The 55718-nt window shown below is 68.4% G+C and carries 50 protein-coding genes and 1 pseudogene (2 of these 51 running past the window's edge); 20 read left to right on the forward strand and 31 right to left on the reverse strand.

What is annotated here, in order from left to right; all coding sequences use genetic code 11:
- The 5 genes from M6E97_RS12015 to M6E97_RS12035 form a co-directional block, all read right to left on the reverse strand.
- On the reverse strand, positions 1-350 hold the 5' portion of the coding sequence (locus tag M6E97_RS12015; protein ID WP_003088967.1) for a hemerythrin domain-containing protein. Its footprint begins 121 nt before the window's first position; the window shows 350 of its 471 coding nt (coding positions 1-350); it begins with the start codon at positions 348-350; the stop codon falls past the left edge of the window.
- Between the two features lie 201 nt (positions 351-551).
- A complete protein-coding gene (locus M6E97_RS12020) occupies positions 552-1004 on the reverse strand; it encodes a ferritin-like domain-containing protein (protein ID WP_003088965.1) in 453 nt (150 codons plus the stop codon).
- A gap of 125 nt (positions 1005-1129) precedes the next feature.
- Entirely contained in the window at positions 1130-1906 is a 777-nt protein-coding gene (locus M6E97_RS12025) for an alpha/beta hydrolase family protein (protein WP_003110771.1), read from the reverse strand.
- Positions 1903-3000, reverse strand: a complete 1098-nt coding sequence (locus tag M6E97_RS12030) for a DUF3182 family protein (protein ID WP_003132135.1) — start codon at positions 2998-3000, stop codon at positions 1903-1905. The genes M6E97_RS12025 and M6E97_RS12030 overlap by 4 nt, the downstream gene beginning before the upstream one ends.
- 328 nt (positions 3001-3328) lie before the next feature.
- A complete protein-coding gene (locus tag M6E97_RS12035; protein ID WP_003110773.1) occupies positions 3329-3694 on the reverse strand; it encodes a DUF3509 domain-containing protein in 366 nt (121 codons plus the stop codon).
- A 367-nt stretch (positions 3695-4061) separates the two neighbouring features.
- Here M6E97_RS12035 and glgA point away from each other — a divergent pair, with 367 nt between their 5' ends.
- From glgA to M6E97_RS12095, 12 genes are all read left to right on the forward strand, one after another.
- Positions 4062-5603 carry a glycogen synthase GlgA gene (gene glgA, locus M6E97_RS12040; protein WP_009877798.1) on the forward strand — a complete coding sequence of 514 codons (1542 nt, stop codon included), beginning with the start codon at positions 4062-4064 and terminating at the stop codon, positions 5601-5603.
- A complete protein-coding gene (gene treZ, locus M6E97_RS12045; RefSeq protein ID WP_003132140.1) occupies positions 5603-7354 on the forward strand; it encodes a malto-oligosyltrehalose trehalohydrolase in 1752 nt (583 codons plus the stop codon). Before glgA ends, treZ begins: the two co-directional genes overlap by 1 nt.
- Positions 7347-9401 (forward strand): 4-alpha-glucanotransferase, encoded by a 2055-nt coding sequence (gene malQ, locus M6E97_RS12050; RefSeq protein ID WP_023875360.1) that lies wholly within the window; start codon positions 7347-7349, stop codon positions 9399-9401. The genes treZ and malQ overlap by 8 nt, the downstream gene beginning before the upstream one ends.
- Complete coding sequence (locus M6E97_RS12055; protein WP_003144285.1) at positions 9394-12174, forward strand: malto-oligosyltrehalose synthase; 2781 nt, start codon at positions 9394-9396, stop codon at positions 12172-12174. The genes malQ and M6E97_RS12055 overlap by 8 nt, the downstream gene beginning before the upstream one ends.
- A complete protein-coding gene (locus tag M6E97_RS12060) occupies positions 12171-12476 on the forward strand; it encodes a DUF2934 domain-containing protein (protein ID WP_003088948.1) in 306 nt (101 codons plus the stop codon). The genes M6E97_RS12055 and M6E97_RS12060 overlap by 4 nt, the downstream gene beginning before the upstream one ends.
- A 12-nt stretch (positions 12477-12488) precedes the next feature.
- Positions 12489-14639 (forward strand): glycogen debranching protein GlgX, encoded by a 2151-nt coding sequence (gene glgX / locus M6E97_RS12065; protein ID WP_034005594.1) that lies wholly within the window; start codon positions 12489-12491, stop codon positions 14637-14639.
- Between the two features lie 99 nt (positions 14640-14738).
- Positions 14739-15155: a CBS domain-containing protein gene (locus M6E97_RS12070; protein ID WP_003088942.1), complete on the forward strand. Its 417-nt coding sequence runs from the start codon at positions 14739-14741 to the stop codon at positions 15153-15155.
- A 66-nt stretch (positions 15156-15221) separates the two neighbouring features.
- Entirely contained in the window at positions 15222-16469 is a 1248-nt protein-coding gene (locus M6E97_RS12075) for a zinc-dependent alcohol dehydrogenase (protein WP_003088939.1), read from the forward strand.
- A gap of 3 nt (positions 16470-16472) precedes the next feature.
- On the forward strand, positions 16473-17411 hold the full coding sequence (locus tag M6E97_RS12080) for a DUF72 domain-containing protein (protein WP_003139560.1): 939 nt from the start codon (positions 16473-16475) through the stop codon (positions 17409-17411).
- On the forward strand, positions 17408-18145 hold the full coding sequence (locus M6E97_RS12085) for an endonuclease/exonuclease/phosphatase family protein (protein ID WP_003113649.1): 738 nt from the start codon (positions 17408-17410) through the stop codon (positions 18143-18145). The genes M6E97_RS12080 and M6E97_RS12085 overlap by 4 nt, the downstream gene beginning before the upstream one ends.
- Positions 18142-19347 (forward strand): cardiolipin synthase ClsB, encoded by a 1206-nt coding sequence (gene clsB / locus M6E97_RS12090; RefSeq protein WP_034005593.1) that lies wholly within the window; start codon positions 18142-18144, stop codon positions 19345-19347. The genes M6E97_RS12085 and clsB overlap by 4 nt, the downstream gene beginning before the upstream one ends.
- A complete protein-coding gene (locus M6E97_RS12095; RefSeq protein ID WP_003132150.1) occupies positions 19344-20339 on the forward strand; it encodes a lysylphosphatidylglycerol synthase domain-containing protein in 996 nt (331 codons plus the stop codon). The genes clsB and M6E97_RS12095 overlap by 4 nt, the downstream gene beginning before the upstream one ends.
- A 1-nt stretch (position 20340) precedes the next feature.
- Here the strand turns inward: M6E97_RS12095 and glgB are convergent, their stop codons facing one another.
- The 9 genes from glgB to M6E97_RS12140 form a co-directional block, all read right to left on the reverse strand.
- Positions 20341-22539, reverse strand: a complete 2199-nt coding sequence (gene glgB / locus M6E97_RS12100; RefSeq protein WP_023099613.1) for a 1,4-alpha-glucan branching protein GlgB — start codon at positions 22537-22539, stop codon at positions 20341-20343.
- Positions 22536-25838 carry a maltose alpha-D-glucosyltransferase gene (gene treS, locus M6E97_RS12105; protein WP_034005591.1) on the reverse strand — a complete coding sequence of 1101 codons (3303 nt, stop codon included), beginning with the start codon at positions 25836-25838 and terminating at the stop codon, positions 22536-22538. Before treS ends, glgB begins: the two co-directional genes overlap by 4 nt.
- A 10-nt stretch (positions 25839-25848) precedes the next feature.
- Entirely contained in the window at positions 25849-27843 is a 1995-nt protein-coding gene (locus M6E97_RS12110; protein ID WP_034005590.1) for an alpha-1,4-glucan--maltose-1-phosphate maltosyltransferase, read from the reverse strand.
- 143 nt (positions 27844-27986) lie between these two features.
- Complete coding sequence (locus M6E97_RS12115; protein ID WP_003100825.1) at positions 27987-28868, reverse strand: Ku protein; 882 nt, start codon at positions 28866-28868, stop codon at positions 27987-27989.
- A 22-nt stretch (positions 28869-28890) separates the two neighbouring features.
- A complete protein-coding gene (locus M6E97_RS12120) occupies positions 28891-29133 on the reverse strand; it encodes a hypothetical protein (RefSeq protein ID WP_021264738.1) in 243 nt (80 codons plus the stop codon).
- Positions 29134-29146: 13 nt separating this feature from the next.
- Complete coding sequence (locus tag M6E97_RS12125; RefSeq protein ID WP_003100824.1) at positions 29147-29638, reverse strand: MgtC/SapB family protein; 492 nt, start codon at positions 29636-29638, stop codon at positions 29147-29149.
- Complete coding sequence (locus tag M6E97_RS12130; protein WP_003160215.1) at positions 29635-29769, reverse strand: PSPA7_2676 family Cys-rich small protein; 135 nt, start codon at positions 29767-29769, stop codon at positions 29635-29637. The genes M6E97_RS12125 and M6E97_RS12130 overlap by 4 nt, the downstream gene beginning before the upstream one ends.
- 96 nt (positions 29770-29865) lie before the next feature.
- Positions 29866-31995, reverse strand: a complete 2130-nt coding sequence (gene katE, locus M6E97_RS12135) for a catalase HPII (protein ID WP_021264737.1) — start codon at positions 31993-31995, stop codon at positions 29866-29868.
- A gap of 80 nt (positions 31996-32075) precedes the next feature.
- Positions 32076-32243, reverse strand: coding sequence for a general stress protein (locus tag M6E97_RS12140; RefSeq protein ID WP_003088912.1), 168 nt, complete (start codon positions 32241-32243; stop codon positions 32076-32078).
- Positions 32244-32491: 248 nt separating this feature from the next.
- On the opposite strand from M6E97_RS12140, the gene M6E97_RS12145 reads away from it, so the two are divergent.
- Together M6E97_RS12145 and M6E97_RS12150 are read left to right on the forward strand one after the other, a co-directional pair.
- Positions 32492-32656, forward strand: coding sequence for a hypothetical protein (locus M6E97_RS12145; protein WP_003109864.1), 165 nt, complete (start codon positions 32492-32494; stop codon positions 32654-32656).
- 85 nt (positions 32657-32741) lie between these two features.
- Complete coding sequence (locus M6E97_RS12150; RefSeq protein WP_003100818.1) at positions 32742-33140, forward strand: hypothetical protein; 399 nt, start codon at positions 32742-32744, stop codon at positions 33138-33140.
- Between the two features lie 6 nt (positions 33141-33146).
- On the opposite strand, the gene M6E97_RS12155 is transcribed toward M6E97_RS12150, so the two are convergent.
- Entirely contained in the window at positions 33147-35585 is a 2439-nt protein-coding gene (locus tag M6E97_RS12155) for a glycogen/starch/alpha-glucan phosphorylase (RefSeq protein ID WP_003100816.1), read from the reverse strand.
- A 52-nt stretch (positions 35586-35637) separates the two neighbouring features.
- Positions 35638-35925 carry a DUF2513 domain-containing protein gene (locus M6E97_RS12160; RefSeq protein ID WP_033995272.1) on the reverse strand — a complete coding sequence of 96 codons (288 nt, stop codon included), beginning with the start codon at positions 35923-35925 and terminating at the stop codon, positions 35638-35640.
- Positions 35926-36168: 243 nt separating this feature from the next.
- On the opposite strand from M6E97_RS12160, the gene M6E97_RS12165 reads away from it, so the two are divergent.
- Entirely contained in the window at positions 36169-36357 is a 189-nt protein-coding gene (locus tag M6E97_RS12165) for a hypothetical protein (RefSeq protein ID WP_003088902.1), read from the forward strand.
- 19 nt (positions 36358-36376) lie between these two features.
- Here M6E97_RS12165 and M6E97_RS12170 read toward each other — a convergent pair whose 3' ends face one another.
- The 6 genes and pseudogenes from M6E97_RS12170 to M6E97_RS12195 form a co-directional block, all read right to left on the reverse strand.
- Positions 36377-37237, reverse strand: a complete 861-nt coding sequence (locus M6E97_RS12170) for an SDR family oxidoreductase (RefSeq protein ID WP_003109865.1) — start codon at positions 37235-37237, stop codon at positions 36377-36379.
- Positions 37234-37781, reverse strand: a pseudogene (locus M6E97_RS12175) (CinA family protein). The gene M6E97_RS12170 and the pseudogene M6E97_RS12175 overlap by 4 nt, the downstream one beginning before the upstream one ends.
- A 10-nt stretch (positions 37782-37791) precedes the next feature.
- Complete coding sequence (locus tag M6E97_RS12180; protein ID WP_003088895.1) at positions 37792-38031, reverse strand: metallothionein; 240 nt, start codon at positions 38029-38031, stop codon at positions 37792-37794.
- Positions 38032-38050: 19 nt separating this feature from the next.
- Positions 38051-38266: a PLDc N-terminal domain-containing protein gene (locus M6E97_RS12185; RefSeq protein WP_003088893.1), complete on the reverse strand. Its 216-nt coding sequence runs from the start codon at positions 38264-38266 to the stop codon at positions 38051-38053.
- Between the two features lie 75 nt (positions 38267-38341).
- Positions 38342-40864 carry a DNA ligase D gene (ligD, locus tag M6E97_RS12190; RefSeq protein WP_034005588.1) on the reverse strand — a complete coding sequence of 841 codons (2523 nt, stop codon included), beginning with the start codon at positions 40862-40864 and terminating at the stop codon, positions 38342-38344.
- Positions 40865-40881: 17 nt separating this feature from the next.
- Positions 40882-41271 carry a response regulator gene (locus M6E97_RS12195; protein ID WP_003088884.1) on the reverse strand — a complete coding sequence of 130 codons (390 nt, stop codon included), beginning with the start codon at positions 41269-41271 and terminating at the stop codon, positions 40882-40884.
- 248 nt (positions 41272-41519) lie between these two features.
- Here M6E97_RS12195 and M6E97_RS12200 point away from each other — a divergent pair, with 248 nt between their 5' ends.
- Together M6E97_RS12200 and M6E97_RS12205 are read left to right on the forward strand one after the other, a co-directional pair.
- Positions 41520-42044 carry a hypothetical protein gene (locus M6E97_RS12200; RefSeq protein WP_003088874.1) on the forward strand — a complete coding sequence of 175 codons (525 nt, stop codon included), beginning with the start codon at positions 41520-41522 and terminating at the stop codon, positions 42042-42044.
- Between the two features lie 25 nt (positions 42045-42069).
- Positions 42070-42519: a DUF421 domain-containing protein gene (locus M6E97_RS12205; protein ID WP_003088873.1), complete on the forward strand. Its 450-nt coding sequence runs from the start codon at positions 42070-42072 to the stop codon at positions 42517-42519.
- Here M6E97_RS12205 and M6E97_RS12210 read toward each other — a convergent pair.
- The 8 genes from M6E97_RS12210 to M6E97_RS12245 form a co-directional block, all read right to left on the reverse strand.
- Complete coding sequence (locus tag M6E97_RS12210) at positions 42497-43861, reverse strand: cation:proton antiporter (RefSeq protein ID WP_033938869.1); 1365 nt, start codon at positions 43859-43861, stop codon at positions 42497-42499. The genes M6E97_RS12205 and M6E97_RS12210 overlap by 23 nt on opposite strands.
- A 28-nt stretch (positions 43862-43889) precedes the next feature.
- Positions 43890-44414: a DUF4142 domain-containing protein gene (locus tag M6E97_RS12215; protein WP_003088871.1), complete on the reverse strand. Its 525-nt coding sequence runs from the start codon at positions 44412-44414 to the stop codon at positions 43890-43892.
- Positions 44415-44555: 141 nt separating this feature from the next.
- Positions 44556-45413: an EAL domain-containing protein gene (locus M6E97_RS12220; RefSeq protein ID WP_033938871.1), complete on the reverse strand. Its 858-nt coding sequence runs from the start codon at positions 45411-45413 to the stop codon at positions 44556-44558.
- Positions 45410-46123: a molecular chaperone gene (locus M6E97_RS12225; protein WP_003113635.1), complete on the reverse strand. Its 714-nt coding sequence runs from the start codon at positions 46121-46123 to the stop codon at positions 45410-45412. The genes M6E97_RS12220 and M6E97_RS12225 overlap by 4 nt, the downstream gene beginning before the upstream one ends.
- Entirely contained in the window at positions 46113-47474 is a 1362-nt protein-coding gene (locus M6E97_RS12230; RefSeq protein WP_003088866.1) for a fimbrial protein, read from the reverse strand. The genes M6E97_RS12225 and M6E97_RS12230 overlap by 11 nt, the downstream gene beginning before the upstream one ends.
- Entirely contained in the window at positions 47471-50089 is a 2619-nt protein-coding gene (locus tag M6E97_RS12235; protein WP_034005587.1) for a fimbria/pilus outer membrane usher protein, read from the reverse strand. Before M6E97_RS12235 ends, M6E97_RS12230 begins: the two co-directional genes overlap by 4 nt.
- Positions 50073-50819 carry a molecular chaperone gene (locus M6E97_RS12240; RefSeq protein WP_003088863.1) on the reverse strand — a complete coding sequence of 249 codons (747 nt, stop codon included), beginning with the start codon at positions 50817-50819 and terminating at the stop codon, positions 50073-50075. Before M6E97_RS12240 ends, M6E97_RS12235 begins: the two co-directional genes overlap by 17 nt.
- Positions 50820-50906: 87 nt before the next feature.
- Positions 50907-51458 (reverse strand): fimbrial protein, encoded by a 552-nt coding sequence (locus M6E97_RS12245; protein WP_003120281.1) that lies wholly within the window; start codon positions 51456-51458, stop codon positions 50907-50909.
- 853 nt (positions 51459-52311) lie between these two features.
- Between M6E97_RS12245 and M6E97_RS12250 the strand changes: the two genes are divergently transcribed.
- Genes M6E97_RS12250 through M6E97_RS12260 form a run of 3 tightly spaced genes read left to right on the forward strand, consistent with a single transcriptional unit; the run spans position 52312 to position 54600 of the window.
- Complete coding sequence (locus tag M6E97_RS12250; RefSeq protein ID WP_034005585.1) at positions 52312-53538, forward strand: phosphoadenosine phosphosulfate reductase; 1227 nt, start codon at positions 52312-52314, stop codon at positions 53536-53538.
- Positions 53535-54047 carry a GNAT family N-acetyltransferase gene (locus M6E97_RS12255; RefSeq protein WP_003088854.1) on the forward strand — a complete coding sequence of 171 codons (513 nt, stop codon included), beginning with the start codon at positions 53535-53537 and terminating at the stop codon, positions 54045-54047. The genes M6E97_RS12250 and M6E97_RS12255 overlap by 4 nt, the downstream gene beginning before the upstream one ends.
- Positions 53965-54600, forward strand: coding sequence for an IbrB-like domain-containing protein (locus tag M6E97_RS12260; RefSeq protein WP_003132199.1), 636 nt, complete (start codon positions 53965-53967; stop codon positions 54598-54600). Before M6E97_RS12255 ends, M6E97_RS12260 begins: the two co-directional genes overlap by 83 nt.
- Positions 54601-54635: 35 nt before the next feature.
- Here M6E97_RS12260 and M6E97_RS12265 read toward each other — a convergent pair whose 3' ends face one another.
- Positions 54636-55718: the 3' portion of an aldehyde dehydrogenase family protein gene (locus M6E97_RS12265; protein ID WP_034005583.1), read on the reverse strand. It continues 366 nt past the right edge of the window; the window shows 1083 of its 1449 coding nt (coding positions 367-1449); its start codon lies off the right edge, out of view; it ends in the stop codon at positions 54636-54638.

A 55718-nucleotide genomic window follows, 5' to 3' on the forward strand; every position in this document is an offset into this window, starting at 1 on the left:
TCCTCCTCCTCGATGTGGTGCTCCAGGAGTTCCTTGAGCACCTTGACCCGGCCGGCGAACTGCACGGTGTCCGGGCGGGTGCGCTTGAGGTCGGGAAGGACCAGGGAGTCCACCGTGCGGTGTTCCTCCTTGGCCTCGTAGTACATCTTCAGCTCTTCCTTGCCGCCGCTGTCCCTGATCGCCGGATAGAGGATGTCTTCCTCGATGGCGGTGTGCAGCACCAGTTCCAGCTCCAGCCTGCCCAGCAGCTCGCTGCGCTTCTTCAGCGCCCGTTCGGTGGTCTCGCTGAGTTCATTGAGCAGTTTCTTCACGGTCTCGTGGTCATGGACCAGCAATTCGATGGCGTTCATGGTCGCTCCTCATCGGTTTGTTATCCGAGTGCTCCGGCACTCTCTCTGGCTGAGCGCGCGCTCCTCCGCCGAGTTCAGTCACGAGGACGGGCGGTCGCCTCGATCAGCGGAAACGCGGAGATCCGCAATGAGCGCGGTTCCTGGCCGTCGCGCAGCAAGGCCCGGGACCGCCTCATGGCATTCCCCTCGCGGCACCGGGCCTCAGGCGCGGGCGTCGCGCAGGGCGCGGACCCGGTCGTGGTGACGGAGCACGCCCTGGTACTGGCGCTCGATCACCTGGTGGATCTCCGCCGGCAGCGGTTTTTCCAGCGCCGCCTGGTAACGCTGCTTGGCGACATCCTCGCCGCGCTCGCATTCGTTGAGCACCGCCTCTTCGTCCTTGCCGGTGACCAGTGACTTCAGGTCGACCCAGCGCCGATGCAGGTCACCGGCGAAACTGGTGCTGTCCTTGGGTTTGCCACCCAGTTCCAGGACGATCCGCTCCAGCTCGTCGGCAGCCGCGGCGCAGTCGCGGCTCTGCTCCAGCATCGCCGCCTTCAACTGCGGATCGCGCAGGTCTTCGGCGCAGGCCTGGAAGCCGGCCTCGCCATCCTTGCTGGTTTGCAGCAGGTCGTTGAGTACGTCGAGGGTGTCGTCGAGGTTGGTCTGGTTCATTTCGCTCTCCTTGGCCCGGAGCTGTCCGGGAGTTCTCGCGTCTGTCGGCGCCGGCGCCTGCCGGCACGGAACGTGGGCAGCAACCAGCGCCCACGGAAGGTGGGAGGCTCGCCGTCGCGGAGCGTTCAGAAAGCCGGATGGATGGTGGCGTAGGCCGGGGTGATGCTGAGACGTTCGCCGACCACCATCTCGGTGATCCAGTCCACCAGGATCGAGGTATAGGCGTCCTGCGCCGCCTCGCTGCTGAGCGCATGGTCGGCGTGGTCGATGATCCGGTGGGTCAGCGAATGGGTCTGCTGGAAGGCGGCGCGGAAACTCATGATGGTCGAGTGCGGCACATAGCTGTCGAACTCCGACTCCACCAGCAGCACATCGCCGCGGAATCCCGCGCAGGCCTGCAGGGCTCGGTTGCTGGCGGCCGGGATCAGGCTGCCGCGATACTCGATGAGGTCCTCGCGGTCGAGCAGCAGCTTGGGCGTCAGCCAGTCCTCGTCGCGGTAGATCGCCGGTACCCGCAAGGCCAGCCAGCGCACCGCGCGCAACTGGCTGAGGATCGCCGCCAGGTAGCCGCCATAGCTGGTGCCGACCACCGCGATCGCCTGGCTGTCGATGGCCGGGTGGGCCACCAGCCGGTCGTAGGCGGCGAGCAGGTCCTGCAGGTTGTCCTCGCGCGTCACCAGCGCCTGGCGCCCGCTTTCCGCGCCGTGGCCGCGCAGGTCGAAGGTCAGGCACACGCAGCCGAGCCCGGCGATGCCCTGGGCGCGCTTCAGGTCGCGCTGCTGGCTGCCGCCCCAGCCGTGCACGAAGAGCACGCCGGGGACCTTCGCCCGGGGGCTGAGGAAGGTGCCTTCGATCCGGTCGTCGCCGACCCCGATGCGGATGCGTTCGCTGTTCGCCGTCATGCCTCCCCCGTCATCGCATATTTGAGCAGGAAGTCGCCGTGTTCGTCGGGGCCGCGATAGATCACCCGGCTGTTGTCCGGCAGGCGCTTGTCTTCGTGGATCTCGAACGACGCGGCGCGCACCGCGGGCAGTCCCGGGTCGGCGCGGAAGGCCTCCAGCGCGGCGATCTCGGCGCTGCTCGCGCCGCCGACCCGCCAGGACTGCTCGAGCACGCCGAAGCGCTCCCGACCGTTGCCGTCCCGGCCCTGGGCAATGTCGTAGTTGCGCCGCGAGGCGAAGCAGCCGGGGAAGAAGATCGCCGCGGCGGTGTCGAAGATCCGCGCGTACTCGATGGCCTGGCGCACCTCGCGGGCCAGGTCCAGGGTCAGCAGCTCGGCATAGCCACCGCGCGCCACCAGCAAGTCAGAGCCGGCGTAGACCAGTTCGCCGCGCGCGTTGCGGGTCTGGTGCTGCTGACCGTGGTAGCTCAGCAGGAAGCCGTTGACCCGGAGCTGGCCGACGCTATGGGTAACGACCCCGTCCAGGTTGGCTTCCAGTACCAGGCCCTGCGCCAACTGGCGCTCCTCCAGCCCGCCGAGCCAGCCGTCCAGTTCGTCGAGGTCGTGCGCCACGTACTGGCCGAGGCCGCCACAGGCCTCCGCCAGCTTGGCCCGCACCGGTCCTTCGGCGAGCAGGCGGGCGCCGGCGCGGTGTGCGTCGGCCAGGCTGAAGACGCTGACGCCGTTGAGCACGACGTCGCGGACCTTCTCCGCGAACAGCGGGTTCCAGCCTTCCGGCGCCACGCCGCCGCGCGGCAGCGGATGGACGATGGCCTTGCCGGCGATGAACGCGTGCTCGACGAAACCGCCGAGCAGATCTTCGTCACTGTTCACGCCCAGGCGCACGGCGGTCTCCCTGCCGACCAGGGTGCGGGTCGGGACCAGGTAGAGGGGGCCTCGCTGGTGCAATTCGGGTTCGTAGCGGCCGCCGAACTCCAGCTTCTGGACTTCCGCCAGCCAGCGCGCCAGGGCCAGGTTGCCCTGCACTTCATGTTCGGCGGCCGCGGGATCGACGCTATGGGCCACCACCAGTCTCTGCCGAGGGTCTGCGCTCATGTTCCGCTCCTCCTGGATGGAGACCCGGCGTTCAGGGCTCCGGTATGGGCGAGAGGGACTCTTCGTCGGGCCGTTCCATCGGAACTTCTTCCGGGAACTCCTAGGGGACGTGGCTTTCGTGGTCAGGAACCGGGTATTCGTCCGGGTCCCCGGATGGGTTGCGTGGACTCGTCGCTGGCGCACCCGATGATGCAGAAATGGAAAAACGCATGTCCGCCTCCATCGTTGGTATGAGTTCTAGATGGAGGGTACGAGAGCGGATTTGGTTCGGACCATGCGTCGGAAGGCCGGGTCGGCGCCTGGCCGCCCCGGCGCTGAAACAGCCGGCTCAGCGAGCCAGGCTCATGGTGCGCAGCTTGCCGCCGGCGACCAGGACCTTGCGGTGGGTGAGATGCTGGTTGTCGCTATCGCGGAACGTGAGCAGGTCGATACGCTTGCGGAAATAGTCGCTGTCGCGGATCTGCAGCGGCCCCTGGTCGATGATCAGGTCCCGGCGGATGCGCTCCAGCACCTGGTTCAGCAACAGCGGGTTGCTCTGCTCCTGGCCGGAGATCGCCCGGCTCACCAGGCGCTTGCCCTGGTCGTTACGCAAGGTCACCAGCAACGCGCCGTCAGGCCGAGGTTGGCAACTGACGCGCACATCCTTGAAATGCTCTTCCAGGTACTCAACCAGGTTTTCATCGGTCTCTAGCATTGCTGGCCTCCTGTCTCATCAGATTCTTTGACGCCGGTAATCAGGCGTATCTCTGTCGAGCAGAAGGCGTACCAATTTCTCTGGAAAATAAAATTCTTATAAATCAATAAGTTGAAAAACAAGCCGGCGAATTGATATTTGCATTTTGCAAGAAAACCCCCGGCAAGCCTTGCATTCGGCAACCCGCCGCGCCCGTCGTCTCGCCTGCAACCCCCTGGCGAGGCCTCTCGCAAGCCGAGCCGCCGGTAAAAAAAACTAAACTTCCGCCGCCCCCCTCCGGTCACCCCTAGCAAGGACTTCGCCCATGCCACGGCGCGACGGAGTCCGACCGACCAACGCCAAGGACAACGTACGACCGGAGGATGACATGGGACATTCTGTTGCAGGCGCTTGCCTGGAAGAACCCGCGGTACTGACCGCTTTTCCGTCGCTGCTGCACCCGCAGGACCCGCCGCAACAGAGGGATCGGATACTCTTCGTCACCGCCGAGCTAAGCGACTTCGTCAAGGTCGGCGGACTCGGCGACTTTTCCGCCGCGCTGCCGCGGGTCCTCAAGCGCGAGCATTCGGTGCGGGTCCTGCTGCCCGGCTACCGCCAGGTGCTGGAGCGCTGCCGCGACCTGCGGATCATCGGCAGCCTGCCCGGCCGGGCGGCGATCCCGCCCTGCGAGATCGGCCTGGTGACCCTCGACGACGGCCTGGAAGTCATGCTGGTGCTCTGCCCGCTGCTCTACGAGCGCGAGGGCACGCCATACATGGACGACCAGGGCAATGACTGGCCGGACAACCACCTGCGCTTCGCCCGCCTGTGCCTGGCCGCCGCCGAGATCGCCGGCGGCCGCGGCGCCCAGGGCTGGCAGCCGGGCCTGGTGCACGCCAATGACTGGCCGTCGGCGCTGACCCCGGCCTACATGGCCTGGAACGGCGTGCGCACGCCGAGCCTGTTCACCATCCACAACCTCGCCTACCAGGGCCTCTGCGACCTGCAATGCAGCGCCGAGCTGGGTCTTCCCGACGAAGCGCTGAGCCACGAAAGCATGGAATTCCACGGGCGCCTGTCGTTCCTCAAGGCCGGCATCGCCCATGCCCACCACATCACCACGGTGAGCGAGACCTACGCCCAGGAAATCACTACCCCGGAATACGGCTGCGGCCTGCACGGCATCCTCAAGTGCAAGGTCGAGAAGCGTCAGCTCAGCGGCATCGTCAACGGTATCGACGATAGCTGGCAGCCGCACTGCGATCCACACCTGGTGGCCGGCTTCAGCGCCCGCCAATGGGCCGGCAAGCGCGCCAACACGCGCTACGTGGAGGAGCGTTTCGGCCTGGAGCCGGGCAAGGGGCCGCTGTTCGCGGTGGTCTCGCGCCTGGTGCAGCAGAAAGGCATCGACCTGACCCTGGAGATCAGCGATGCCCTGCTCCAGGCCGGCGGCCGCCTGGTCAGCATCGGCCGTGGCGAGCCGAACCTGGAGAAGGCCATGCTCGAGCTCGCCCGGCGTCATCCCGGCCAGGTCGGCGTGCATATCGGTTTCGACGAGACCGAGGCCCGCCGTATCTACGCCGGCAGCGACTTCCTGCTCATGCCCTCGCGCTACGAGCCCTGCGGGCTCAGTCAGCTCTATGCGCAATGTTTCGGCTCGCTGCCGATCGCGCGCTGCACCGGCGGCCTCGCCGATACCATCGTCGACGGGGTCACCGGCTTCCTGTTCCGTGAGGAAACCGCGCAGAGCTACCTCGACGCGGTGATGCGCGCGATCAACGTCTACCACTGTCCCTCGCTGCTCAACGCCATGCGCTGCAAGGCGATGGCCGCGCCGATGTTCTGGAGCGACTCGGTGGAGCCTTACAACCGCCTGTACCGGCGCCTGTTGAGGAATACCGCTCCGGCCCTGCGCGGGGTACGCCAATGATGGCGATCCGGCGCCGCTTCGGCGCCCAGTTCCAAGGCAACGGCCGAACCTGCTTCGGCCTCTGGGCTCCGGACGCCCGCGAGGTCCGGGTCGAGACCGCCGACGGCCGCGACTGGCCGCTGGAAGGCAGCGACAGCGGCTGGTTCGAGGCGACCCTGCCCTGTCCGCCCGGCACCCGCTACCGCTACCGCATCGATGGCCGCCCCGGGGTGCCGGACCCGGCCTCGCAGTTCCAGCCCGACGGCGTGCATGGCCACAGCCAGGTGCTGGACCATGACGCCTACGCCTGGCGCGTCGACGAGTGGCGCGGGCGGCCCTGGCACGAAGCGGTGATCTACGAGCTGCACGTCGGCCTGTTCGGCTCCTACGCCGAGGTCGAGCGCTTCCTTCCGCGCTTGGTGGAACTGGGCGTGACCGCCGTGGAGCTGATGCCGCTGGGCGAGTTTCCCGGTCGCCGCAACTGGGGCTACGACGGCGTGCTGCCGTTCGCCCCGGCGTCGGCCTACGGCACGCCCGAGCAGCTCAAACATCTGATCGACAGCGCACACGGCATGGGCCTGATGGTCTTCGTCGACGTGATCTACAACCACTTCGGCCCGGACGGCAACTACCTCGCCCAGTACGCCGCCGCGTTCTTTCGCGACGACCGGCAGACGCCCTGGGGCCAGGCCATCGATTTCCGTCGCGGCGAAGTCCGCGAGTTCTTCTATGAAAACGCCCTGATGTGGCTGCTCGACTATCGCATCGACGGCCTGCGCTTCGATGCCGTGCACGCGATTCCCGATAGCGCGTTCCTCGTCGAGATGGCCCGCCGCCTGCGCGGCGCCGCCGGCCCCGAGCGCCATCTGCACCTGGTCCTGGAGAACGACGACAACCGCGCCAGCCTGCTGCGCCAGGGCTACGACGCACAGTGGAACGACGATGGCCACCATGCGCTGCACGTCCTGCTCACCGGCGAGAACGACGGCTACTACCAGGACTACCCCGAGCCGCTGCGGTGCCTGGCGCGCTGCCTGGCCGAAGGCTTCGTCTACCAGGGCGAAGCCAACCGCCACGGCCGGCCGCGCGGCGAACCGAGTGCCGACCTGGCGCCGGACGCCTTCGTGCTGTTCCTGCAAAACCACGACCAGGTCGGCAACCGCGCCTTCGGCGAGCGTCTCAGCGTTCTCGCCGAACCCCAGGCGTTGCGCCTGGCGATAGCGCTGCAACTGCTCGCGCCGATGATCCCGCTGCTGTTCATGGGCGAGGAATGCGCCGCGCGCGAACCGTTCCTGTATTTCACCGATCACCAGGGCGAACTGGCGGACGCGGTCCGCGAGGGACGACGCAAGGAGTTCGGCGAGTTCGGCCGCTTCGGCGACGGCGCCACCCTGGCTTCGCTCCCCGATCCCAACGCGGTGGAGACCTTCGAGCGCTCGCGTCCCGGCCTGGCCGATTGCGACCCGGCCTGGCGCGGCTTCTACCGGCAACTGCTGGAAATCCGTCACGAACACCTGATCCCGCGCCTGCGCGGCGCCCGTTCGCTGGGCGTGACCACCATCGCCGGCGCCGCGCTGTCGGCGCGCTGGCGACTCGGTGACGGCAGTGACTGGCGAATCGACTTCAACCCTTCTCCGCTCGAAGCGGAAGTCGAGCCGCCGGCGGCCGCCACCCAGGTGCTGTTCCTCGACAACCTCGCCTGTGCCGAGTATCGCCGCGGCCGCCTAAGTCCCCGCAGCATCGCGGTCAGCCTGGAGCCCGCCCATGAGTGACGCACGCCTGGCCGAACTGGCCGCCGCCGTGGGCCTGCAACTCGACTGGCAGGACGCCAACGGACGGCCGCAGCGGGTCGACCCGGAGGTCCAGCGCGGCCTGCTGGAAGCACTCGGCTATCCGGCGCAGAGTCCGCAACAGATCGAACAGAGCCTGGCCGCGCTGGCCCGGCTGCGCGAGGACAGCGCCAACCTCGGACTGCTGGTCGGCGAATGCGGCCAGCCGCTGGAGCAAGCGCTCGGCCCCGCCGGCACCCCGGGCGAACTGGTCTACGAGGACGGCACGCGGATCGCCCTGCGCCTGGACGCCGAAGGCCGCCTGCCGGCGCAGGCCCGCAGTGGCTATGCGCAGCTGTCGCTGGAGCAGCGGGAATGGGCGGTGGCGATGGCGCCGCCGAGCTGTCCGTCCCTGGCCAGCCTCGCCCCGGGTCGCTCGCGTCGCTGGGGTCTGGCCGCCCAGGTCTATGCCCTGCGCCGCCCCAGCGACGGCGGCCTGGGCGACAGCGCCGCCCTCGAGGACCTGCTGCGCAGCGCCGCGCGGCATGGCGCCGACGCGCTGGCGATCAGCCCGCTGCACGCCCTCGCCGAGGCCAACGGACATGCCTACAGCCCCTACTCGCCGTCCAGCCGGCTGTTCTTCAATGTCCTGCACGCCGCGCCAGCGACCATTCTCGGCGCGGCGGCGGTGGAACAGGCGATCCGTCGCGCCGGCCTGGCCGCGGAGATGGCCCGCCTGGAGAGCCTGGAGCTGATCGACTGGACAGCGGCGGCGGACCTGCGCATGCGCCTGCTGCGCCAACTCCACCGCGACTTCATCGAGCGCGCCAGTCCCTTGCGCCACGACCTCGCCGAATTCCGCCGCGAAGCCGGCGAGGCGCTGCTGCACCACTGCCGCTTCGAGACCCTGCAGGCGCACCTGGGCGCCGGCCCCGACTGGCGACGCTGGCCGGAGCCGCTGCGCCGCCCCGGCGAGCCGGCGGTGGCCGCGTTCTGCGCCGATCACGCCGAGGAAGTGGACTTCCGCGCCTTCGGCCAGTGGCTGACCCAACGCTGCCTGCAACATGCCCAGCGCCAGGCGCGCGAGGCCGGGATGGCCATCGGTCTGGTCGCCGACCTGGCGGTGGGCGCCGACGGCGGCGGCAGCCAGGCCTGGTCGCGGCAGGAAGAGCTGCTCGCCGAAGTGAATGTCGGCGCGCCGCCGGACATCCTCAACCAGTCCGGACAGGACTGGGGCGTTTCCGCGTTCAATCCCGAAGGCCTGCGCCGCCACGGCTACCGGGCATTCCGCGAGATGCTGCGGGCCAACCTGGCCTGGCCCGGAGGGCTACGCATCGATCATGCGATGGGCCTGCAACGTCTCTGGCTGATCCCGCGCGGCCAGCCGCCCCACGCCGGCGCCTACCTGCGCTACCCGCAACGCGAGCTGCTGCGCCTGCTGGCGCTGGAGGCCAGTCGCGCCTCGGCGCTGGTCATCGGCGAGGACCTCGGCACCGTGCCCGAAGGCCTGCGCGAGGAACTGGCACGCCGCCAGGTGCTGGGTACCCGCGTGCTGCTCTTCGAGCGGCGCGGCGAACGCTTCGTGCCCCCGGCGCAATGGCCGGCGGACGCCATGGCCACCACCAGCACCCACGACCTGCCGAGCCTGTCCGGCTGGTGGCGGGGCCAGGACATCCACTGGCGCGGCCGCGCCGGACACCGCAGCGCCGAGGAATGCGCGGCCGACCTGGAACTGCGCGCCGAGGAGCGCCGGGCCCTGGCCGCCAGCCTCGAACCGCCGGTCGATCCCGACCCCGCCGCCGAAGTACCGCTGGACGCCTGCATCGGCTATGTCGGGGCAACCCCCGCGCCGTTGGTGCTACTGCCCCTGGAGGACGCCCTGGGCAGCCTGGAGCAGCCGAACCTGCCCGGCCCCGGCGACGCCCACCCGAACTGGCGGCGGCGTTGGCCGGAAAACGCCGCGCAGATGCTCGGAACGCCGCAGGTCGACCGGCGCCTGCGCCTGCTCGAACGCAGCCGCCGGGATGCCGAGGAGGCCGCCCATGATTGAGCCCCGCGCTACCCTGCGCCTGCAATTCCACGCCGGCTTCACCCTCGACGATGCCCTGCCCTGGCTGGACTATTTCGCCGACCTGGGCATCAGCCATCTCTACGCCTCGCCGCTGTTCCGCGCGCGGCCCGGCTCCAGCCACGGCTACGACGTGGTCGACCCGACCCGGATCAATCCGGAACTGGGCGGCGAGCCGGCGCTGCTGCGCCTGATCCAGGGGCTGCGGCAACGCGGCATGGGCCTGCTCATGGACATAGTGCCGAACCACATGGGCATCGGCGGCGGCGCCAATCCCTGGTGGCAGGACGTGCTCGAATGGGGGCGCGAGAGTCCCTACGCGAGTTTCTTCGACATTCAGTGGGAATCCCACGACGCCGCGTTGCGCGGCCAGGTGCTGCTGCCGTTCCTGCGCAGCGACTACGGCGAGGTCCTGGCTGCCGGGGAGATCGGCCTGAGCCTGGACCGCGAGGCCGGCCGCCTGCTGGCGAGCCACGGCGAGCAGCGCTTCCCCCTCTGGCCGGGCAGCTACCCGGAGCTGCTGGAAGACAGCGGCGAGCCGCGCCTGTCAGCCCTGGCCGGCGGTTTCCGCGAGTGCCGGCAGGACCGCGAGGCCTTGCGCGAGATGCAGCGTCAACTGGCGGCTGCGCTCGCCGAGAGCGCTCCGCGCGCAGCCCTCCAGCGCACGCTGGGCGAACTCCAGGAACGCCACGAGGAGGCTCGCCAACGCCTGCACCGCCTGCTCGAGGCGCAGCACTACCGCCTGGCCAGTTGGCGCACCGCGGCGGACGACATCAACTGGCGCCGTTTCTTCGACATCAGCGAACTGGTCGGCCTGCGGGTCGAGCGCGGCGAGGTGTTCGAGGCCGTGCACGGCAAGGTCTTCCAGTTGCTCGAGGACGGTCTGCTCGATGGCCTGCGCATCGATCACGTCGACGGCCTGGCCGATCCGCGCGGCTATTGCCGACGCCTGCGCCGCCGCAGCGAGCGGATCCGCGCCCGTCGCGGCGGCGCGCCGATGCTGCTGTACGTTGAGAAGATCCTCGGTGGCGAGGAGCGCCTGCCCGAGGATTGGCTGTGCGACGGCACCACCGGCTACGACTTCATGAACCAGGTCAGCCTGTTGCAGCACGATCCGCGCGGCGAACGACCGTTGCGCGAACTCTGGCAGCGGGTCAGCGGACGCCCGGAGGCGTTTCTCGACGAGGTCTACCAGGCTCGCCAACTGGTCCTGGCGGGAAGCCTCGCCGGTGACCTGGAGAACCTCGCCCAGGGTCTTTTGCGGGTGGCGCGGGCCGACCTGGCCAGCCGCGACCTGACCCTGGGCGGTATCCGCCGCGCGCTGTTCCAGTTGCTCGCGCGCTTTCCGGTCTACCGTACCTACGCCGGGGCCTGCGGTCGCTCGGTGCAGGATCGCGAGGTGTTCCGCTATGCCGCAGAGGCGGCCCGCGAGGATCTCGACGAAGCCGACCGGGCGGTCCTCGACCATCTCGAACGCTGGCTCGGCGGGCAGCCGCTGCGCGAGCTGCCGCCCGGTCCGCTGCGGCGCCTGCGCGGCGAGTTGCTGGCGCGCTTCCAGCAGTTGAGTTCGCCGACCGCAGCCAAGGCCGTGGAGGATACCGCCTGCTATCGCTCGGCGGCCCTGCTCTCGCGCAACGACGTCGGCTTCGACCCGCAGCGCTTCGCCGCTTCCGCCGAGGAATTCCATGCCGCCTGCGAAGCCAGGCGCCTGGCCAGCCCGCGCGCCCTGCTGGCCACCGCCAGCCATGACCACAAGCGCGGCGAGGACGCCCGCGCCCGTCTTGCGGCGCTCAGTGAACTGGCGCCCTGGTTCGCGCGTAACGTCGAGCACTGGCAAAGCCTGGCCACGCCATTGCGCCGCGACCTCGCCGAGGGGCCGGCGCCGAGTCCCGGCGACGAGCTGATCCTGTTCCAGGCCCTGCTCGGCAGTTGGCCGCTCGACGCGCCTTGCGACGGCGCCGCCCTGGACCAAGCGTTCCTCGCGCGGATGCGCGAATGGCAATGCAAGGCCTTGCGCGAAGCCAAGCTGCGCACGCGCTGGACCGCGCCCGACGAAGACTACGAGCGCGCCTGCGCCGACTATCTGGAACAGCTCCTGCGCGCGCCGCTGGCCCAGGCCCTGCGCCAGTCGCTGGGCAACGCGGCGGCGCGACTGATGCCGGCCGGGGCCCTGAATGGCCTCGCCCAATGCCTGCTGCGCCTGACCTGCCCGGGTATCCCCGATCTCTACCAGGGGCGCGAGGACTGGGACTTCAGCCTGGTCGACCCGGACAACCGGAGGCCGGTGGACTTCGCCCGGCACGCCGCCGCCCTGGCCGCGCCGACGCCCTTCCCGGAACTGCTGGAGCACTGGCGCGACGGTCGCATCAAGCAGACCCTGATCGCCCGCGTGCTGGGGCTGCGGCGGATGCAGCCGGGCCTGTTCCGCGACGGCGACTACCTGCCCCTGGAGGTCAGCGGCGAGCATGCCGAGCGGGTCCTGGCCTTCGCCCGGCGCAGTCGTCACGGTTGCCTGCTGGTGGTGGTCCCGCGCCTGGCCTGCGCCCTGCTCGGCCACGCCACGCAGCCGCAGGTGCCGGCCGAGGCCTGGGGCGACACCTGCCTGCTGCTGCCGCCGAGTCTCTCCGAATGCACCTACAGCGGCCTGTTTTCCACCATGCCGCTGCCCAGCGACGGGCACCTGAGCCTGTCCGAAGTGCTCGCCGACTTTCCCGTCAACCTGCTTTACCGCCTCGCCCAGGAGGACACCCCATGAGCGCCGACGAAAAACGCATACGAGAGTTCGCCTACCAGATCTGGGAATCCGAGGGCTGCCCCGACGGCCAGGCCGAACGCCACTGGGCCATGGCCCGGCAACTGGCCGAAGCGGAAGCCGCCGCGGCGGCACCGAAGAAGACCCGCGGTCGGGCCAAGGCCGCCAAGGAAACCCCGGCCCTGCTGCAAGCGCCGGCCGCCAAGCCGCGCAAGCCGAGGGCCACGTCCCCGGCGCGGCCCGCCAGCGAAAAACCGGCGGCGGCCAAGCCGCGCAGCCGCCGCAAGCCCGAAGCGGGCGAATGAGGAGTCCAGTGCATGAGCAGAAAGCGTAGCCCCGCCCCTTCGCGGATCAGCGAAGGGCACCCCTTCCCCCTTGGCGCCACCTGGGACGGCCTCGGCGTCAATTTCGCGCTGTTCTCGGCCCACGCGACCAAGGTCGAGCTGTGCCTGTTCGACGCGCGCGGGGAAAAGGAGATCGAGCGCATCGAATTGCCCGAGTACACCGACGAGATCTGGCACGGCTACCTGCCCGACGCCCACCCGGGGCAGATCTACGGCTACCGGGTGCACGGTCCCTACGAGCCGGATGCCGGCCACCGCTTCAATCCCAACAAATTGCTCCTCGATCCCTACGCCAAGCAGTTGGTCGGCCGCCTGCGCTGGTCCGAGGCGCTGTTCGGCTACACCATCGGCTCGGCCGACGCCGACCTCAGCTTCGACGAGCGCGACAGCGCGCCCTTCGTGCCCAAGTCGAAGGTCATCGATCCGGCCTTCACCTGGGCCGAGCGCCCGCCGGTACGCGTCCCCTGGGACCGCACGGTGATCTATGAAGCCCACCTGCGCGGCCTCAGCATGCGCCATCCACAGGTCCCGGAGGCGGTTCGCGGGACCTTCGCCGGACTGATGAACGCCGACCTGCTGGCGCACATCCGCCGGCTCGGGGTGACCAGCGTCGAGCTGCTGCCGATCCACGGCTTCGTCGACGACAAGCACCTGCTGGAAAACGGCATGAGCAACTACTGGGGCTACAACAGCATCGCCTTCTTCGCCCCGCACCCGGCCTACCTCGCCAGCGGCCAGGTCAACGAGTTCAAGGAGATGGTCGCGCACCTCCACGACGCCGGGCTGGAGCTGATCCTCGACGTGGTCTACAACCACACCGCGGAAGGCAACGAGCTGGGTCCGACCCTGTGCATGCGTGGCATCGACAACGCCTCGTACTACCGCCTGATGCCCGACCAGCGCCGCTACTACATCAACGATTCCGGCACCGGCAACACCCTCGACCTCAGCCACCCCTGCGTGTTGCAGATGGTCACCGACTCGCTGCGCTACTGGGCCACGGAGATGCGCGTGGACGGCTTCCGCTTCGACCTGGCGACCATCCTCGGCCGCCATCCGGACGGTTTCGACGAGCGCCACGGCTTCCTCGTCGCCTGCCGCCAGGACCCGGTGCTGAGCAAGTGCAAGCTGATCGCCGAACCCTGGGATTGCGGCCCCGGCGGCTACCAGGTCGGCGGCTTCCCGCCCGGCTGGGCGGAATGGAACGACCGTTTCCGCGATTGCGTGCGCGCCTACTGGCGCGGCGACGACGGCATGCTGCCGGAACTGGCGCGGCGCCTAACCGCCTCCGGCGATCTCTACGACCAGCGTGGACGGCGGCCCTACGCGTCGGTGAACTTCGTCACCGCCCACGACGGCTTCACCCTGCGCGACGTGGTGTCCTACGATCACAAGCACAACGAGGCCAACGGCGAGAACAACGCCGACGGCAGCGACCACAACCTGTCCTGGAACCACGGCTGCGAGGGCCCCACCGACGACCCGGAGATCCGCGCCCTGCGCCTGCGCCAGATGCGCAACCTGCTGTCCACCCTGCTGCTGTCCCAGGGCACCCCGATGCTGGTCGCCGGCGACGAGTTCAGCCGCACCCAGCAAGGCAACAACAATGTCTATTGCCAGGACAACGAACTGGGCTGGATCGACTGGCGGCTGGACGACGAGGGCCGTTCGCTGCTGGCCTTCACCCAGCGCCTGCTGGCCCTGCGCCAACGCTATCCGATCCTGCGCAGGGGGCGCTTCCTGGTCGGCGAGTACAACGAGGCGCTGGGGGTCAAGGACGTCACCTGGCTGGCGCCCGGCGGCGAGGAGATGACCGAGGAACACTGGCACGACGAGCACGCCCGCTGTCTCGGCGTGCTCCTCGATGGCCGCGCGCAACCCACCGGGATCCTGCGCAGCGGTGAGGATGCCACCCTGCTGCTGATCCTCAATGCCTACCACGACGCGGTGTCCTTCCGTCTTCCCGAGGTGGCCGAGGGCAGCGGCTGGACCTGCCTGCTGGATACCCAGCGGCCGGAGGACCCGCTCGGCGAACGCTACCCGTTCGCCAGCGAGTTCCTGGTCGGCGGCCGCAGTTTCCTGCTGTTCGAGCTACAACCGCCGGGCGCCGGAGTGGAAGGATGAACGGCGGGGAAAAAAGCTGAACCGCCCCCGGCACCTCCAGTCGGAACCTGTAGGTGCCGCACGCGGCGCCCGCACATCCACCCTACACAGGAGGACAGCATGAAGATCAGCGACATCATGACCCGCAACGTCCAGGTCGCCGACCCGCAACAGAGCATCCGCGAGGCGGCCGCCACCATGGCGAGGATCGACAGCGGCGCCCTGCTGGTCGGCGAAGGCGACCGCCTGGTCGGGATGATCACCGATCGCGACATCGCCATCCGCGCGGTGGCCGGCGGCCTGTCCGGGGATACCCCGCTGGGCCGCATCATGAGCGGCGACATCCACTATTGCTTCGAAGACGAAGACGTCCAGCACGTGGCCCGCAACATGGCCGACATCCAGATGCGCCGCCTGCCGGTGCTCAACCGCGAGAAGCGGCTGGTCGGCGTGGTTTCCCTGGGCAACATCGCCAGCTGCCGCGACCAGGCCTCCAGCGCCACCGTCCTGCAGGGCGTCGCCCAGGCCCACTACTGAGCCTTTCTTCCACCCGGCCCGCCTTTGCCGTTCCGGCCGAGGCCGGGCCCCAACCGGGAGAACGCCATGAAAGCCGTGGTATTCCATGACATCGGCGACATCCGCCTGGAAGACGTGGCGGAGCCGCGCCTGCAGGAACCCACCGACGCCATCGTGCGGCTGACCGCCTCGGCGATCTGCGGCACCGACCTGCACTTCGTCCGTGGCAGCGTCGGCGGCATGCGTCCGGGAACCATCCTCGGCCATGAGGGCGTGGGCATCGTCGAGGCGCTCGGCGACGAAGTGCGCAACCTGCAGGTCGGCGACCGGGTGGTGATTCCCTCGACCATCGCCTGCGGCAATTGCGTGTATTGCCGAGCCGGCTACTACGCCCAGTGCGACGTCGCCAACCCCGGCGGCAGCCAGGCCGGCACCGCGTTCTTCGGCGGTCCCCGGGCCAACGGCGGCTTCCATGGGCTGCAAGCCGAGAAAGCGCGGATTCCCTATGCCAACATCGGCCTGATCCGCCTGCCCAGCAGCATCAGCGACGACCAGGCGATACTCCTGTCGGACATCTTCCCCACCGGTTACTTCGGCGCCGAACTGGCCGGTATCGCCCCCGGCAACACCGTCGCCGTGTTCGGCTGCGGTCCGGTCGGCCAGTTCGCCATCGCCAGCGCGTTGCTCCTCGGCGCCGCCCGGGTGTTCGCCATCGACCGCCACCCGGACCGCCTGCACATGGCCCGCCAGCAAGGCGCCGAAGTGATCGACTTCGAGCGCGAGGATCCGGTCCAGGCCCTGCGCTGGCTGACCGCCGGGATCGGCGTGGACCGCGCCATCGACGCCGTCGGCGTGGACGCCGAGCACAGCCATGGCACCGCCACCCCGGCGCCGCGCCAGGAGGGCACCAGCTGGAGTCCCGGCAACGCCCCCGCACAGGCCCTGGAGTGGGCGGTGCAGGGCCTGGCCAAGGCCGGCACCCTGTCGATCATCGGCGTCTACGCCGAAGACTCGCGGCAGTTTCCCATCGGCCTGGCGATGAACCGCAACCTGACCATCCGCATGGGCAACTGCCACCACCGCAAGTACATTCCGCTGCTGCTCGAACATGTGCTCAGCGGACGCATCGACCCGGCGAAGATCCTCACCCAGGTGAAGCCGATCGGCGACGCCATCGAGGCCTTCGAAGCCTTCGACCGCCGCGAGACCGGCTGGATCAAGGTCGAACTGGTGCCGCAGAAGCGCCAGGTCGAGGGCAGCGAGGAACGCCTCGACGAACGCGCGGTGGACGAACTGGCGCGCCGGCCGACGCCGGAAAGCGGCGCCCGGGGGTGATGCATGAGCGCACCGGCACGCCTGCGCATCGGCATTTCCGGCTGGCGCTACGCCCCCTGGAGAGGTGACTTCTATCCCGAGGGGCTGCGCCAGAAGGACGAACTGCGCTTCGCCTCGCGGGCGGTGAACAGCATCGAGATCAACGGCACCTTCTACGCCCTGCAGACGCCCGAGCGCTTCCGCGGCTGGGCCGAGGACACCCCCGAGGACTTCGTTTTCAGCGTCAAGGCCCCGCGTTACATCACCCACGTGCGGCGCCTGCGCGAGATCGACGAGCCGCTGGCGAACTTCTTCGCCTCCGGCCCCCTCGCCCTGCGCCAGCGCCTCGGCCCGTTCCTCTGGCAGTTCCCGCCGAGCATGCGCTTCGACCGCGAGCTGTTCGCCGATTTCCTCGCCCGCCTGCCGCGCGACGGCGCCGCCGCGCAGAAGCTCGCCCGGCACAGCGCCGCGCGCCTGCACCGCGAGGGCTACCTCGACGGCGATCCGGCGCAGCGCCTGCGGCATGCCGTGGAAATCCGCCATGAGAGCTTCGTCGACCCGACGTTCATCGAGCTGCTGCGCGAATACCGGGTGGCCCTGGTGGTGGCCGATACCGCCGGCAAGTGGCCGCTGCTCGGCGACGTCTGCGCCGACTTCCTCTACCTGCGCCTGCATGGCGACAAGGAGCTGTACCGCAGCGGCTACTCGGAAGCGGCCCTGGGCCAGTGGCAGGCACGGATCCACGCCTGGGCCAGCGGCGGCCAGGCCGACGACCTGCGCCGGGCCAGCCAGGACGCACCGGCGAAGGCGACGGCGCGCGACCTGTACTGCTACTTCGACAACGACGTCAAGGTGCGCGCACCTTACGACGCCCGGCGCCTCCTGCAGCTGCTGGAACTCGACGGCAGCCTGCGCACGGTGCCCGGACAGTTGCCCGATGACCTGCGGGAGAGTGCCGCATGATCCTGCCGCGCCTGCAGGTGCTGACGGTGAACACCCACAAGGGTTTCAACCCGTTCAATCGGCGCTTCATCCTGCCGGAGTTGCGCGAAGCGGTGCGCAGCGTCGGTGCCGACCTGGTGTTCCTCCAGGAGGTCCTCGGCTCCCATAGCCTGCACGCCGCGCGCCTGCCGTCCTGGCCGCCGGCGCCGCAATACGAGTATCTGGCCGACAGCATGTGGCCGCAGTTCGCCTACGGGCGCAACGCGGTGTATCCCGAAGGCCACCATGGCAATGCCGTGCTCTCCAAGCATCCGATCCTCGCCCACCGCAACCTCGACGTCTCGGTGGCGGGCAACGAGGAACGCGGCCTGTTGCATGCGGTGATCGACATCGGCCGTCCGCTGCACGCGGTCTGCGTGCACCTGGGATTGCGCGAGGCGCAGCGCCAGCGCCAGTTGCAACTGCTCTGCGAGCTGGTGGCGGGCCTGCCGGAGCGCGAGCCGGTGGTGGTCGCCGGCGACTTCAACGACTGGCGCCAGCGCGCCGACCGCCTGCTCGCCGGTTGCGGCCTGCGCGAAGTCTTCGTCGGCGCCCAGGGCCGGCCGGCGCGCAGCTTCCCGGCGCGCTGGCCGGTGCTGCCGCTGGACCGCATCTACCTGCGCAATGCCCGCGGGCGCCAGCCGCGCATCCTCTCGCGGCGGCCCTGGTCGCACCTGTCCGACCACCTGCCGCTGGCGGTGGAGGTGGAGCCATGAACTTCCCCTGGCGCGACGGCAACCGCGTAGAACTGCTGATCAACGGCGAAGAGTACTTTCCGCGCCTGTTCCAGTGCATCGCCGAGGCGCGCCGGGAGATCCTCCTGGAAACCTTCATCATCTTCGAGGACGAGGTCGGCCGGCAGTTGCAGGAAGCCCTCAGCGCCGCCGCCGAGCGCGGTGTCGAGGTACAGGTCACGGTGGACGGCTACGGCACCGCCTCGCTCAGCACGGACTACCTGGCCAGGCTCACCGCCGCCGGGGTTCGCGTGCACCTGTTCGACCCGCGCCCGCGCCTGCTCGGCATGCGTACCAACCTGTTTCGCCGGTTGCACCGCAAGCTGGTGGTGATCGATCGCCAGCAGGCCTTCGTCGGCGGCATCAACTACGGCGAGGACCACCTGGTGCGTCGCGGCAACATGGCCAAGCAGGACTACGCGGTGCGCGTCGAGGGCCCGGTGGTGCGCGATATCCGCCAGGCCTGCCTGGCGCTGCTCGAACCGGACGCCGACTACCCGCCGTTGCGGCCGTCGGGCGCCGGGCAGCCGGCGCGGGTGCGCCTGGTGATCCGCGACAACGACCAGTCCAGCGACGACATCGAGCGCGAGTACCTGCAGGCGATCCGCCAGGCGCGGCGACGCCTGCTGATCGCCAACGCCTATTTCTTCCCCGGCTACCGCCTGCTTCGCGAGCTGCGCGATGCGGCGCGCCGCGGCGTGCGCGTCGACCTGGTACTACAGGGCATGCCGGACATGCCGCTGGTGCGCCTGTGCAGCCGGCTGCTCTACGACTACCTGCTGCGCGAGGGCGTGCGTATCCACGAATACTGCCAGCGTCCGCTGCACGGCAAGGTCGCGGTGATCGACGACGACTGGTCGACCATCGGTTCGAGCAATCTCGATCCCCTCAGCCTGTCGCTGAACCTGGAGGCCAACCTGGTGATCCACGACGTCGCCTTCAACGGCCAGCTCTACCAGCACCTGCGCGAGCTGGCGCGCCGCCACTGCCGGCGCATCAGCCGCCGCCACGCGAGGCGCGGCTACTGGTGGCGGGCGCCGCTGATCTTCCTCGGCTTCCACTTTTCCCGGCATTTCCCGGCCATCGCCGGTTGGGTACCCGCCCATCTGCCGCGCCTGAAATCGCTGGAGTCGCGTCCGTCGCGGCGCTGGCAGGAACGCCAGGGCCAGCGGGGCAACCCATGAACGGCGGCGGTCACGCAACTGCCTCGGCGGCGCCACGCCGCGCTCACTGGCGCTGGCTGCGCAGGCTGCTGACCCTGGCGTTCTTCGTGCTGGTCCCGGTGCTGCTGTTCCTGCTGGTGAAGAATCTCGACTGGCAGGAAGTCCGCCACGCCCTCGGCGAGTATCGCCCCGCGACCCTGTTCCTCGGACTGCTGCTGGCGGCCGCCGGCTATACGGTGTTCAGCAGTTTCGACCTGCTCAGCCGCTACTACATCGGCCACTCGCTGCCCAAGCGGCGGGTCTTCACCGTGGCCTTCGTGTGCAATGCGTTCAACCTCAACCTGAGTTCCTGGGTCGGCGCCGTGGCGCTGCGCTATCGCCTGTACAGCCGGCTCGGCCTGGGCATCGCCGACATCACCCGGATCCTCACCTTCAGCCTGGTGACCAATTGGTTTGGCTACCTGCTGCTCGCCGGCATCCTGTTCAGCTGCGGCCTGCCGGCCTTGCCGCCAGGCTGGAAGCTCGGCAGCGACGGCCTGCGCCTGATCGGCGCGCTGCTCCTGGCGCTGGCCGCCGGCTACCTGCTGGCCTGCCGTTTCGCCCGACGCCGCGCCTGGGGCTGGCGCGAGCATCGGCTGACCCTGCCGTCCTGGCGGCTGGCGGCCCTGCAAGGCCTGCTCGGAGCGAGCAACTGGTCGCTGATGGCGCTGCTGCTGTACAGCCTGCTGCCGCACGGCGTGGATTACCCGAGCGTCCTGGCGATCCTCCTGATCAGCAGCATCGCCGGGGTCATCACCCATATCCCGGCCGGGCTCGGGGTGCTCGAAGCGGTGTTCATTGCCCTGCTCCAGGGGCGCCTGTCCCAGGGCGTGCTGCTGGCCGCGTTGATCGGCTACCGGGTGCTGTATTTCCTCCTACCCCTGGCGCTGGCCTGCGTGGTCTACCTGCTGTTGGAGCGCCGGGCGATCCGCCTGCGCCGCAAACAGCGCCGCCTGCGCCAGGGCCAGGCCTGAATCAGCCGGCCGGACGCAGCAGCAGCGTGCCCAGCGGCGGCAGGTCGAGCAGCAGCGACTGCGCCTGGCCATGGGCGCCGCACGACTCGCTGGAGACGCGGCCCTGGCTGCCTGAGCCGGAACCGGCGAACGCCTGGGCGTCGCTATTGAGCAGCACGTCCCAGTCGCCGCCTTGCGCTACGCCGATCCGATAGCCCTGGCGCGGCACCGGGGTGAAATTGTGTACCGCCAGCAGCGATGGCTCGCCGGCCGCGTGGCGCAGCCAGGCGTAGACACTGTTCGCCTGGTCGTCGCCGATCAGCCATTCGAAGCCGAGCGCCTCGCCGTCGCGCGCATGCAGTGCGGGGAGTTCGCGGTACAGCCGGTTGAGGGCCGCCACCAGGTCCTGTACGCCCTGATGCTCCGGATAGCGCAGCAGGTACCAGTCCAGTTCGCCGTCGTGGTTCCACTCGCGCCACTGGCCGAACTCGCATCCCATGAACAGCAGCTTCTTGCCCGGGTGCGACCACATGAAGCTCAGGTACAGGCGCAGGTTGGCGAACTTCTGCCAGCGGTCGCCGGGCATCTTGTCCAGTAGCGAGTGCTTGCCATGTACCACCTCGTCGTGGGAGATCGGCAGGATGAAATGCTCGGAGAAGGCGTAGAGCAGGCCGAAGGTCAACTGGTGGTGGTGATAGCGCCGGTGCAGCGGGTCTTCGCCGATGTACGCCAGGCTGTCGTGCATCCAGCCCATGTTCCATTTATGGCTGAAGCCCAGGCCGCCCTCCGCCACCGGACGGCTGACGCCGGGCCAGGCGGTGGATTCCTCGGCGATCACCAGCGCGCCGGGGGTTTCGCTGGCGACCACCTGGTTGAGGTGATGGAGGAAGTCGATGGCCTCCAGGTTCTCCCGGCCGCCATGGCGGTTCGGCAGCCATTCGCCTTCCTTGCGCGAATAGTCGCGATAGAGCATCGAGGCCACCGCATCCACCCGCAGGCCGTCGACGTGGTAGGTGCGCAGCCAGTGCAGCGCCGAGGCCAGCATGAAGCCGTGCACCTCGCTGCGGCCAAGGTTGTAGATGTAGGTATCCCAGTCCTGGTGGAAGCCTTCGAAGGGATGTTCGTACTCGTACAGCGCCGTGCCGTCGAAACGGCCCAGGCCGTGGGCGTCGGTGGGAAAATGCGCCGGCACCCAGTCGAGGATCACGCCGATGCCGGCCTGGTGGCAGGCGTCGACGAACGCGGCGAAGTCCTCCGGCGTGCCGTAGCGCGCGGTGGGGGCGAACAACCCGAGCGGCTGGTAGCCCCAGGAGCCGCCGAAGGGATGTTCCATCACCGGCATCAGCTCGATATGGGTGAAGCCGAGCTGGCGCACGTAGGGAATCAGCTCCTCCGCCAGTTCCGACCAGTGCGGCGGCCGGCCGTCGCGGTGGCGCCAGGAGCCGGCGTGGACTTCATAGATCGACAGCGGTGCCGCATAGCCCTGGCGCTCCGCGCGCCGGGCCAGCCAGTCCTGGTCGCGCCACTCGTGGCGCAACGCCGCGCAGGTCTTCGAAGCGGTTCCGGGCGGCGTCTCGCAGGCCAGCGCCAGGGGGTCGGCCTTCAGCGGCAGGAGGCCGTCGTGGCCCTGCAACTCGTACTTGTACAGTTCGCCCTCGCCGAGGCGCGGGACGAACAGTTCCCAGACGCCGGATGGATAGCGTCGTCGCATCGGGTGACGGCGCCCGTCCCAGCCGTTGAAATCGCCGACCACCGAGACGCGCACGGCGTTCGGCGCCCAGACCGCGAAGCGCACGCCCTCCACGCCTTCGTGACGGGTCAGTTGCGCGCCCAGGCAGGAGGCCAGTTGGCGGTGGTTGCCTTCGGCGAACAGGTAAAGGTCGAGTTCGCCGAGCAACGGCCCGAAGGCATAGGGGTCTTCGCTTTCCTGCACGCCGTCCGGCCAGTGCACGCGCAGGCGGTAGCGCGGCGGCAGGCGCTCCAGGCGGCGCTGGAACAAGCCGCTGCCGGGGTCGCTCTGCTCCAGTTCGGCGAGCGTCGCGCCGTCTTCGTCGAGCAGCTCGACGCGCTGCGCGCCGGGCAGGTAGGCGCGCAGCACGCCGCCTTCGCCGCCGGGGTCGCGCTGCGGGCCGAGGAAGGCGAATGGATCGCCCTGCAGGCCGCGCTGCAGCTTGTCCAGCTCCAGTTGCCAGCGTTCGCGTTCGGACATCGGTTCGCTCATCGGTTCTTGCCCTTCAGGAGGTGTTCGGTGAGTTCGGCCAGACCGGCGAGAGGCACTTCCAGCCAGTCGGGGCGGTAGTCGGCTTCGTAGAGCAGTTCGTAGGCGGCCTTTTCCAGGCAGGCCAGGGCCAGCGCCGCGCCCTCGCCTTCGCGGCCGTGCCAGGCGTGCGCGAGGCCCGCTGCGGCGGCGCGGTAGCCGACCAGGAAGGCGTCGCGGGCTTCGCCGCGATAGCGCATGGCGACCTTGCGCCGGGCGCTGTCGGCCTGTTCCGAGCTATCGGTGCTCTGCGCGTTGCGCAGGACCATCGCCGCCGCGTAGTCGAACGAGCGCAGCATGCCGCCGACGTCCTTCATCGGACTGTGGCGCTGGCGGCGCTCTTCCAGGCTGCGCGCCGGCTCGCCCTCGAAGTCGATGAAGCGTGCGTCGCCCTGGACCATCAGCACCTGGCCCAGGTGCAGGTCGCCGTGAACCCTGATCAGCAGCCCGCCGGCTGCTTGCCGGGCCAGCAGCGGCAGGCGTTCGAGCAGCGCCGGCAGGCGTTCCAGCAGGCGCCGCGCCTGTTCCGCCGCCTCGCCCTGCAACGGCCGTGGCGGCTCGCTCAGGCGTTTGCCGGCTTCGCGCAACTGTTCGGCGATGCGCAGCGCCCAGGCCTGGACGCTGGCTTCGTCGCTTTCGCGGCTGCCGAAGGCCGGATCGTCCGACTCGCTGGCCAGTACGCTGTGCATCTCGCCGAGCCGGGCGCCGAGGTTGGCGGCGAAGCCGCGCAGTTCGGCGAGGCTGTCGTATTGCCCTTCGAGCGCCTCGCTGGCCGCGGATATCTCGTCGCGCACGGCTCGCTCCAGGTTGTCCAGGGTCCAGTTCCAGGCGTCACCCTGGTTGTTCAGGTAGCCCAGCAGGATCATCAGCGTGTGCGGCTCGCCATCCGCGCCGACCCGCCGTACCTCGCCGAGCAACGGGGCGATGCCGGGGTAGCCGTGGCGGGTCAGGTAGCCACCGACCTCGATTTCCGGATGCAGCCCCGGAAGGATCTTGCGCAGCACCTTGAGGACCATGCGCTCGCCGAAGCGGATCGAGCTGTTGGACTGCTCCACCGAGAACGGCAGGACGTCTTCGTCGGCGATGTCGTCCATTTCCGCCAGTCCCGCCGCCGGGATGAACTGGATCTCGCCGTCGCCGTGGGCGATCACCGCCTCGGCGCGGAGTTGCGCGAGGACCTTGCGGGCGAACAGCGGCAGGCTGGCGGCGTCGGTCAGCAGGCCGACCTTGCGCCCGCGCCGCAGGCGCGCCAGGGCCAGCAACTGAGGCAGGCTGTCGCCGCGCTGGTCGGCGTCGAGGAAGCCCAGCGGCAACTGGTAGCGCAGCCCGTCGATCTCCACTTCGCACAGCGCACAGCGCGGCTCCGCCTCGTCCAGCGGAACGATGTAGCAGAGCCGTGGTTGGCCTTTCTCGCCGGCGAACCAGCGGCGCTTCGGCAGGTAGGCCGGCAGCGTCTCGCCTTCCAGGATGTTCCGCGATGCGCCCTGCAGCAGCTCGCCGAGGCGCTGCTTGACCACCAGGGTCGGCAGTTCCGGCAGGCGCTCGTCGGCGGCCACGTGCCAGCTCGGCATCTGCGTCGCGTCGGCCAGGTAGAACCAGTAGAAGCCGTAGGGCGGCAGGGTCAGCAGGTAGGTCAGCTCGCCGATCGGCGGGAACGACATGCCGCCGATCATCTCCACCGGCACCTTGCCGGCATGGCTGGCGAGGTCCAGTTCCACCGCCTGGGCCGCGCGCGACAGGTTGGCCACGCAGAGGATGCTGTCCTGCCGTTCGCCCTCGGCGTATTCGCGCAGGTAGGCGAGGATCCGTCGGTTGCTCGGCGCGAGCATCTTCAGGCTGCCGCGGCCGAAGGCCTTCTGCTGGCTGCGCACGGCGAGCAGGCGGCGCATCCAGTTGAGCAGCGAATGCGGGTCGCGCGCCTGCGCCTCGACGTTGATCGTCTGGTAGCCGTACAGCGGGTCGAGGATCGGCGGCAGCACCAGCTTCGCCGGGTCGGCGCGGGAGAAGCCGCCGTTGCGGTCCACCGACCACTGCATCGGCGTGCGCACGCCGTCGCGGTCGCCGAGGTAGATGTTGTCGCCCATGCCGATCTCGTCGCCGTAGTACAGGGTCGGCGTGCCCGGCATCGACAACAGCAGGCTGTGCAGCAGCTCGATGCGCCGCCGGTCACGCTCCACCAGCGGCGCCAGGCGCCGGCGGATGCCCAGGTTGAGGCGCGCGCGGCGGTCGGCGGCATAGTGGTTCCAGAGATAGTCGCGCTCGTCGTCGGTGACCATCTCCAGGGTCAGCTCGTCGTGGTTGCGCAGGAAGATCGCCCATTGGCAATTGGCCGGGATGTCCGGGGTCTGGCGCAGGATGTCGGTGATCGGATAGCGATCCTCCTGGGCGATGGCCATGTACATGCGCGGCATCAGCGGGAAGTGGAAGGCCATGTGGCATTCGTCGCCCTCGCCGCCATCCTCGCCGCCGAAGTACGGCCGGGTGTCTTCCGGCCACTGGTTGGCCTCGGCCAGCAGCATGCGGTCGGGATAGTGCGCGTCCAGCTCGGCGCGGATGCGCTTGAGCACCTGGTGGGTCTCCGGCAGGTTCTCGCTGCTGGTGCCGTCGCGTTCGATCAGGTAGGGAATCGCGTCCAGGCGCAGGCCGTCGACGCCCATGTCCAGCCAGTAGCGCATCACCCCGAGCACCTCGCGCAGGACCTGCGGGTTGTCGAAGTTCAGGTCCGGCTGGTGGGAATAGAAGCGGTGCCAGTAGTACTGTTGGGCGACCGGGTCCCAGGTCCAGTTGGACTGCTCGGTGTCGATGAAGATGATCCGCGTACCCTGGTATTTCTCGTCGCTGTCCGACCAGACGTAGTAGTCGCGGGCGCGCGACCCCTTCTTCGCGTGGCGGGCGCGGATGAACCAGGGATGCTGGTCGGAGGTGTGGTTGATCACCAGCTCGGTGATCACCCGCAGGCCGCGTCGATGGGCCTCGGCGATGAACCGGCGGGCGTCGGCGAGGCTGCCGTAGTCGCTGTGCACGCCACGGTACTGGGCGATGTCGTAGCCGTCGTCGCGGCGTGGCGACGGGTAGAACGGCAGCAGCCAGAGAGTGTTCACGCCGAGGTCGGCGATGTAGTCGAGCTTCTCGATCAGCCCGGCGAAGTCGCCGATGCCATCGTTGTTGGCGTCGTAGAAGGATTTCACGTGGACCTGGTAGATCACCGCGTCCTTGTACCATTGCGGGTCGTTGAGAAAGACCGGTTTCTCGCGTCTGGCCATGGGTTTCTCCTTATGCGTCGACGCGCCGCACGCGCCAGATGCCGAACGGCAGGTGCCAGGGTTCGATGCGCATCCACTGGACCTTGCCGTGCCAGACCCAGCGATGCCCGTTCATCAGGTCCTCGCCCTGGAGGCTGGCGTCGTCGGGCAGGCCGAACTCCCACAGCGGCAGTTCGAAATGCGCCTCCTGGGCTTCGTGCGGGTCCAGGCAGACCGCCACCAGGACGAAGTTGGCGAGGTCCGCGGTGCGCTTGCCGAAATACAGGATGCGGTCGTTCCAGGCGTTGTAGGCCTGGAACCCGAGGTGCGTCTGCAATGCCGGGTTTTCCCGGCGGATGCGGTTGAGCCGGGCGATCTCGGCGACGATGTTGCCCGGCGCCTGGTAGTCGCGCGGACGCAACTGGTATTTCTCCGAGTCGAGGTACTCCTCCTTGCCCGGCAAGGCCGCCGCCTCGCACAGCTCGAAGCCGGAGTACATGCCCCACAGCCCCGACCCCATGGTCGCCAGGGCGGCACGGATGAGGAAGCCGGGGCGGCCGGAGCGTTGCAGGAACCAGGGATTGATGTCCGGGGTGTTGACGAAGAAGTTCGGCCGGTAGCAGTCGCGCCAGGGTGGCTGGTTGAGTTCGGCGAAGTACTCCGCCAGTTCCTGCTTGTCGTTGCGCCAGGTGAAATAGGTGTAGCTCTGGCTGAAGCCGACCTTGCCCAGGCGCGCCATCATCGCCGGGCGGGTGAACGCCTCGGAAAGGAAGATCACCTGCGGATGGCGGCCGCGCACCTCGGCGATCAGCCACTCCCAGAACGGCAGTGGCTTGGTGTGCGGGTTGTCGACGCGAAACAGCGTCACGCCCTGCTCGACCCAGCCCAGCACCACGTCGCGCAAGGCTTCCCACAGGCTCGGCAGGGCCTGTTCGGCGTAGAAGTCGACGTTGACGATGTCCTCGTACTTCTTCGGCGGGTTCTCCGCGTAGCGCAAGCTACCGTCCGGACGCCAGGCGAACCAGCCGGGATGCTCGCGCAGCCAGGGGTGGTCGGGGGAGCACTGGATGGCGAAGTCCAGCGCCAGTTCCATGCCGTGCTCGCGCACCGCAACGAGCAGCCGGCGGAAATCCTCGCGGTCGCCCAGTTCGGGATGGATCGCCTCGTGGCCGCCCTCCTCGCTGCCGATCGCATACGGGCTGCCGGGGTCGCCGGCCTCGGCACGCAAGGAATTGTTGCGGCCCTTGCGATGGGTGCGGCCGATGGGGTGGATCGGCGGGAAATAGAGAACGTCGAAGCCCATCGCGGCGATCTGCGGCAGGCGCCGGATCACGTCGTCGAAGGTACCGTGGCGTGTCGGGTCGCCGCTTTCCGAGCGAGGGAACAGCTCGTACCAACTGGCGAAGCGCGCCAGCGGTCGCTCCACCTCCAGCGGGTATTCGCGGCTGCGCACCAGGTGCTCGCGCGGGCCGACCAGACGCAACAGTTCGCCGGTCTGCGCCGCCAGCCACAGCGCCACCCGCTCCTCGACGCTCTGGCAGGCCTGCAGGCGTTCGGCCAGCGGCGCACAGGCGGCGGCGATCTCCGGACCGCCGCGCTCGGCGCAGCGCTGCAGCAGTTCGTCGCCCTCGCGCAGCTCCAGGTCCAGCGGCAGGCGTGCGCCATGCTTGGCACGCAATTCGCGGCGGTAGCCGGCAAAACGGTCGATCCAGGCCTCGATACGGAAGTACAGGCGGCCGCAGGTCGGCGTGCGCAACTGCGCGCTCCAGAAATCGTTGCCTTCGGGCAGCAGCGGCAGGCGCCGCTCCGCGGTTTCCCCGACACGCCGCCAGACCACCTCGGCACCGAGTACCTCATGGCCATCGGCGAAGATTCGCGCGGCCAGGCGCAGGTCGCGGTCGCTCTCGGTCTTCGCGGGATAGGCACCCTCTTCCACCACAGGGCTGACCGACTCGATGGCGATACGGGGCTGCTGGATGGCGATGACCAGCGGATCATCGTCGCTGTTGCGGACAATCGAACTCATCGAGGCGCGCTCCTCCGGGACGTGGGTTCGGCGATGGGTCGCGAGGCTTCCGCCGGCCTCGAATGGCCGGCGGCGCGGACGGTCATTGATTCCGAGCCCGCCGGCGACCGATTGGTTCAGGTTGATTTACCCAGCGGCTCGCCTCAGGCCTTGCGCCGCGAACGCGAGGCACCGGACTTGGCGCGACCCTTCGCGTCGGCCCCGGCCTTTTCGCTGCCCTTGTCCTTGCCGCCGCCGGCGCGGGAACGCAGGCTGCGCTTGAGCAGGTCGGTGAGATCGATGATGTCGGCGCCCTTGCCAGCCACCTCCTCCTCTTCCTCCACCGCGTGCAGCTGGCCCTTGGCGGCCTTTTCCTCGACCAGCTTCATGATCTTGTCGCTGAAGCTGTCCTTGTATTCGTCCGGCTCCCAGTGGGAGGCCATGTCCTCCACCAGGCGCTTGGCCATCTCCAGCTCGCGCTTGTCGAGTTTCGCCTCGGTGACGCTTTCGTCCAGCTCCAGGCCATCCAGGCTGCGCACCTGCGACGGCCAGCGCAGGGTGATCAGCACCAGGGCGTCCTGCAGAGGCCGCAGGAGCGCCAGGTGCTGGCGGGTGTGCAGGACGACGTTGGCCAGGGCGACCTTGCCGGTGCGCTCCAGGGTCTCCCGGAGCAGCGCGTAGACCTTGCCTCCGCGCCGGTCGGGGGCCAGGTAGTACGGGGTATCGAAGTGCTGCAGGGGAATTTCCTGGCTATCGACGAAAGCGAAGATCTCGATGGTCTGGGTCGACTTGGGATGCGCCGCGCGGATTTCTTCCTCGCTCAGCACCACGTAGCGGCCCTTTTCGTACTCCACGCCCTTGACGATGTTCTCGCGCTCGATCTCCTTGCCGGTGACCTTGTTCACCCGTTTGTAGCCGACCGGCTCCATGCTGCGCTGGTCGAGCCAGTCGAAATCGATGCCCTGCGACGAGGTCGCCGCCGACAGGCTCACCGGTATATGCACCAGGCCGAAGCTGATCGCGCCTTTCCAGATCGCACGCGCCATGCCGGTTTCCTCCTCTTGATGGTTACAGCGTGCCGCCGTCCGCGTAACGCACGCGGCCGTCGGCGGCGATGTCGGTGATGCGCTGGAGCAGGTTGTCGGCGGCGGTCTCGGCGTCGCTCAGGCAACTGCAACCCGGGGTCACTACCCACAGCATGCGTACCGCCGAGCCACGCCGCTTGGGCTGATAGAGGATCAGGCCGACCGGCTGGCAGCGCTCCTGCATCGCGTCGGTCCAGGCGGTACAGGCGTCGAAGTCCTTGAACATGACGGAACTCTCCTCAATGGCTATCGGAAGATGGCGGCGAACGGTTCAGGCAGGCCAGGACATGCAGCACCAGTAGCGCCAGGACCGTCCCGAGCACCGCGGTACCCTGGTGACCGAGTCCGACCGCGACGCCTATGGCGGTGCTGGCCCAGAGACCCGCCGCGGTGGTCAGGCCCCTGACCCGGCTTTCCCGACCTGCCTTGAGGATGGTGCCGGCGCAGAGGAAGCCGATGCCGGCGACGGTGCCCTGGATCACCCGGCTCAGCGCGTCCGCCCCGCCACTCTGCAATTGCAGCGGCATGACGAACAGCGCCGCGCCGAGGGTTACCAGCATGTGCGTGCGCAGGCCGGCGGCCTTGCCGCTCTGCTCGCGCTCGTAGCCGAGTACCGCGCCGAGCGCCGCCGCCAGCAGCAGGCGCAACGCGGCGCGGGCGGTCTGCTCGAAGTCGGCGAGATCGGCGAACTCCTCGCCGAGGATCTTCCACAACGTCTCCCAGGCGCTCATCGGCGTTGTATCTCGCTGTAGCGCAGGGCACCGCAACGCAGGCAGCGCTCGCAGTCGAAGGTTTCCTCACCCAGTCGCAACGCCGGTTGCCGGCACCAGTCGCAACCGCCTATCAGGCAACGCAAGGTCATCCGGGTCCTCCCGCCGAATCGCTCGGCCAGCCGCCCTTTCCAGCTGTGACCGACGAGACGACGGGAAGGTGCGATCGGATTCGCCAGCGGCGCTCCTCAGGCGGGGATCGCCTTGGTCGCCGCCTCGCGCTGCCAGATCCGGTGCTGCATCAATGCCTGGCGCAGGCCGGGGAAGACATCGGTGGCCGTGGCGCCGAGCACCACGCCGGGGTCGCCAGGCAACGAAAGCTGGCTGGCCAGCGCCTGGGCATCGCCGGCGAAGGCCACTGGCTTCAGGTGCTTGTAGGCTTCCAGCAGGTAGTGCAGGCCGCGCCCGTCAGCGCCGATGGCCTGGCTGCTGGCCGCGCCGCCAGGCACGAAGACCGCGTCGAAGGCTACCGACGGCAGGCCGTCCCAGGTTCCCTCAGGGCTCAGTTCGGCGCCGTTTTCAGCCTGCACCGGCGAAGCGCTGGGCGCGATCAGCTTGGCGTCCGCGCCCTCCTGGCGGAGCGCGTCGCGCAGGTCGCTGACGTCGCTCTCGGCGACGCCGTCGGCGATCAGGATCGCCACCTTGCGCGAACGGATGTCGCCGGACAGCAGGTTCATCTGGCTCAGCGCCGGCGACGGCTTCGGCTGCGGTGCCGGGTTGGCCGGCGCGGCGAGCTGCACACCGACGTTCGCCGCGACCCTGGCGGCCAGTTGCGGATCGATGTTGAGGAGTATCTGGTTGACTTCGCGCTCACGGATCGATTGCCGCTCGACCTTGGACAGTTCGAAGCTGTAGGCGGCGACGATATGCGCCTGCTCGGCCTCGCTCATGCTGTGCCAGAACAAAGCGGCCTGGCTGAAATGATCGGCGAAGGAGTCGGCGCGCTTGCGCAGCTTGCTGCCGCTGACCGGCTCGTGGTAGCTGGAGAAGCCGCCGTTGCGCGCCGCCGGCGGGGTTTCCTTCGGCCAGCCGCCGTCGATCGAGTTCGGTTCATAGGAAGCCCGGCCGCGGTTGATGGTCTGCCGGTGCGGCGCGTCGCGCTGGTTGTTGTGGAACGGACACAGCGGGCGGTTGATCGGGATTTCGTTGAAGTTCGGCCCGCTCAGGCGCAGCAGTTGGGTGTCGGTATAGGAGAACAGCCGACCCTGCAACAGCGGGTCGTTGGTGAAGTCGATTCCGGGGACCAGGTGGCCGACGTGGAACGCCACCTGTTCGGTCTCGGCGAAGAAATTGTCGGGGTTGCGGTTGAGTACCATCCGTCCCACCACCCTTACCGGCACCAACTCCTCGGGCACCAGCTTGGTGGGGTCGAGCAGGTCGAAGTCGAAGCTGTCCTGCTGGTTCTCCGGGATCACCTGCAGGCCCAGTTCCCATTCGGGATAGTCGCCCTTCTCGATGTCCTCCCAGAGGGTCCGCCGGTTGAAGTCGGGGTCCTTGCCGGCGAGCTTCTGCGCCTCGTCCCAGACCAGCGAGCAGGTCCCGGACTTCGGTCGCCAGTGGAACTTGACCAGCACGCTCTCGCCGGCCGCGTTGACCAGGCGGAAGGTGTGCACGCCGAAGCCCTGCATGTTGCGGTAGGCGATCGGAATGGCGCGATCGGACATCAGCCACATGACCATGTGCGCCGACTCCGGGGTCAGCGAAACGAAGTCCCAGAAGGTGTCGTGGGCAGACGCTCCGGTGGGAATCTCGTTGTGCGGTTCGGGTTTCACCGCATGGACGAAGTCCGGGAACTTGATCGCATCCTGGATGAAGAACACCGGCATGTTGTTGCCGACCAGGTCGAAGTTGCCTTCGTCGGTATAGAACTTCACGGCGAAGCCGCGTACGTCACGCACCGTATCCGCGGACCCGCGCGGCCCCTGCACGGTGGAGAAACGCACGAAGACCGGGGTACGCTTGCCCGCCTCGGCGAGGAAGCCGGCCTTGGTCAGGTCGCTGAGGTCCTCGTAGGCCTCGAAGTAGCCATGCGCCGCCGAGCCACGAGCGTGGACCACGCGCTCGGGAATGCGCTCGTGGTCGAAGTGGGTGATCTTCTCGCGCATGATGAAGTCTTCGAGCAACGACGGTCCGCGCTCGCCGGCCTTCAGGGTGTTCTGGTTATCGGCGATGCGGGTGCCGGTATTGGTGCTCAGGGCCTCTCCGGTGGCGTCCTCGCGATAGGCCTCCAGCTGTTCCAGCTTGGCGTTGCTGTTGCCACGGTCGACGGTGTCGGTGCCGGCCGCCTGGCTGCGCTGCTCGTTGTTCTGCTCGCTCATCGGTTTCCTCTCCTCATCCTGGGCATGAAAATGGGGCGGATGCCTCCCTGCTCCGCCCCATTCACTTCACTGCGCGGTTATCAGTTCCCGCCGTGGCTGCGCTGGCCACCTTTCTTGCCAGCCTCGGAGGCCCGCTGCGGATCGTTCTTGAAGTTGCCGCCGCTGGCCTGGCCGCCCTTCTTGCCGGCCTCCGAAGCACGTTTCGGGTCTTCCGCGAAGTTGCCTTTACCACCTTGATGCTGTGCCATTTCTATTTCCTCCGAATAATCTCTTCAGAACAGATTTCATGGACGCATGCGTTGCGCATGCCCTAACTCTGAGAGGGTGTTTCGCCAGGGGTTCAGATTATTTTCAGCGAATGAAAGCGAAGCGTTTTGCCAGCATGTTTCGAGCGCAATCCATAGGGTTCAAAGATCCTTGCCTTATTCCATTGCCAGCATTGACAGAAATCCCAGAATTGCGTCAGATGAAAGCCCGCACATCTCGGAGGAGCACCATGAAACCCTACGAGCATCCGGCCTACAGCGATCCCGTGGTAAGCAACGAAGAACCCGATCGCGATTGCCATGAATGGAATTTCGAACCGGGAGACAGCGATCAGGAACCCTACCCCGAATATCATGGAGCGAATACCGAAGAAGACCCAGGCGGAGGCACTTAATTATTCTTTTCTATTGCAATCCCTGACATTCCGATAGACCCATTCAATAATTAATCGTCGAACTTTAAAACAAATGGAACTCGCCATGGAAAACAGTGACGAAGTGCGATTCCAGCACTATTTCATTTCTCTCGTCGAACAGGTGGCGAAACCGCTTTTCGTCGACTCCTGCGAAGAGGCGCGCAGCTACGGCCTGGACTGCAACGTGGACCTCGACCTCGACGAGGACGGCCATCCTCGCCTGCGCCTGGAAGTCGGCGAGCCGGGAGGCGAGAAAAGCCACTACAGCCTGCTGGCGATTCCCGGCGAGCGGGTCATCCATCGCCAGTACCTGGCCGGGGCCCAGGAATGGCACAGCCTGCCGGCCGAGCTGGCGTCGATCAACCCGATGGTGCTGGACAGCGAGCTGGCGGTATTCTTCCGCCGCGCCTTCGACCTTCGCCTGGAGGGCCCCGAACGCCGTCACCCGGCCGGCTTCTGGTAAGGCCCTTCATAGCTTCCAGATATCCCGGGCGTATTCGCTGATCGTCCGGTCGGCGCTGAACCAGCCGATCCGCGCCACGTTGAGCAACGCCGAGCGCCACCAGCGATCGGGCTCGCGCCAGACTTCCTCGACCCGGCACTGCGCATGCCAGTAGGCCTCGAAGTCGGCGCAGAGCATGAAGCGGTCGTCGTGCACCAGGCCGTCCACCAGCCCTTCGTAGCGGCTGCGGTCGTCGGCCGAGAACAGCCCACTGCGGATCGCCTCCAGGGCTTCCTCCAGCCGCGGCGAGGCCGCGATCACCCCGCCCATCTCCAGCTCCCCGGCTTGCCGGCGCTGCTCCACCTGCTGGGCGCTGAGGCCGAAGATGAACATGTGTTCCAGGCCGATCCGCTGGCTCATCTCGACGTTGGCGCCGTCCAGGGTGCCGATGGTCAGCGCGCCGTTGAGGGCGAACTTCATGTTGCTGGTCCCGGAGGCCTCGAGCCCGGCGGTGGAAATCTGCTCGGAGAGGTCCGCCGCGGGAATGATCGCCTCGGCCAGGCTGACGTTGTAGTTGGGCAGGAACACCAGCTTGAGCAGGCCGCGCACGGTGGGGTCGTCGTTGATGGTGCGGGCGATGTCGTTGGCCAGCTTGATGATCAGCTTGGCCTGGTGGTAGCTGGCGGCAGCCTTGCCGGCGAAGATCTTCACCCGCGGCACGCGGTCGGCGGTCGGGTCGTTGCGGATCTCCTGGTACAGCGCCACGGTGTGCAGCAGGTTGAGCAACTGCCGCTTGTATTCGTGGATACGCTTGATATGCACATCGAACAGCGCTTCCGGTTCGATCGCCACGCCGAGGCTGTCCAGCACCAGGCGCGCCAGGGCGGTCTTGTTCTGCCGGCGCTGCTCGGCGAAGCGCGCCCGCAGCCTGGCGTCCTCGACGTGTTCCTCGAGGTCCGGCAGGCGCCGTTCCGGGGTGTCCAGCAGGTCGGCGCCGAGGGTCTCCACCAGCAGCTCGGTCAACCCCGGGTTGGCCTGGAACAGCCAGCGGCGGAACGACACGCCGTTGGTCTTGTTGCTGATGCGCTGCGGATAGAGGCGATGCAGGTCATGGAACACGGTTTCGCGCATCAGCTCGGTGTGCAATGCCGATACCCCGTTGATCTGGTGCGAACCGAGGAACGCCAGGTTGCCCATGCGCACCCGTCGGCCGTGGCCCTCCTCGATCAGGCTGACCGAACGCAACAGGTCGAAGTCGTGGATGTCCTGGGCACGCAGCGCGTCTATATGGAAGGCATTGATCAGGTAGATGATCTGCATGTGGCGCGGCAACAGGCGCTCCATCAGCGCCACCGGCCAGGATTCCAGAGCTTCCGGGAGCAGCGTGTGGTTGGTGTAGGACAAGGTCGCCACGCTCAGCGCCCAGGCGTCCGGCCAGGCCAATTGGTGCACGTCCACCAGTTGCCGCATCAGCTCGGCGACGGCGATCGCCGGGTGGGTGTCGTTGAGCTGGATCGCCACCTGTTCCGGCAGGCTACGCAGGTCGTGATGATGGCGCAGGTGGCGGTCGAGCAGGTCCTGCAGCGAGGCTGAGACGAAGAAGTACTCCTGGCGCAGGCGCAGTTCCTGACCGGCCTCGGTGCTGTCGGCCGGATACAGCACCCGCGAGATGCTCTCCGCCTTGACCACGTCGACCACCGCGCCGATATGGTCGCCGGCGTTGAAACGGTCCAGTTGCAGGTCTTCCTCGGCGCGGGCGCGCCACAGGCGCAGGGTATTGACGCTGGCACGCCGCCAGCCGACGATCGGCGTGTCGTAGGCGATCGCCCGGATCCGCTCGTCCGGCCGCCAGATGGCTCGGCCACTGTGCTCGCTGTCGACCTGCACGCTGCCGCCGAAGTCGATGTAGTAGCTGACCTCGGGTCGTTCGAACTCCCAGGGATTGCCGAAGTCCAGCCAGGTCTCGGTCTGCTCCTGCTGCCAGCCGTCGGTCAGCACCTGGCGGAACAGGCCATGCTCGTAGCGGATGCCATAGCCATGCGCGGGAATGTCGAGGCTGGCCATGCTTTCCATGAAGCATGCCGCCAGGCGTCCGAGGCCGCCGTTGCCGAGCGCCGCGTCCGGCTCCAGGGCAACGATCCGCTGCAGGTCGACGCCCAGCTCGGCAAGGGCCTGGCGGGTTTCCTCGAGCAGCCCGAGGTTGCCGAGGTTGTCCAGCAACAGGCGACCGATGAGGAACTCCAGGGACAGGTAGTAGACCCGCTTGCGCGCGGGCGCTTCACCTTGCGGGGTGGCCTCCTCCCAGTGGTCGATGATGTGGTCGCGCACCGCCAGGGCCACCGCTTCGAACCAGTCGTGCGGGCAGGCGGTGGATGGGTCGCGGCCGACGCTGTAGCGCAGTTTGGCGAGGATGCTGGCTTTCAGGGTCTGGACCGCACTTGGGGTCTGGTCTTGGCTGTCGGGCATCGCCGGGCTTCCTTCCGGCCCGCCGCTGCAGGCCGGTGCTTGCGGGGTTTTCTCAGGCGCTCTTGCGTACCGGCACGGCGGCCGCCGCGCTTTCCTGGCGCAGGCGGTCGAGCAGGTCGTGGCCGGCCAGGGTCAGGTGGTGGACCACCCAGTGCTCCTGGCCGGTCCAGGAATGCTGGACGCTGCCGCAGAGCAGTTGCGCCTGGTTGAGCAACTGCAAGTGGTAGGTCACCGCCTCGCGGCAATGACCGGGCAGCTCGCGCGCTTCCCAGTGCTGGCCGAAGCCAAGGCTTTCCAGATGCTCCAGCAGATCCCTGATCAACCCCCAGTCGCGTTTCATCGCCGTGCTCCTTGTCTGCGTCGCGGCCGGCCGTTCCGGCTACCTAGAAGCGGAGTCGCGGCGGCCGCGATGGTTCATTCTTTTTCGCCGGCGGCCCGCCTGGGCCGCACGACGGAACCGCCGGGCGCCGGCGTCAGTCGGGAGGAGTACCGTTGCCAACGGTCGGTGCGCGAACTGGCGCGAGAGCTGGAGCGCAGCTTCACTGAGCAGTGACCTTTCCCGTATCCCGGCAGGAGCGCTCCGATGCAGGCTTTCATGGTTCATTTCTCAGACGCCGGACAACCCGGCCGGACCGTGCTCACCACTTTCGCGCCAACCCTCAGCACCAGCGAGGCGCACGTTCGCCTGCAACTCTGCTATCCCCTGCTGTTCCCGCAGCGTCTGAGCGCGGTGCGGGTCTACCCCCTGCTGCCGGCGGCGGCACGCGAGTGAACGCGGCCGCCGGGGCGCCTCAGCCGTTGACTACCGTACCGCCGTTGACGTGCAGCACCTGGCCGCTGACGTAGGACGAGTCGTTGCAGGCCAGGTAGACGTAGCTGGCGGCCAGCTCCTCCGGCTGGCCGGGCCGGCCCATCGGCGTATCCGCGCCGAAGTGGGCGACCTTCTCGGCGCTGAAGGTGGACGGGATCAGCGGCGTCCAGATCGGGCCCGGGGCCACGGCGTTGACGCGGATGCCGCGGTTGACCAGGTTCATCGACAGCGACCGGGTGAACGAGGTGATCGCGCCCTTGGTCGAGGAATAGTCGATCAGCTGGGGGTTGCCCTTGTAGGCGGTGATCGAGGTGGTGTTGATGATCGCCCCGCCCTTGCCCATCAGCGGCAGGGCCGCCTTGGTCAACTGGAACATGCCGAAGATGTTGGTGCGGAAGGTCTTCTCCCACTGCTCTTCGCTGATGTCCTCCAGGCGCGCCTGCGGATGCTGCTCGCCGGCGTTGTTGACCAGCACGTCGAGGCGTCCCCATTTCTGCCTTAGCGTGTCCACCACCTGGCGGCAGAAGCCGGCATCGGCGACGTCGCCGGCGAACGCCAGGCACTGGCGGCCGAGCGACTCGATGATCTCGCGGGTCTTCGCCGCGTCTTCGTTCTCATCCAGGTAGACCAGCAGCACATCCGCCTTCTCGCGGGCGAAAGCCACCGCCACCGCGCGGCCGATACCACTGTCGCCGCCGGTGACCAGGGCCACCTTACCCTCCAGCTTGGCCGCCGGACGGTAATCGGCGGAAACGAACTCCGGCTTCGGCTGCATCTCGCTTTCGTGGCCGGGACGTTGATCCTGGTGCTGCGCCGGCAGGGTCTGTCGCTGTTCGCTCATGGTGGTTTCCTCTCTGTCGGACGCCTCAGGCGCGTTCGCCGCGCAAGGCGCGTTGATGGAATTCGGGCAGGCGCCGCAGCGCCCAGCGGGTGGCTTCCCGGCGCATCCGCGCGGGGTCGCCGTGGAAGCGCTCGCGGCGCGAGAACAGGGCGAGGCCGGCGGGCAACCGGAAGGCCCAGGCGAAGCACACGGTACCGGGCGGGATGCCGTCCTTCGCTTCACTGCCGAGCAACCCCGTGACCGCCAGCGCGGCGCTCGCCGGACTGCGTTGCAGGGCCGCCCTGGCCATGGCCTCGGCGACCTCCACGCTGGTCAGGTTGAAACGCTCCAGCCAGTTCGGGTCGAGCCCCAGCAGGGCAAGCTTGGCCGCCGGCGAATAGACGACGAAGCCGCCTTCCATCACCTTGCCGCTGCCGGCCACCGCCGACAGTTCGGCGCTGATCTGCCCGGCAGTACAGGATTCCGCGGTGATCAGGCTGAGGTCGGCGCTACGCAGGTAGGCCACCAGGCGAGAGGCCTCGTCCGCGAGTTGCAGGTCGGGCATGGCACGCTCCTCAGGGCGAGATCGGGTCGCTGGCGGGAAAGGTCTCCTTCAACGCATCGTCCAGCTGGCGATCCTCCGCCACCTGGGGCCGGGTGGTGCCGCCACAGGGGCAATCGGCGTCGCCACACGGCTCGCCCTGGGGGTGGCCGCTGGCGCAGGCCGCGCAGCAATAGTGCTGGCCGTCGCGTTCGACGGCATCGGCGCCGGGCTGGCAGGTGCATTTGGGACAGGCACAGGTTTCGCTGTTCATGGGCAGTCTCCAGTGGGGTTCACTTGCTGTGTTCCGGTGAGGTCACCGGGCGCAAGCCACGGGGGCCGGTCCAGCCCCAGAGGACCAGGCCGAGCACGGGCAGGAGCAGGATCAGCAGCGACCAGCCGAGCTTGCGACTGGCGGAGCTGTCGCTGCGGAGCACGCTGTTGATGGCCCAGGCATCCACCAGGAGCAACAGGACCAGCAGCGCGAGGATCAGGTAGGCGGTATCCATCGGGGGCCTCCTCGGCATCTCGTTGCACGGTGGAGGCCCTGTGCGCCGGGGGAGTTCCGCCTTTTTCGCGGACGGTCAGCCGCGCCCGAGCTGGCGCCGCATGGCCGCGCTGATGCGCTGGCGGGTGCCGGCGTAGTCGGCCCAGGGATCGTCGCCGGCGAGTTCGTCGAGGCGCTGCGGCAGACTGCGCAGGTTCCATTGGTTGGCGCCCTGCAGCGAGTCGAGTTCCTCGCGGAACACCGGTACCGACACCGGCAACCCTTCGCGGGCGCGCACCGAGTAGGCGGCCACGGTGCTGGCGCCGCGGCTGTTGCGCAGGTAGTCGACGAAGATCTTGCCGACCCGGTTGCGCGGCCCGGAAACCGCCGAGAAACGCTCCGGCATCAGGCGCGCCAAGTGCTGGGAGATGGCCTGGGCGAAATCCTTGACCTCGTCCCAGCCATGCCGGCGCTCCAGCGGCACCAGCAGGTGCATGCCCTTGCCGCCGCTGGTCTTGAGGAAGGCGCGCAGGCCCAGCTCGTCGAGCAACGTCAGGCTCAGCTGGGTCGCTTCGAGCATGCGCTTCCACGGCAGCGCCGGGTCCGGGTCGAGGTCGAGGACGAAACGGTCGGGCCGCTCCAGGTTGGCCAGGCTGGCGTTCCAGGTATGGAATTCGATGCTGCCCATCTGCACCGCGCCGACCAGCGCCTCGGCGCTGCGGATCTGCAACAGCGGCGGATGACCGGGATCGAGCGCCGGGTCGAGCTGGACGATGCCGGGGATCTTCAGGCGCGCCGCGTGCTTCTGGAAGAACAGTTCGCCGCCGATTCCGTCGGGGCCGCGCACCAGCGACACCGGGCGCTCGCGCAGGTCGCGCAGGAGCAGGTCGGCGTAGCGCGCATGGAACTCGGCGAGTTCCAGCTTGCTGGCCTGGATCGACGGGTCGATCAGCCGCTGCGGATGGCTGATGCGCACGCCGGCGGTGGCCGCCCGCGACGCACCGGCGCCGGCCTTGCGCGCGCCGCGCAGCGGCGGCGGGCCGGCGGGACGCTCGCCGGTCACCTCGCGCGCCGGCTTGTCTTCGCGCAAGCCGTGGAACACTGCCTGGCGGATGATCCCGCCACGGGTCATCTGCGCATAGGAAACCTCGCACAGCTGTTGCGGGCGCACCCACTGCACCGACCCGGTCTCGCGCGCCGGCGGCACCTTCGCCAATGGGCTGGAGCGGACCGCGAGGGGTTCCAGGCGCTCACGGACCTTCTTCAGGCTGGCAGCGGTGAAGCCGCTGCCGACCTTGCCGGCATAGCGCAGCCGGCACTCCTCGTCAGGACTGTAGAGGCCGAGCAGCAAGGCGCCGATATGCCGGCGAGAGCCCTTCGGCTCGGTATAGCCGACGATCACGAACTCCTGGCGCAACTGGCACTTCAGCTTGATCCAGTCGTTGCTGCGGCGCGAACGGTAGGCGCTGCCCAGACGCTTGCCGATCACGCCTTCGAGACCGAGTTTGCAGGCGCTGGCCAGCAGGTCGCGGGGGTCTTCCGCGAGCGTCGCGGAGAACCGCAGCGGGTCTTCGTCGCGCCCTTCCAGCAGCGCCTCCAGGCGCGCGCGGCGCTCCTCCAGGGCGACATCGCGCAGATCCTCGCCTTCGTGGTACGGCAGGTCGAAGAGGACGTACAGGATGTTCTCGCCGCGACCTTCCTCGAAGGCGTTCTGCAGGGCCTGGAAGTCCGGTCGACCCTCCTCGTCGAGGACCACCAGTTCGCCGTCCAGCCAACTGCGCTGCAGACCGAGCCCGGCCAAGGCCTTCTCCAGGTGCGGCAGGCGTTCGGTCCAGTCATGGCCGTTGCGGGTCAGCAGGCGCACGTGGCCGTCTTCGATGCGGCTCATCAGCCGATAGCCGTCCAGCTTGAGTTCGTAGGCCCACTCCCCTCGCGGAGGCTGCTCGACCAGGCTGGCCAGCTCGGGGGCGATCCATTCGGGCATCGGCGTCTTCCCCCCGCTCTTGCCGCGTCGCGCCGGCCTGGCCGCGGGCGTGGCGGCTTCGCCATGGCGGGGCAGCAGCGTACGCTCGCTGAGCACGCTGTCGGGACGCTCCTTCAGCACGTCGAAGCAATCCAGGCTGCGCGCCTCGCCGTCCTTGGCCTTGACCAGGAACCACTGGGGCTGCTTGCCGCGCAGGTTGGTGCGGATCAGGTGCCAACGCCCGGAGAGTTTCTCGCCATCCAGGGCGAAGCTGAGATGGCCCTTTTCCAGGCCCTCGCGCGGATCGTCCAGAGGCGTCCAGGCGCCTCGGTCCCAGACGATGACATCGCCGGCGCCGTAGTGCCCCTGGGGGATGCTGCCTTCGAAATCGGCATAGTCCAGCGGATGGTCCTCAACCTGCACCGCGAGCCGCTTCACCGCCGGGTCGAGGCACGGCCCCTTGGGCACCGCCCAGCTCTTCAGGGTGCCATCCAGCTCCAGGCGGAAGTCGTAGTGCAGGCGGCTGGCGTCGTGCTTCTGGACGCAATAGCGGAGCAGCCCGGTGCTGTCCTTGCGAGGCTTGCGGCCGCTGGGCTCCGGGGTCTGGCGGAAATCGCGCTTGCGGGCGTACTCGGCGAGCGGCTTGCTGCTGGGCATGGTGGGCTCCTCGGTGGTCAGACGCCGGGGCAGACCGGCGCGCTGTGCAGGACCAGGTCGATGGCTTTCCCCAGTTCCTCCAGGGTCACCGGTTTGAGCAGCACCGGATAGGGTGCCGCCGGGTCGATGCCGACGCGAGCGCTGTCGCTGAGCAGGATCACCCGCATCCGCGGGCGCACCGGCAGGCTGGTTTCGATGAGCATGCTGCCGCTCAGAGGACCTTCGAGCTGCTCGCTGAGCAGGAACAGGTCGATCACCGCGTCCGAGGCCAGGTGGTCGAGGGCTTCGTCGCGACTCGCCGCGCTGAGCACCGCGTAGCCTCGATCGAGGAGGAATTCCTCGATCCGCCAGAGCTGGTCGGCGTGTTCTTCGAGGACCAGGACGATCTTGTTTTCTCCGTTCACCATGGTTCTCCCTGTCGGATTGTCAGGAAGGCTTCGCTGCAAGGTTCGCGCCGTCCGCCCCGCTTGCGCCGGAGCAGCGTGACCACGGCGATTGGGCGCGGGCTGATCGCAAAGTGCGATCAGCAGAGTGCCCGGAAGGCGCCTGTTCATCGTGCAGATTGCCCGACCCGCGCCGACCGCTGGTAAGCCCGCCGGCACCAACCGCGTCGACCGGGGTCCAGCCTGAGAGACCGCGAGCGAAGGAGCCAGCCATGCGCCCTGCCCCAGAAGACGCCGCAGACGATGCGTTCGACCAGCGCGAGTATCCGATCCCGGAGCGCCTGGAAAGCCAGCGCCGCGCCTGGCGTTTCGAACGGGCGGGCCTGTGGGTCCTGCTCGGGGTGATCCTCCTGGCGCTGACCGGGGTGTTCGCCGGCGGGCCTCTGAGTTCGCGGACGCTGGTCAGCGACAGCGGCAGGCTGACCCTGGCCTACGAGCGTTTCGAACGCAGCGGCGCCGCCAGCCGCCTGCGCATCGATCTGCGCGGCGCGCCGGGCACCGAGGTTGGCGTGCGCCTGGGCGGCGGACTGCTACAGGCGCACAGCATCCAGAGCCTGCAACCGCAACCGCTGCGCAGTCACAGCTGGCGGGGTGGCCTGGAACTGGAGGGAAGGCTCGACGAAGACGGTCGCCTGAGCCTGTTCCTGACGTTGTTGCCGAACCAGCTCGGCGAAGTCGCCAGTCGACTGGAGTTCGCCGGCGAGAGCCTGGCCTTCGACCAGTTCATCTACCCCTGAGTCATCCTTTCCGAGGAGGCGCACGATGGATTCCGTACTGCGAGCCGCCGCGCTCTACCTGGTCCTGCTGGTACTCTTCCGCATCGCCGGGCGGCGTTCACTGACCGACATCACCACCTTCGACCTGCTGCTGCTGATGATCATCGGCGAAGCCACCCAGCAGGCGCTGCTGGGCGACGACTTCTCGCTGGTCAACGCGGTACTGGTGATCATCACCCTGATCGTCATCGACGTCGGTCTGTCCCTGCTCAAGCTGCGCCATCCGAAGCTCGACACCCTGATCGAGGGCTCGCCGACGCTCATCGTCGAGTACGGCAGGCCATTGCACGCACGCCTGGCCGAGGCCCGCCTGCGCGAGGAAGACATTCTCCTGGCCGCCCGCGAGACCCAGGGCCTGGAACGCATGGAGCAGATCCGCTTCGCCATCCTCGAGAAGAACGGCAAGATCTCGATCATTCCCGATCGCGGCGACTGACGCTACGCGCGTGGCACATCAGCAGCGGCTGGATGCTCAGGCCGTGCACGCAGATGCTCAGGGCGACGAGGCTCAGCACCAGGTCGCTGGCGGTATGCGCGAGCGCCGTAGGCAGCCCCTGGTTCAGCGCGTAGCTGAGGTAGTACAGGCTGCCGATGCCGCGGATGCCGAACCAGCCGAGCAGGCGCCGCTGCGCCGGGTGCATCAGCCGCCGGCCGACCAGCAGCCAGACCATCGCCGGCCGGCACACGCAGAACAGCAGCAGCGCCAGCGGCAGCGCGCGCCAGTCCCAGTGCTGGTAGAGCATGGCGCCGAGCAGGGTCACCAGCAGCACTTCCAGCGAGCGCTCCAGCAGGTTGCCGAAGGAGAGCACGTCGAGCATCACCGCGCCGGCTGCCACCTTCGGGTGTTCGCTGCGGTCGGCGCCATACTCGATGGCGCCGCTGGCCTGCCCGGCCTCGCGCACGTCGGCGGCGGCCGCCTGCGCCTCGGCCGGTGCCGAGGCGTGTCCCAGCGTCGCCACCTCGGCGTGGCGCAGGCCGATCCCGGCGGCGAAGCTGGCGAGGAAGCCCCAGCCGCCCAGCGCGTCGGCGCCGACATAGGACAGCGCGATCAGCGCCAGGGCGAGGAAGTCGTTGGCCGACACCGAGGTGTCGGTGTGCCGCGCCCGCAGGTGGATGGCCAGGCGGCCGAGGCCATGGCCCAGGCAATAGCCCACCAGCAATCCGGCGGGGATGGCCCAGAGGACGTCGCGCAGCAGCCAGTCCAGGCCGCTGCGGTCGAACTCGCCAGGCAGGCCGCCGCCCTGACCGATCAGCAGCAGGGCGGCGATGACGAAGGGAAAGGCGATGCCGTCGTTGAGTCCCGCCTCGCCGGATACGGCGTAGCGCAGGCGATCGTCGTCGCCGGCGTGGTTGACCTGGATGTCGCTGGCCAGCACCGGGTCGGTGGGCGCGAGGATCGCCGCGACCAGCAAGGCCAGCCCCCAGTCCAGGCCGAACAGGAAATGCGCGCCCAGGGTAAGGCCGAGGATACAGCCGAGCAGGACCGGTCCGGCCAGCAGCCAGGCGGCGGTCCAGGCCGGCGAGCGCAGCGGCAGGCGCAGCTTGAGGCCGCCGATGAACAGCGAGATCAGCAGGGCCGCCTCGGCGAGGTGTTCGAACCAGCCGCTGATGTCCGCCAGGCCACTGCGCCAGGCATGCAGCCCGGCCGGGCCGATGGCCAGGCCGAACAGCAGGTAGAGGAACGAGGTGCTGACCGGCAGCAGGCGCAGGTAGGCCGAGGCCAGGCCGAGCGTCAGCAGGATGCAGCCCAGTACCAGCAACCACAGGCTGAAGCTCATGCCTGGCCAGGCTCCGCCCGCGGGGGCGTTACTTGGATGGGTGCGCCTTGGCCAGCGCGCGGGCCATTTCCAGGTGGTGCTTCAGGGCCGGCAGGTGGGTCTTGGCGAAGGCCTGCAGTTCCGGGTCGGTGAGGTTGTCTGCGGCCTGGGTGAAGAGTTCCACGGCTTTCTCGTGGGCCGCCACCTGGTTGTTGGCGTAGGCCGGGTCGAAGGAGGCGTCGCGCAGGTCGAGCAGGGTCGCCTTGGCCTTGTCGGTCAGGCTGGCGTCGTCTTCGACCTCCAGTTTCTTGCGCTCGGCCAGGCTGCGCAGTTCGGCGTTGACCTTGCCGTGGTCGTCGATCATCTGCTTGGCGAATACCTTCACATCGGCGGCGGTGCTCTTTTCCAGCGCCATCTTGCCGGCTTCGATTTCCGCCACGCCGGCCGCCGAGGCCTCGCTGACGAAGGTCTGTGGCGCGGTCTTGTTCATGTCCTGGGCGTTGGCGAAAGGCAGGGCCAGGACCAGCAGGAGCCAGGCGGCTCCCTTGAGGGGAAGGCTGATTGCTCTGTTCATGGTCGACTCCGTTGGCGTGACAGGGAAAAAATGCCGGGACTTCGGCACAACGCACCTCGGCATCGTCGCTGCTGTGACGGCGCCGCTGGCCGACCGTTCAGATTTTTCGCCGACCGTGCCAGGCCGGGGGCCCCTCCCCGGTCACCCCTGGCGGCTCGCCAGCGCCTCGATCCGCGCCCGGCTCTTCGGCCGGCGTACGGACAGCGGCGGTTCGACCCGCATCGGCGGCGCGATCGCGTTGCCCTGGAGATAGACGTCCCCGGTCGGCAGCCGGGCGAACGCATCGTCCTCCTCGAGACCTTCCAGGACCACGCAGGGCGCCAGTTCGCGGCACAGGGCCAGCAGATGGCGCAGCACTTCGGCACCCTTCGCCGAGCGACGTGCTTCGCGGGTATACCGGCAATCGATCTTGATCACATCGGGACGGGCATCGAGAACGAAGTCCAGGTTGTTGTGCGCCGCGCCGAAGTCGTCTATAGCGATGCGCACGCCATGTTCGCGCAGGCGTCGGATGAACTCCCGGGTCGCGACTCTCTCGCCCACGGCGGTCTCGGTCAGCTCCAGCGTCAGCCGCCGTGCCACCTGCGGACGGGCGGCCAGCCATCGGCAGACGGCTTCCCACCAGGCATCCATCGCCGCGCTCTGGCGCGACAGGTTGCAGGCCAGGCGCAAGGTAGGCTCGGCGTTCAGCCGGTCGAGGACCGTGCCCAGCACGCAGCGATCGAGCAGGCGTATCAGGCCGAGCCGCTCCAGCGCCAGGATCAGTTCCTGGGTCGGCAACGGCGGCTCGCCGCTGGCGGCCGTGACCCTGAGCAGGGTTTCCCGGTAGAGCGGCTCCCATTCCGGATGCCCGGCATGCCGTACGGCCTGCCAGTCCAAGCGCACCCGACCGCGCGCCAGGGCGGCCTGGAAACGCCGGGCCAGGCGCAGGTCGCCGGCCAGGGAGGCGGCAACGGTCGGCGGGTGCTCGTGCTGGCGAGCCTGTGGGGAACTGTTCACTGTAGAGCTTTCCTTTCCTGGCGGCTGACGCCGTTGTCGTCGATCCAGTCGAACGCCACCTCGCCGCGCGTCCCGCCGTCCACCCGCCGCGGCAGGCCGAGGCGTCGTTGCGAGCGCGGAGCCAGCAGCGTTCCGGGCAGATCCAGGCGCGTCTCCCCTATCTCCAGCGCCAGCCCCGCCAGGGACACGAAGTACGGCGTCGGGTTGTCCACCCGCAGGGTCTCGTCGCGCAGCGCGAAGCCCAGTTCGGCGGCCGCGTCCTCGGCGTGCGGATGCAGGCCGTGCGGGCGGTACAGCACCTTCATCTGGGTTCGCAGGGTGACCGTGAGCCGGGGCCGGCCAGCGGCCTCGGCGGTGGCTTGCGGGGGGATCTCGTAGATGTTCAGCCAGTACAGCGATTCGCGATCCCGTGCCTGGGCCTGGCCGGTAGCCAGCAGGCGCAGGCTGCGCTGGCGTCCCGGCTCCAGGCGGAATACGGGCGGCAGCGGCAGGAACGGAGCCAGCGCGGTATCCGGTTCGCCGTCGAGGGCGCCGTCATCGACCCACGCCTGCACCAGCACCGGGTAGGGATTCTGGTTGACCAGCAGCAACGAGGCCTCGCGCTGGCCCTCCACGAACACCAGGCGGGTGCGCTCCGCGGTCACTCCGGCCTCGCTCGTCGGCGCGAGGCAAAGCATGGCCAGCAGCGCGAGCGCGCGCCTACTGGACACGGATAACCACCTGCGCCGTGGCCTCGACTCGCCCCGCCGTGACGCCGGGCTGGCTGCCGAGCGCGAGTTTCTCCAGGCGCGCGCGGAAGGTTTCGCGGTACAGGTCGATGCCGCCGCTACCGCCGTTGGCCTGGGTCGCGCCACCGATGGCGGGGTACCAGCCGGTGGCCTCGGCGTTGCTGCCGCCGGCGGAGTTCTCGTTGGCCAGGAGCGTCATCGGCGTGCCGTCGCGGTAGATGCGGATGCCGACCCCACGGGCAATGCCCGGCTCCCCGTAACGGTCGGAGAGCAGGTAGGACAGTCCGCCACTGGCGTTGACCAGGCCCAGCGCCGGGCTGGCCGCCAGGGCCCCGCTGGACACGCGGATGCCCAGCGCCGTGGCGCCGGCCCCGGTGCCGTTGGTCATGCCGCTCTGGCACTTGAAGGTGAGTTCGAAGGGCGCCTCGCGCACGCCGCCGCTATCGATCTCGGCCAGGGTAATGGGCGGGAACTGCACGTGCGGGGTGACCGTCATCACCGCGCAGGTGGGATAGCGTTTCAGGGTCACGTAGCGGTACAGGCCGATGGCACCCGGCCAGTTGCTGTACCAGCCGCCCCAGTTGCCGCCCACGTGCGCCTGGCCGACGGTCGGCGCGGTCAGGCCCGGCCCCTTGATGGCGATGTAGGCCGCCGGCTGGGTGTAGGAATAGGGCTGCGAGAGGATCGTCGGCGAGTAGTAGCGGATCGCCTCCAGCGGCGCGCTGTACAGCTCGGCGCGTACCGCTGCGAGGTTCTTCGCCTTGACCAGCTGGAAGCCGCGCGAGTCGATGTCCAGCCCGGAGAGCTGGCGCTCCTTCCAGATCGGCGTGATGGTTTCCCCCGTCTCGACGTTGGTCAGGCGCAGCAGCACGTTGGGCCAGGCGGTCCGGTAGGCATCCTGCAGGCCGATGTCGTTGCCCACCGTGTCGGCGCCGGTGTAGTAGCCGCTATAGAGATCGTCGCCGTTGGTAGAAAACATCTCGTAGACGGCGTCCCCGGCGCTACAGCGGAAGAACACCCGCTCGGGGTCGTAGCCGCCGGTGGCGCCGTACTGGGTCAGCGGCGCCACCGCGCTGGCGATGAGCGTCGGATAGGGCTGGAAACTCTCGTCGCTGACGTTGACCACGCTGGGCAGGCCGAGCGAGCCATTGCAGGTGTCGCAGGCGCCGGTCCAGCTGCCGGCGGTACCTTCGCCTGGGCGGATCTGGGTGTTCGAGGTGGTCGTCTCGCTGCCTACCGAGGTGACCCGGTAGCAAGTCGCCTGGCCACTGACGGGAAGCCCCAGCGACACGCCGAGGGCCAGCGCGGGCAGCAGAGGAAGCGTGCGGTTCATCTGGCGTTCTCCAGGTTGGAGTCGGTGGTGGCTGCCCGGCAGGTACCGCGCAGGCGGATCAGCGCCTGGTCGCGAGGCACACCGGCCAGGTCGTAGGGCAACTCGCAACGCTCCTTGCGCGCCGTTCCCCATTGCACCAGCAACCTACCCCGCTGGTTTTCCGCGCGCGCATAGACCTGGCCGCCCTGCCCGACCATGCCGATGGCCGCCCCGCCGTCGTCGACCACCACGGCGCCGAGCGGCAGCACACTGCCGTCCTCGCGCCGTGCTTGGATCAGCAGCGGATGGCCGGTCAGCGTCCTGAACGTCACGCGCACGCTGGCACCGGCGTAGGGCGCGACCTTGCGCTCGGTTTCCAGCAGTTCGGCGTCGGGATCGATGCCAACGGGATCGAGGGAGATCGGGTTGTAGCGATAGGGCGACAGCGAGGGGGCCAGCGCATAGCCGTTGCCGTCGATGCGCGCGCCCTGCCCGCCGCGTATCGCGGCACCGCTGGCGCCCTTGGCCTCGACCAGGGCGAAGGTATCGCCGACGCTGGGGCCAAGGGTCAGCCCGTCGCGGTGGGCGACCAGCGCGCCACGGATGCCGCCGCTGTATTGCCGGTAGCGATCGCCCTGGGCATAGCCGGCATTCACGGTGGCCAGCGCCGCCTGCTTCTGCAAGGTGCCGTTCCAGGTGGTGTCGGCGACTTCGCTGTCGCGGTTGGCGGACAGCGCGTAGCTCCAGGTACGCTCGTCGCCCAGCGTACCGTTCAGCCCGGTTTGCAGGCTGCCGCCACGGCTGTCGCCGGAGCGCCGGGTAGCCATGGCGCTGAGCGTCGGCGCCCGACTGGAAGAACCCAGCGGCATGGAGACGCTGAGGGTCAGGGTGTCGTTGCGCTGGCCGCTGCGCCGGTCGCGCCGGAGCAGCTCGACGCCAGGGTCCTGGTCGCCCTGCTCCTGGTAGTAGGTGGTGGTCTGCCGCGACCAGGCGAGGTTGTAGCTCAACTGCCCCCAGGTGTTGGAGTAGCCGAACTGCAATTGGGTGTCGCGGCTCTTGCCGTCGTAGAAATCGCTGGAGGAGCCGGAAAGATAGAGGTTGCCGTAACCGCCGAGGGCCTGGCTCACCAGCAGGTTGAACTGGTTGCGCTGCTTGTAGCTGCCGGAATCCCAGGTGTCCCCGTGGCGCAGTGCGTCGCGCGAGCCGAGCACGTCGCCGAGTTCGCGGTAGCCTTCGGTGGAATAGCGGTAGCCGGCCAGGGTCAGGGTAGTGCCGGTGGGCTGGAAGGTCCGGCTGTAGTCGAGCCCGATGCGCCAGCCCTGCTTGCGCGCGCCATCCTCGACGCGTGCGCTGGAATAGGTGCTGTTCAGGCCGAAGGCGCCGAAGCGGGTGGCGAGGACGCCGCCGCCCAGCATGGCCAGGTAGTCGTCGGCGACACGCAGTCCCAGGTTGGCGGTCAGGGCGTTGCTCATGCCGCGCTGGTAGGTGAAGTCGGCGAACAGGTCGTCGCCGTCACCGTACTGGCGCGCCTGGCCCAGGGTGAAGCTGTAGCGCGACAGGCCGGGACGCATGGACTCCGGGACCGAGGCGAACGGCACGCTGAAGCTCGATACGCTGCCATCGGCTTCGAACACCTGGACGTCCAGGTCGCCGGCATAGGCGCTGTCGTAGAGATCGTCGATGACGAACGGACCGGGGGCGACATTCACCTCGCGGATCTTCCTGCCGTTCTGGCTGATCACCACCCGCGCCGCGGTGGCCGCTGTGCCGCGCACCTGCGGCGCATAGCGGCGCAGGGACTCGGGCAGCATGCGGTCGTCGGTGGCCAGGCTCAGGCCGCGGTAGCCGATGCTGCCGAGCAGGTTGCCGGCGGTGTAGCTCTCCCCCGCCGTCAGTTCGCTGCGCCAGGCCGGCAAGGCGCGCTGGGCATAGGTGCGGATGCTGTTCCACTTGCGCCTGGCCTGCCCGTTGTAGCGGGAATAGGTGTAGTTGGACTGGTGGCGCAAACGCCACAGGCCGAGGTTGATGCCGCTGTTCAGGCCGACATAGGCGTAGTCCGATCGTCCCGATTCGCCGCCGCGGTAGTCGGAGCGATAGAGGTTGGTGTCGTAGTTGACGAAGCCCATGCTATCGCCGGCGTCCCACTCCTCGGGGCTGACGTAGCCGCGCGGCTTGAGGTCGAGCAAGGCTTGCGGCACCGAGAGATCCAGGCGCAGGCGGGCGACGTCCAGGCTGAACCGCGAGCCGGGCAGGCGTGCACCGAGAAAGGCGCAGTGGCGCCCGTCGCCGCTCTTGCGCGGATCGTCACCAGGCTTGGCGCCGAGGCGCTGGCGCAGGAAGTCTTCCTCGAGGCAGGGCTCCACCGCGCCGCTGGCGGGGTTGGCGCGGAAACTCACTTCGCTGCGGCTGGCGAAGCGCTCGTTGAGGTAGACATCGACGTGATAGCGACCCGGATCGATCCGACCGTCCTGGTTGAAGCGCGACAGGTCGCCGCCGCCCAGGGAAGAGCCGAGCAACAGGCGATCATCGAATTCGTAGCCGGGCTGGGCATGACCGAAGGCGCTCGCCGCCAGCGCCATGCCGCCCGCCATCAGGGCCGTGCCGGTGCGGCAGCGGCGTTCATGGCGATAGGTCATGACGGATATCCATATGGGCGCCGTAGTCGTTGATCAGCAGCGCGTGCAGGCGCACACGTCCCGGCGGCAGGGCTTCTCGGGTTTCGGCCTGCCATTCGGCATGGCTGCGCGGCTCCAGCATGCCGCTGCGCAAGCGCCAGCGGCGCTGGCCGACGCTGAGCGTGGCGCTGGCGAACGAGGCGTAGTAGCCACTCGGGTTGTCCACCCGCACCGCCCAGCCGGCGCTGCGCCGGACCAGTGCGAAACGCAGTTGCCCGGGCAGGTCCTCGGGACGGCCCTGGATGCCCGCCGGGCGGTAGAACAGCTTCAGGCGATTGCGCAGCATCAGCAGCATCTGGTTCCGATCCGCATGGCTGCTGTTGCGTGGCGGGATCTGCAGGACGTTGAGATGGAACAGCGATTCGCGATCGCCCGGCAGGCCCTGCCCGGTGTAGACGATGCGCAGCGTCTGGCCGCTGTCCGGGGCCATGCGGAACACCGCCGGATTGACCAGGAACGGCGCGTCCGCCTGGTCCGGCGGCGCGTCCGGGGCGTCGATGTCGACCCAGGCCTGGACGACGTTGGGAAACGCATCGCGATTGCTCAGTTGCACGGTCTTCTCCCGTGCCTCGCCGGGATAGATCACCCGGGTCCCGGTCACCACCACGCTTGCCCGCGCCTGGGCGATGCTCGCCAGCAGGACGAGCAGAAGCGCCGATGTCCTGCCGGATCGGTACGAATGTCTGGGCATGCGGCTTACCTGGCCGGGCACGGTCCAGCGACCGGGCCCGGCTTTAGTGCTGGGAAAAGGAAGGGGCGGCGCATGCGCCGCCGGCATTCACTCGTAACGCAGCGTGTAGGTCACGGCGCCGAGTACCGGACCGGGCGTCACGGTCGCCGCTTCGGAGACGTACTGCACCGCGTAGTCGTAGCTGGTGCTGGTGGCTCCGTTGGCGAGCACGATGTCGCCGGCGGGCACCGCCGCGCCGCCGGCCAGGTCGACCGGGTTGCCGCCGACGCTATCGAGCAATTGCAGCGCCACGCCCGTCGCGCCGCTGGCGGCGGTGTTCACCAGATTCCCGGCGGCGCTGGGGTTGGTGGCCTGGAACAGGGTGGTGAAATGCTCGTCGGCCGTCGGCGCGACGCAATCGGTGAGTTGCAGGGTGAAGGCGGTTTCGCCGGCGCTGCGGCCCACTGCGCCATCGAGGGCGCTCACCGGTACGCTGTCGAGGATCACCGTGGGGTCGGTGAAGCCGTTGACCGCGACCTGGCAGGTCTGGTCGGTCACTTCGCCGCTGAATGTGATAGTGTTTGCCGCCATCGCGGTTCCCGAAGCGGCAATTGCCGCAAAGGCCAATACCACTGCGCATGGGTTCGAAGTTCTGGTCATGCCTATGTTCCTTGTGTGAGGCAATAATCGTCCACCCGCCTTTTATTTCGGCCGGGAACGCGGTAAAGACTCGAACGAGTTCAAATCGATAATCAGTGGTGCGAACCACCGATATAAGTATCCCGTGCACAGGCGTCGAGGTGAACGCCGAACGGCGGACTTATAAATCCGTTCGAGTGCCCGCCATTCGGGGAATTGCCTCTTTTCGCAGGGTACCGCCGCCTCTTCGCGCTATCCGTCGACATTGCAACGCTTGTATTTCCGACTATGGAACTCTGGCATCCCGGCCTCTCTTGCTTGTCTTCGCCAGTTTGGACTTATAATAAAAACCGCCATCCGTGTAATGCATGGATGGTGCCATGCAGTTAACTTCCAAGTTGGAAGTATGCACTTCCCTGTTATTCAACGAATAATTACCGTCGACTTTTCCCGGGCAATTTCCATGTTCACCCGCAGGCGCTTCTCCTTGCGCAGCAAGCTTTTTCCGCCGCCGCTCAGAAGTCCGGTGCGCAGACGAGTGCCAACGGCGGCGTGCGCACTCTCGTTGCAAGTGGGCGCTGCGCCGATGCTGTTCGGAGAATCCGTCTTGCGACAAGTCAACAACTCGAACCACGGCTTCGCCTAGCATTGAAAAAGTTCCTGCACGACAGTTGTCGGGCCTGTTGGTCGTCGCTCTGCCAAGTGCCTGGACATATTTCCGTTATCCACTGATGCGGAGTCCAACGTCGCCGAACGTGCCGGCTGCCGCGACTCTCGAAAAAATAGCCTGGAGAAACTCCGAAACAAACATTGCACATGGACCGTCGTCGCAACGGTCTCCCTCAATAGTTATTAAAAGAAGAGGTTCGCACCCATGGCAGGCAAGCATTACCAGGATGCCGATGTGCATGCCGCAACCCTATCCCGCCTCCGACTGGTATTCCGGAACTTCGAGCGCGTCTGTGTCGCCTTCTCCGGTGGCAAGGACAGCTCGGTCACCCTGCAATTGGCGCTGGACGTGGCACGCGAGTTGGGACGCAGCCCGGTGGACGTACTGTTCATCGACCTGGAGGGGCAGTACCAGGCCACCATCGATCACGTCAGCGAGATGCTCGGGCGTCCCGACGTACGCCCCTGGTGGGTCTGCCTGCCACTCAACCTGCGCAACGCCTCCAGCCTGGAGGAACCCTACTGGTGCTGCTGGGAGCCCGGCGCCGAGGCCGACTGGGTGCGCCCGCTGCCGAAGCACCCGGGGGTGATCAGCGACCCGGGGTTCTTCCCCTTCTACCGCTACCGCATGGAGTTCGAGGAGTTCGTCGCCGGCTTCAACGCCTGGCTGTCCAGGGAAGAGCCTACCGCGTTCCTGGTCGGCATCCGTTCGGACGAATCGCTCAATCGCTACCTGGCGGTCAAGCGCAGGAGCCGGGCGAAACAATGCGCCTGGACGCCGCCGGGCGGCTCCGCGCCGCTGGCCTGGAGCGCGCGCGACCGGGCCAACCCGCAGGCGGTGAGCTTCTTCCCGATCTACGACTGGCGTTTCGAGGATCTCTGGCGTTGCGTCGCCGACCATGGCTACGCCTATAACCGCCTCTACGACCAGATGTACCGCGCCGGCGTGCCGTTCTCGCAGATGCGCATCTGCCAGCCCTATGGCGACGACCAGCGCAAGGGCCTCGACCTGTTCCACCGGATCGAGCCACGCACCTGGTTCAAGGTAGTCCGGCGCGTCGCCGGCGCCAACTATGGGGCGCGCTATTGTCGCCAGCGCTTCCTCGGCTACCGTGGCGGCCTTGGCCTGCCGCCCTCCTTCGGCACCTGGCGCGAGTACAGCCAGTTCCTCCTGCGCAGCATGCCGCCGCCTCTGCGCGGCATCTACCAGCGGCGCATCGAGCGTTTCATCCTCTGGTGGAAGCAGCACGACTATCCCCTTGCCATCTGGCCGGACGCGGGGATCCCGGCCCTGGAGAATCGTCGCAAGCAGCCGTCCTGGCGGCGTATCGCGCTATCCCTGCTGAAGCAGGACATGGCCCGCTCGCTGTCCTTCGGCTTCTCCCAGGCCGATATCGACAGACTGGTCCCCGGTCGGGAGAAGCGCTCGTGATCCGCCCGCAAGACTGCGAGATCCTGCAGTGGCGCTCGTTCGACGACGAGGCCGCCTTCTTCGCCAGCATGGGCCGCTTCTTCGCCAGCGCCCGGGTGCGCCGCGAATGCGGCGGCTACCCGCTGAGCGACGGTCCCTACCACCGCTGGTTCGTGCTCCGCCGCCAGGGGGACACGCGGATACTGGGGTTCGTCAGCCTGGAGCAACATCCCGACGTGGTTCGCCTGCGCGATGCCTACCTGCGTGCGGAAGCGCGCGGTCGCGGGCTGTTCCGCACCCTGCGCGAGCGGGTCCTCGGGCATGTCGACCAACTCGGGCTGGCCTGTACCACCCGCGCGCCCCAGGCCTGCGCGCGCCTTCTCGAACCGCACGGCTTCGCCGTGCATTCCACCCGGGGTAGCTGGGTGACGCTCATGAGGAAAGCCCATGGCACAGACAAAGACACTGACGGAGCGGGCCGAGGCGCTGTTCGGCGAACTGCACGGGTTGCCGCTTGCCGAGCGGATTGAAACCATCAACCGGATCCGCCGGCTGCTCCACGCGCACAGTCCGTTCGCCGAAGAGCCGGTCGATTGCGTGCAGTGGGTGCGTGCCGAGCGCGTCGCCGGCAACGACTACAACCCCAATACCGTCGCGCCGCCGGAGATGCGACTGCTGAGGCTGTCCATCGAGTCCGACGGGTTCACCCAGCCCATCGTCGCCTATCCGCAGGCCGACGGGCGCTACGAGGTGGTCGACGGCTTTCACCGCCTGCGCGTGGGCAGCGCCAAGGGCGCGCTGCGCCAGCGTTTGCACGGCTACCTGCCGATCGCCGCGATACGCGCCGGGCGTGAAGGCGACAGCGAGCGCATCGCCGCCACCATCCGCCACAACCGAGCACGCGGCGTGCACGGCGTATTGCCGATGACGGCGATCGTGGTGACCCTGCTCAAGGCCGGCTGGAGCGAGGCCGACGTGGCCCGCGAACTGGGCATGGACAATGACGAGGTGCTGCGTTTCAAGCAGGTTTCCGGATTGCCCGAGCTGTTCCGCGAACACGTGTATTCCCGCTCCTGGGAGTAGCGGGCGGCGCCGTCGGCCGCACCGCTCGCCCAGGCTCAGGCCGCGCCGGTGGTCAGGCTGATGTGCTTGTACTCGACGAAGTCGTCCAGGGCGGCGACCCCGTTCAGCCGGCCGAGGCCGGACTGGCGGTAGCCGCCCTCCTCGAATTCGTCGTAGACCTTGGCCCAGTCGTTGATCCACACGGTGCCGGCGCGAATCTTCCGCGCCACCCGGAAGGCACGCGCGACCTCGCGGGTCCAGACCCCGGCCGCCAGCCCGTACTCGCTGCGGTTGGCCAGGGCGACGCCCTCCTCCTCGCGGTCGAATACCTGCAGGGTCAGCACCGGTCCGAAGGTTTCCTGTTGCACGATGTCCAGGTCCGGATCATCGACCTCCAGCAGGGTCGGACGGTAGAAGGCGCCGGCCGCCAGCTCGCCCTCGGTTACCGGGCCGCCGCGGACCACCACCCGCGCGCCGGCGGCGATGGCCTGGCGTACGGCTCGCTCGACGCGCTCGACGTTGGCCTTGTCGATCAGCGGCCCCATGTCGCTGCGCGGGTCCGCCGCCGGCCCCACGCGCAGGTTTTCCAGGCGCTGCGCCAGGCGTTCGCGTAGCCGTTCGGCGACGCCGCGCTGCACCAGCAGGCGCGAACCGGTCATGCAGAACTGCCCGGCGAACACCGTCAGCGACTTCTCCAGCACGGGCAAGGCGGCGTCCAGATCGGCGTCGTCGAACACCAGGTGCGGTGTCTTGCCACCCAGTTCCAGGCCGAAGCGCTTCAGGTGCCGCGCGCCGGCGGCGGAAATCGCTCGGCCGGTGGCGCTCGAGCCGGTGAAGCTGATCACCGGCACCTCGGCCGCGTCGATCAATCGCCGGGCGCCTTCGGAACCCGATTCGCTGAAGATGTTCACCGCCCCGGCAGGCAGCGACGGCGCTTCGGCGATGATCCGCGCGACCAGGGCGTTGGTCTGCGCGGTCTGCCCCGGCATCTTCACCACCGTGGTGGTACCGGCGGCCAGCGCCGGCGCCAGGGAGCGGATCATCAGCACCACCGGTGAATTCCACGGCACGATGATGCCGGCGACGCCCATCGGCTCGCGCAGCACCAGCGACACCACGTCGGGGCGCGGCGTGCCGCT

It is taken from the genome of Pseudomonas sp. B111, from assembly GCF_026428275.1.
GTDB lineage: Bacteria > Pseudomonadota > Gammaproteobacteria > Pseudomonadales > Pseudomonadaceae > Pseudomonas > Pseudomonas aeruginosa.

What these genes read in the sequence shown, in the direction of transcription:
- ligD (WP_034005588.1), bottom strand. Translation starts at nt 40,864, where the DNA reads ATGCCCAGCAGCAAGCCGCTCGCCGAGTACGCCCGCAAGCGCGATTTC.
- M6E97_RS12070 (WP_003088942.1), top strand. Translation starts at nt 14,739, where the DNA reads ATGAAGATCAGCGACATCATGACCCGCAACGTCCAGGTCGCCGACCCG.
- M6E97_RS12095 (WP_003132150.1), top strand. Translation starts at nt 19,344, where the DNA reads ATGAACGGCGGCGGTCACGCAACTGCCTCGGCGGCGCCACGCCGCGCT.
- M6E97_RS12180 (WP_003088895.1), bottom strand. Translation starts at nt 38,031, where the DNA reads ATGAACAGCGAAACCTGTGCCTGTCCCAAATGCACCTGCCAGCCCGGC.
- M6E97_RS12030 (WP_003132135.1), bottom strand. Translation starts at nt 3,000, where the DNA reads ATGAGCGCAGACCCTCGGCAGAGACTGGTGGTGGCCCATAGCGTCGAT.
- M6E97_RS12235 (WP_034005587.1), bottom strand. Translation starts at nt 50,089, where the DNA reads ATGACCTATCGCCATGAACGCCGCTGCCGCACCGGCACGGCCCTGATG.
- glgA (WP_009877798.1), top strand. Translation starts at nt 4,062, where the DNA reads ATGGGACATTCTGTTGCAGGCGCTTGCCTGGAAGAACCCGCGGTACTG.
- M6E97_RS12075 (WP_003088939.1), top strand. Translation starts at nt 15,222, where the DNA reads ATGAAAGCCGTGGTATTCCATGACATCGGCGACATCCGCCTGGAAGAC.
- M6E97_RS12200 (WP_003088874.1), top strand. Translation starts at nt 41,520, where the DNA reads ATGCGCCCTGCCCCAGAAGACGCCGCAGACGATGCGTTCGACCAGCGC.
- glgX (WP_034005594.1), top strand. Translation starts at nt 12,489, where the DNA reads ATGAGCAGAAAGCGTAGCCCCGCCCCTTCGCGGATCAGCGAAGGGCAC.
- M6E97_RS12130 (WP_003160215.1), bottom strand. Translation starts at nt 29,769, where the DNA reads ATGACCTTGCGTTGCCTGATAGGCGGTTGCGACTGGTGCCGGCAACCG.
- katE (WP_021264737.1), bottom strand. Translation starts at nt 31,995, where the DNA reads ATGAGCGAGCAGAACAACGAGCAGCGCAGCCAGGCGGCCGGCACCGAC.
- M6E97_RS12085 (WP_003113649.1), top strand. Translation starts at nt 17,408, where the DNA reads ATGATCCTGCCGCGCCTGCAGGTGCTGACGGTGAACACCCACAAGGGT.
- M6E97_RS12080 (WP_003139560.1), top strand. Translation starts at nt 16,473, where the DNA reads ATGAGCGCACCGGCACGCCTGCGCATCGGCATTTCCGGCTGGCGCTAC.
- M6E97_RS12160 (WP_033995272.1), bottom strand. Translation starts at nt 35,925, where the DNA reads ATGAAACGCGACTGGGGGTTGATCAGGGATCTGCTGGAGCATCTGGAA.
- M6E97_RS12110 (WP_034005590.1), bottom strand. Translation starts at nt 27,843, where the DNA reads ATGAGTTCGATTGTCCGCAACAGCGACGATGATCCGCTGGTCATCGCC.
- M6E97_RS12215 (WP_003088871.1), bottom strand. Translation starts at nt 44,414, where the DNA reads ATGAACAGAGCAATCAGCCTTCCCCTCAAGGGAGCCGCCTGGCTCCTG.
- M6E97_RS12165 (WP_003088902.1), top strand. Translation starts at nt 36,169, where the DNA reads ATGCAGGCTTTCATGGTTCATTTCTCAGACGCCGGACAACCCGGCCGG.
- M6E97_RS12150 (WP_003100818.1), top strand. Translation starts at nt 32,742, where the DNA reads ATGGAAAACAGTGACGAAGTGCGATTCCAGCACTATTTCATTTCTCTC.
- M6E97_RS12125 (WP_003100824.1), bottom strand. Translation starts at nt 29,638, where the DNA reads ATGAGCGCCTGGGAGACGTTGTGGAAGATCCTCGGCGAGGAGTTCGCC.
- M6E97_RS12155 (WP_003100816.1), bottom strand. Translation starts at nt 35,585, where the DNA reads ATGCCCGACAGCCAAGACCAGACCCCAAGTGCGGTCCAGACCCTGAAA.
- M6E97_RS12140 (WP_003088912.1), bottom strand. Translation starts at nt 32,243, where the DNA reads ATGGCACAGCATCAAGGTGGTAAAGGCAACTTCGCGGAAGACCCGAAA.
- M6E97_RS12115 (WP_003100825.1), bottom strand. Translation starts at nt 28,868, where the DNA reads ATGGCGCGTGCGATCTGGAAAGGCGCGATCAGCTTCGGCCTGGTGCAT.
- M6E97_RS12035 (WP_003110773.1), bottom strand. Translation starts at nt 3,694, where the DNA reads ATGCTAGAGACCGATGAAAACCTGGTTGAGTACCTGGAAGAGCATTTC.
- M6E97_RS12170 (WP_003109865.1), bottom strand. Translation starts at nt 37,237, where the DNA reads ATGAGCGAACAGCGACAGACCCTGCCGGCGCAGCACCAGGATCAACGT.
- M6E97_RS12055 (WP_003144285.1), top strand. Translation starts at nt 9,394, where the DNA reads ATGATTGAGCCCCGCGCTACCCTGCGCCTGCAATTCCACGCCGGCTTC.
- M6E97_RS12240 (WP_003088863.1), bottom strand. Translation starts at nt 50,819, where the DNA reads ATGCCCAGACATTCGTACCGATCCGGCAGGACATCGGCGCTTCTGCTC.
- clsB (WP_034005593.1), top strand. Translation starts at nt 18,142, where the DNA reads ATGAACTTCCCCTGGCGCGACGGCAACCGCGTAGAACTGCTGATCAAC.
- malQ (WP_023875360.1), top strand. Translation starts at nt 7,347, where the DNA reads ATGAGTGACGCACGCCTGGCCGAACTGGCCGCCGCCGTGGGCCTGCAA.
- M6E97_RS12185 (WP_003088893.1), bottom strand. Translation starts at nt 38,266, where the DNA reads ATGGATACCGCCTACCTGATCCTCGCGCTGCTGGTCCTGTTGCTCCTG.
- glgB (WP_023099613.1), bottom strand. Translation starts at nt 22,539, where the DNA reads ATGAGCGAACCGATGTCCGAACGCGAACGCTGGCAACTGGAGCTGGAC.
- treS (WP_034005591.1), bottom strand. Translation starts at nt 25,838, where the DNA reads ATGGCCAGACGCGAGAAACCGGTCTTTCTCAACGACCCGCAATGGTAC.
- M6E97_RS12250 (WP_034005585.1), top strand. Translation starts at nt 52,312, where the DNA reads ATGGCAGGCAAGCATTACCAGGATGCCGATGTGCATGCCGCAACCCTA.
- M6E97_RS12145 (WP_003109864.1), top strand. Translation starts at nt 32,492, where the DNA reads ATGAAACCCTACGAGCATCCGGCCTACAGCGATCCCGTGGTAAGCAAC.
- M6E97_RS12195 (WP_003088884.1), bottom strand. Translation starts at nt 41,271, where the DNA reads ATGGTGAACGGAGAAAACAAGATCGTCCTGGTCCTCGAAGAACACGCC.
- treZ (WP_003132140.1), top strand. Translation starts at nt 5,603, where the DNA reads ATGGCGATCCGGCGCCGCTTCGGCGCCCAGTTCCAAGGCAACGGCCGA.
- M6E97_RS12025 (WP_003110771.1), bottom strand. Translation starts at nt 1,906, where the DNA reads ATGACGGCGAACAGCGAACGCATCCGCATCGGGGTCGGCGACGACCGG.
- M6E97_RS12230 (WP_003088866.1), bottom strand. Translation starts at nt 47,474, where the DNA reads ATGAACCGCACGCTTCCTCTGCTGCCCGCGCTGGCCCTCGGCGTGTCG.
- M6E97_RS12060 (WP_003088948.1), top strand. Translation starts at nt 12,171, where the DNA reads ATGAGCGCCGACGAAAAACGCATACGAGAGTTCGCCTACCAGATCTGG.
- M6E97_RS12120 (WP_021264738.1), bottom strand. Translation starts at nt 29,133, where the DNA reads ATGTTCAAGGACTTCGACGCCTGTACCGCCTGGACCGACGCGATGCAG.
- M6E97_RS12020 (WP_003088965.1), bottom strand. Translation starts at nt 1,004, where the DNA reads ATGAACCAGACCAACCTCGACGACACCCTCGACGTACTCAACGACCTG.
- M6E97_RS12205 (WP_003088873.1), top strand. Translation starts at nt 42,070, where the DNA reads ATGGATTCCGTACTGCGAGCCGCCGCGCTCTACCTGGTCCTGCTGGTA.
- M6E97_RS12260 (WP_003132199.1), top strand. Translation starts at nt 53,965, where the DNA reads ATGGCACAGACAAAGACACTGACGGAGCGGGCCGAGGCGCTGTTCGGC.
- M6E97_RS12210 (WP_033938869.1), bottom strand. Translation starts at nt 43,861, where the DNA reads ATGAGCTTCAGCCTGTGGTTGCTGGTACTGGGCTGCATCCTGCTGACG.
- M6E97_RS12245 (WP_003120281.1), bottom strand. Translation starts at nt 51,458, where the DNA reads ATGACCAGAACTTCGAACCCATGCGCAGTGGTATTGGCCTTTGCGGCA.